Origin of the sequence: Methanococcoides methylutens (assembly GCF_000765475.1) — an archaeon.
Lineage (GTDB): Archaea > Halobacteriota > Methanosarcinia > Methanosarcinales > Methanosarcinaceae > Methanococcoides > Methanococcoides methylutens.
This window is the reverse complement of the sequence record NZ_JRHO01000002.1, coordinates 114,398-172,068: the sequence shown is the minus strand read 5'-3', so window position 1 is coordinate 172,068 and position 57,671 is coordinate 114,398. Positions and strand designations below refer to the sequence as shown.

The 57,671-nt window shown below is 41.4% G+C and carries 54 protein-coding genes, 1 tRNA gene and 1 pseudogene (1 of these 56 cut by a window edge); 21 read left to right on the top strand and 35 right to left on the bottom strand.

The window, feature by feature from the left end:
- Positions 1-14 precede the first annotated feature (14 nt).
- The 3 genes from LI82_RS00895 to LI82_RS00885 all read left to right on the top strand — a co-directional run bounded on the left by LI82_RS00895 (position 15) and on the right by LI82_RS00885 (position 3,064).
- Positions 15-386: a VOC family protein gene (locus tag LI82_RS00895; protein WP_048193076.1), complete on the top strand. Its 372-nt coding sequence runs from the start codon at positions 15-17 to the stop codon at positions 384-386.
- A gap of 97 nt (positions 387-483) precedes the next feature.
- Complete coding sequence (locus tag LI82_RS00890) at positions 484-2,208, top strand: 2-oxoacid:acceptor oxidoreductase subunit alpha (RefSeq protein ID WP_048193075.1); 1,725 nt, start codon at positions 484-486, stop codon at positions 2,206-2,208.
- A gap of 1 nt (position 2,209) precedes the next feature.
- Complete coding sequence (locus tag LI82_RS00885; protein WP_048193074.1) at positions 2,210-3,064, top strand: 2-oxoacid:ferredoxin oxidoreductase subunit beta; 855 nt, start codon at positions 2,210-2,212, stop codon at positions 3,062-3,064.
- A 105-nt stretch (positions 3,065-3,169) separates the two neighbouring features.
- Here the strand turns inward: LI82_RS00885 and LI82_RS00880 are convergent, their stop codons facing one another.
- Together LI82_RS00880 and LI82_RS00875 are read right to left on the bottom strand one after the other, a co-directional pair.
- Positions 3,170-3,817, bottom strand: a complete 648-nt coding sequence (locus tag LI82_RS00880; RefSeq protein WP_048193073.1) for a LysE family transporter — start codon at positions 3,815-3,817, stop codon at positions 3,170-3,172.
- Positions 3,818-3,919: 102 nt separating this feature from the next.
- Positions 3,920-4,753 (bottom strand): hypothetical protein, encoded by an 834-nt coding sequence (locus LI82_RS00875; RefSeq protein ID WP_048193072.1) that lies wholly within the window; start codon positions 4,751-4,753, stop codon positions 3,920-3,922.
- Positions 4,754-4,865: 112 nt separating this feature from the next.
- Between LI82_RS00875 and LI82_RS13525 the strand changes: the two genes are divergently transcribed.
- The gene (locus LI82_RS13525; RefSeq protein ID WP_256360048.1) at positions 4,866-4,997 is read left to right on the top strand and encodes a hypothetical protein; all 132 of its coding nucleotides are present in this window, start codon (positions 4,866-4,868) and stop codon (positions 4,995-4,997) included.
- Positions 4,998-5,148: 151 nt separating this feature from the next.
- Complete coding sequence (locus LI82_RS00870; RefSeq protein ID WP_048193071.1) at positions 5,149-5,481, top strand: carboxymuconolactone decarboxylase family protein; 333 nt, start codon at positions 5,149-5,151, stop codon at positions 5,479-5,481.
- Positions 5,482-5,531: 50 nt separating this feature from the next.
- Here the strand turns inward: LI82_RS00870 and LI82_RS00865 are convergent, their stop codons facing one another.
- Complete coding sequence (locus LI82_RS00865; protein WP_048193070.1) at positions 5,532-8,186, bottom strand: cation-translocating P-type ATPase; 2,655 nt, start codon at positions 8,184-8,186, stop codon at positions 5,532-5,534.
- A 333-nt stretch (positions 8,187-8,519) separates the two neighbouring features.
- On the opposite strand from LI82_RS00865, the gene LI82_RS12305 reads away from it, so the two are divergent.
- From LI82_RS12305 to LI82_RS12300, 3 genes are all read left to right on the top strand, one after another.
- On the top strand, positions 8,520-9,503 hold the full coding sequence (locus tag LI82_RS12305; RefSeq protein ID WP_081955696.1) for a PGF-pre-PGF domain-containing protein: 984 nt from the start codon (positions 8,520-8,522) through the stop codon (positions 9,501-9,503).
- A 255-nt stretch (positions 9,504-9,758) separates the two neighbouring features.
- Complete coding sequence (locus LI82_RS00855; RefSeq protein ID WP_135607303.1) at positions 9,759-10,250, top strand: hypothetical protein; 492 nt, start codon at positions 9,759-9,761, stop codon at positions 10,248-10,250.
- A gap of 192 nt (positions 10,251-10,442) precedes the next feature.
- Positions 10,443-14,243 (top strand): S8 family serine peptidase, encoded by a 3,801-nt coding sequence (locus tag LI82_RS12300; protein WP_052402640.1) that lies wholly within the window; start codon positions 10,443-10,445, stop codon positions 14,241-14,243.
- A 228-nt stretch (positions 14,244-14,471) separates the two neighbouring features.
- Here the strand turns inward: LI82_RS12300 and LI82_RS00845 are convergent, their stop codons facing one another.
- The 20 genes from LI82_RS00845 to LI82_RS00750 form a co-directional block, all read right to left on the bottom strand.
- Positions 14,472-15,293 carry an ATP-binding response regulator gene (locus tag LI82_RS00845; protein ID WP_048193068.1) on the bottom strand — a complete coding sequence of 274 codons (822 nt, stop codon included), beginning with the start codon at positions 15,291-15,293 and terminating at the stop codon, positions 14,472-14,474.
- A gap of 184 nt (positions 15,294-15,477) precedes the next feature.
- Positions 15,478-16,788: a TldD/PmbA family protein gene (locus tag LI82_RS00840; RefSeq protein WP_048193067.1), complete on the bottom strand. Its 1,311-nt coding sequence runs from the start codon at positions 16,786-16,788 to the stop codon at positions 15,478-15,480.
- Position 16,789: 1 nt separating this feature from the next.
- Positions 16,790-18,121 carry a TldD/PmbA family protein gene (locus LI82_RS00835; protein WP_048193066.1) on the bottom strand — a complete coding sequence of 444 codons (1,332 nt, stop codon included), beginning with the start codon at positions 18,119-18,121 and terminating at the stop codon, positions 16,790-16,792.
- Positions 18,114-20,027 carry an ATP-dependent protease LonB gene (gene lonB, locus LI82_RS00830; protein ID WP_048193065.1) on the bottom strand — a complete coding sequence of 638 codons (1,914 nt, stop codon included), beginning with the start codon at positions 20,025-20,027 and terminating at the stop codon, positions 18,114-18,116. The genes LI82_RS00835 and lonB overlap by 8 nt, the downstream gene beginning before the upstream one ends.
- Before the next feature lie 483 nt (positions 20,028-20,510).
- Positions 20,511-20,900, bottom strand: coding sequence for a 5-(carboxyamino)imidazole ribonucleotide mutase (locus tag LI82_RS00825; protein ID WP_048193116.1), 390 nt, complete (start codon positions 20,898-20,900; stop codon positions 20,511-20,513).
- A gap of 11 nt (positions 20,901-20,911) precedes the next feature.
- Positions 20,912-21,199, bottom strand: a complete 288-nt coding sequence (locus tag LI82_RS00820; protein WP_048193064.1) for a chorismate mutase — start codon at positions 21,197-21,199, stop codon at positions 20,912-20,914.
- A 14-nt stretch (positions 21,200-21,213) separates the two neighbouring features.
- Positions 21,214-22,077: a shikimate kinase gene (locus tag LI82_RS00815; protein ID WP_048193063.1), complete on the bottom strand. Its 864-nt coding sequence runs from the start codon at positions 22,075-22,077 to the stop codon at positions 21,214-21,216.
- A gap of 50 nt (positions 22,078-22,127) precedes the next feature.
- Positions 22,128-24,059 (bottom strand): hydantoinase/oxoprolinase N-terminal domain-containing protein, encoded by a 1,932-nt coding sequence (locus LI82_RS00810; protein WP_048193062.1) that lies wholly within the window; start codon positions 24,057-24,059, stop codon positions 22,128-22,130.
- Positions 24,060-24,325: 266 nt separating this feature from the next.
- Positions 24,326-26,245: a hydantoinase/oxoprolinase N-terminal domain-containing protein gene (locus tag LI82_RS00805; RefSeq protein WP_048193061.1), complete on the bottom strand. Its 1,920-nt coding sequence runs from the start codon at positions 26,243-26,245 to the stop codon at positions 24,326-24,328.
- A 144-nt stretch (positions 26,246-26,389) separates the two neighbouring features.
- A complete protein-coding gene (locus tag LI82_RS00800) occupies positions 26,390-27,013 on the bottom strand; it encodes a HemK2/MTQ2 family protein methyltransferase (RefSeq protein WP_048193060.1) in 624 nt (207 codons plus the stop codon).
- 5 nt (positions 27,014-27,018) lie between these two features.
- Positions 27,019-27,831, bottom strand: a complete 813-nt coding sequence (rsmA, locus tag LI82_RS00795; RefSeq protein WP_048193059.1) for a 16S rRNA (adenine(1518)-N(6)/adenine(1519)-N(6))-dimethyltransferase RsmA — start codon at positions 27,829-27,831, stop codon at positions 27,019-27,021.
- A 17-nt stretch (positions 27,832-27,848) separates the two neighbouring features.
- The gene (locus tag LI82_RS00790) at positions 27,849-28,445 is read right to left on the bottom strand and encodes a DUF655 domain-containing protein (RefSeq protein WP_048193115.1); all 597 of its coding nucleotides are present in this window, start codon (positions 28,443-28,445) and stop codon (positions 27,849-27,851) included.
- A gap of 76 nt (positions 28,446-28,521) precedes the next feature.
- Complete coding sequence (locus LI82_RS00785; RefSeq protein ID WP_048193058.1) at positions 28,522-28,875, bottom strand: RNA polymerase Rpb4 family protein; 354 nt, start codon at positions 28,873-28,875, stop codon at positions 28,522-28,524.
- Between the two features lie 153 nt (positions 28,876-29,028).
- On the bottom strand, positions 29,029-29,325 hold the full coding sequence (locus tag LI82_RS00780) for a 50S ribosomal protein L21e (protein WP_048193057.1): 297 nt from the start codon (positions 29,323-29,325) through the stop codon (positions 29,029-29,031).
- A 65-nt stretch (positions 29,326-29,390) separates the two neighbouring features.
- Positions 29,391-30,683, bottom strand: coding sequence for a tRNA pseudouridine(54/55) synthase Pus10 (locus LI82_RS00775; protein WP_048193056.1), 1,293 nt, complete (start codon positions 30,681-30,683; stop codon positions 29,391-29,393).
- 30 nt (positions 30,684-30,713) lie between these two features.
- Complete coding sequence (gene trmY, locus LI82_RS00770) at positions 30,714-31,322, bottom strand: tRNA (pseudouridine(54)-N(1))-methyltransferase TrmY (RefSeq protein ID WP_048193055.1); 609 nt, start codon at positions 31,320-31,322, stop codon at positions 30,714-30,716.
- Positions 31,323-31,614: 292 nt separating this feature from the next.
- Complete coding sequence (locus LI82_RS00765; RefSeq protein ID WP_048193054.1) at positions 31,615-32,637, bottom strand: DUF21 domain-containing protein; 1,023 nt, start codon at positions 32,635-32,637, stop codon at positions 31,615-31,617.
- Between the two features lie 229 nt (positions 32,638-32,866).
- On the bottom strand, positions 32,867-33,772 hold the full coding sequence (rimK, locus tag LI82_RS00760; RefSeq protein ID WP_048193053.1) for a 30S ribosomal protein S6--L-glutamate ligase: 906 nt from the start codon (positions 33,770-33,772) through the stop codon (positions 32,867-32,869).
- A complete protein-coding gene (locus tag LI82_RS00755; RefSeq protein WP_048193052.1) occupies positions 33,769-34,251 on the bottom strand; it encodes an ATP-dependent zinc protease family protein in 483 nt (160 codons plus the stop codon). Before LI82_RS00755 ends, rimK begins: the two co-directional genes overlap by 4 nt.
- A gap of 110 nt (positions 34,252-34,361) precedes the next feature.
- Positions 34,362-34,862 carry an META domain-containing protein gene (locus tag LI82_RS00750; RefSeq protein ID WP_052402639.1) on the bottom strand — a complete coding sequence of 167 codons (501 nt, stop codon included), beginning with the start codon at positions 34,860-34,862 and terminating at the stop codon, positions 34,362-34,364.
- Positions 34,863-35,129: 267 nt separating this feature from the next.
- Between LI82_RS00750 and LI82_RS00745 the strand changes: the two genes are divergently transcribed.
- Positions 35,130-35,909, top strand: coding sequence for a TIGR00266 family protein (locus tag LI82_RS00745; RefSeq protein WP_048193051.1), 780 nt, complete (start codon positions 35,130-35,132; stop codon positions 35,907-35,909).
- Between the two features lie 23 nt (positions 35,910-35,932).
- The gene (locus tag LI82_RS00740) at positions 35,933-36,565 is read left to right on the top strand and encodes a metallophosphoesterase family protein (RefSeq protein ID WP_048193050.1); all 633 of its coding nucleotides are present in this window, start codon (positions 35,933-35,935) and stop codon (positions 36,563-36,565) included.
- Positions 36,566-36,620: 55 nt separating this feature from the next.
- On the opposite strand, the gene LI82_RS00735 is transcribed toward LI82_RS00740, so the two are convergent.
- Positions 36,621-37,367, bottom strand: a complete 747-nt coding sequence (locus tag LI82_RS00735) for an MBL fold metallo-hydrolase (protein WP_048193049.1) — start codon at positions 37,365-37,367, stop codon at positions 36,621-36,623.
- Between the two features lie 81 nt (positions 37,368-37,448).
- Here LI82_RS00735 and LI82_RS00730 point away from each other — a divergent pair.
- Positions 37,449-37,533, top strand: a tRNA-Leu gene (locus LI82_RS00730).
- A gap of 875 nt (positions 37,534-38,408) precedes the next feature.
- On the opposite strand, the pseudogene LI82_RS00720 reads toward LI82_RS00730, so the two are convergent.
- Both LI82_RS00720 and LI82_RS00715 read right to left on the bottom strand, forming a co-directional pair.
- Positions 38,409-38,927, bottom strand: a pseudogene (locus LI82_RS00720) (CRISPR-associated endonuclease Cas1); the annotation flags it as partial.
- Positions 38,928-38,969: 42 nt separating this feature from the next.
- Entirely contained in the window at positions 38,970-40,265 is a 1,296-nt protein-coding gene (locus LI82_RS00715; RefSeq protein ID WP_048193047.1) for an APC family permease, read from the bottom strand.
- 40 nt (positions 40,266-40,305) lie between these two features.
- Here LI82_RS00715 and LI82_RS12975 point away from each other — a divergent pair, with 40 nt between their 5' ends.
- Entirely contained in the window at positions 40,306-40,443 is a 138-nt protein-coding gene (locus LI82_RS12975; RefSeq protein ID WP_160174924.1) for a hypothetical protein, read from the top strand.
- Between the two features lie 17 nt (positions 40,444-40,460).
- Here the strand turns inward: LI82_RS12975 and LI82_RS00710 are convergent, their stop codons facing one another.
- Positions 40,461-40,643, bottom strand: coding sequence for a hypothetical protein (locus LI82_RS00710; protein ID WP_048193046.1), 183 nt, complete (start codon positions 40,641-40,643; stop codon positions 40,461-40,463).
- A 182-nt stretch (positions 40,644-40,825) separates the two neighbouring features.
- Between LI82_RS00710 and LI82_RS00705 the strand changes: the two genes are divergently transcribed.
- Positions 40,826-41,578 carry a class I SAM-dependent methyltransferase gene (locus tag LI82_RS00705; RefSeq protein ID WP_048193045.1) on the top strand — a complete coding sequence of 251 codons (753 nt, stop codon included), beginning with the start codon at positions 40,826-40,828 and terminating at the stop codon, positions 41,576-41,578.
- Positions 41,579-41,646: 68 nt separating this feature from the next.
- Positions 41,647-42,351, top strand: coding sequence for a class I SAM-dependent methyltransferase (locus LI82_RS00700; RefSeq protein ID WP_048193112.1), 705 nt, complete (start codon positions 41,647-41,649; stop codon positions 42,349-42,351).
- A 94-nt stretch (positions 42,352-42,445) separates the two neighbouring features.
- On the opposite strand, the gene LI82_RS13280 is transcribed toward LI82_RS00700, so the two are convergent.
- The 7 genes from LI82_RS13280 to LI82_RS00675 form a co-directional block, all read right to left on the bottom strand.
- Positions 42,446-43,153, bottom strand: a complete 708-nt coding sequence (locus tag LI82_RS13280) for a universal stress protein (protein ID WP_201770284.1) — start codon at positions 43,151-43,153, stop codon at positions 42,446-42,448.
- A 5-nt stretch (positions 43,154-43,158) separates the two neighbouring features.
- Positions 43,159-44,175: an APC family permease gene (locus LI82_RS13275; RefSeq protein WP_236622634.1), complete on the bottom strand. Its 1,017-nt coding sequence runs from the start codon at positions 44,173-44,175 to the stop codon at positions 43,159-43,161.
- Between the two features lie 260 nt (positions 44,176-44,435).
- Positions 44,436-44,690 (bottom strand): amino acid permease, encoded by a 255-nt coding sequence (locus LI82_RS13270; RefSeq protein WP_201770283.1) that lies wholly within the window; start codon positions 44,688-44,690, stop codon positions 44,436-44,438.
- 243 nt (positions 44,691-44,933) lie between these two features.
- A complete protein-coding gene (locus tag LI82_RS00690) occupies positions 44,934-45,869 on the bottom strand; it encodes a right-handed parallel beta-helix repeat-containing protein (RefSeq protein WP_052402637.1) in 936 nt (311 codons plus the stop codon).
- A 121-nt stretch (positions 45,870-45,990) separates the two neighbouring features.
- On the bottom strand, positions 45,991-48,417 hold the full coding sequence (locus tag LI82_RS00685; RefSeq protein WP_236622630.1) for a plasma-membrane proton-efflux P-type ATPase: 2,427 nt from the start codon (positions 48,415-48,417) through the stop codon (positions 45,991-45,993).
- Positions 48,418-48,889: 472 nt separating this feature from the next.
- A complete protein-coding gene (locus LI82_RS00680; RefSeq protein WP_048193044.1) occupies positions 48,890-49,096 on the bottom strand; it encodes a helix-turn-helix transcriptional regulator in 207 nt (68 codons plus the stop codon).
- Positions 49,093-49,491, bottom strand: a complete 399-nt coding sequence (locus LI82_RS00675) for a hypothetical protein (protein ID WP_052402635.1) — start codon at positions 49,489-49,491, stop codon at positions 49,093-49,095. The genes LI82_RS00680 and LI82_RS00675 overlap by 4 nt, the downstream gene beginning before the upstream one ends.
- A 250-nt stretch (positions 49,492-49,741) precedes the next feature.
- Between LI82_RS00675 and LI82_RS13520 the strand changes: the two genes are divergently transcribed.
- The 6 genes from LI82_RS13520 (at position 49,742) to LI82_RS00650 (ending at position 56,667) form a co-directional block, all read left to right on the top strand.
- On the top strand, positions 49,742-50,431 hold the full coding sequence (locus tag LI82_RS13520) for an APC family permease (protein ID WP_210409204.1): 690 nt from the start codon (positions 49,742-49,744) through the stop codon (positions 50,429-50,431).
- Complete coding sequence (locus tag LI82_RS13515; RefSeq protein ID WP_201770286.1) at positions 50,331-51,107, top strand: APC family permease; 777 nt, start codon at positions 50,331-50,333, stop codon at positions 51,105-51,107. Before LI82_RS13520 ends, LI82_RS13515 begins: the two co-directional genes overlap by 101 nt.
- Positions 51,108-51,119: 12 nt before the next feature.
- Positions 51,120-52,421 (top strand): APC family permease, encoded by a 1,302-nt coding sequence (locus tag LI82_RS00665; protein WP_048193043.1) that lies wholly within the window; start codon positions 51,120-51,122, stop codon positions 52,419-52,421.
- A 467-nt stretch (positions 52,422-52,888) separates the two neighbouring features.
- Positions 52,889-53,539: a corrinoid protein-associated methyltransferase CpaM gene (gene cpaM / locus LI82_RS00660; RefSeq protein WP_048193042.1), complete on the top strand. Its 651-nt coding sequence runs from the start codon at positions 52,889-52,891 to the stop codon at positions 53,537-53,539.
- Entirely contained in the window at positions 53,536-54,687 is a 1,152-nt protein-coding gene (locus tag LI82_RS00655) for an HgcAB-like fusion protein (RefSeq protein WP_048193041.1), read from the top strand. Before cpaM ends, LI82_RS00655 begins: the two co-directional genes overlap by 4 nt.
- A 177-nt stretch (positions 54,688-54,864) precedes the next feature.
- On the top strand, positions 54,865-56,667 hold the full coding sequence (locus LI82_RS00650; RefSeq protein WP_048193040.1) for a glycogen synthase: 1,803 nt from the start codon (positions 54,865-54,867) through the stop codon (positions 56,665-56,667).
- Between the two features lie 17 nt (positions 56,668-56,684).
- Here the strand turns inward: LI82_RS00650 and LI82_RS00645 are convergent, their stop codons facing one another.
- On the bottom strand, positions 56,685-56,915 hold the full coding sequence (locus LI82_RS00645; RefSeq protein ID WP_048193039.1) for a hypothetical protein: 231 nt from the start codon (positions 56,913-56,915) through the stop codon (positions 56,685-56,687).
- Between the two features lie 176 nt (positions 56,916-57,091).
- Between LI82_RS00645 and LI82_RS00640 the strand changes: the two genes are divergently transcribed.
- Positions 57,092-57,671, top strand: the 5' portion of a protein-coding gene (locus tag LI82_RS00640) for a type 1 glutamine amidotransferase family protein (RefSeq protein WP_048193038.1). It continues 50 nt past the right edge of the window; 580 of the gene's 630 nt are visible here — the first part of the coding sequence; the start codon lies at positions 57,092-57,094; its stop codon lies beyond the right edge, outside the window.

The window sequence follows — 57,671 nt, the reverse complement described above, 5'->3', positions numbered from 1 at the left end:
GGGAGTGATAATGTATGCCAACAATTGCACATTTTGACCTGCCAGTTGATGATCCTGAGCGGGCAAAGAAGTTCTACAGTGAGCTTTTTGGCTGGAATATAGAGAAAGTGGATGGGGCTTTTGATTATTATTTCATCGAGACCACAGACCTTGAAGGTCAACCAGGTCTTGGTGGGGGTATGGGGCCTCGTGGCAGTCCTGATCAGAGGATAACCAATTTCGTTGAAGTAACTTCGGTGGATGAGTACTGCGATCATGTGAAGGAACTCGGGGGTATGGTGCTACAACCAAAGATGCCCGTGCCAGGTTGGGGCTATCTTGCAGTTTGTATGGATACCGAGGCGAACACCTTCGGTTTATGGGAAGTAAATGAGAACGCAAAGTAAGGTCATATTTGATCCGGATCAGGGCTGTTGGTCAGCCTTCTAAGTTTTATCGAACCTGATCCTATCTGATCTACAATTGCACTAAAGGGGAAACAAAATGAGTACAGATCTTGTAATAAAAGTAGGCGGAGCCGCAGGTCAGGGTTTACAGACCATAGGTGTTGCACTGGCAAAGACCTTCAAGAAAAGCGGTTTCAATGTTTTTGCCACCCAGTTCTATCTTTCAAGAGTGAGAGGCGGACATAATACGTTCCAGGTACGTGTGAGCGATGAGCCTATCAGGGCAATGCCCGAGAAAGTGGATATCCTGATAGCTCTTGATGAAGAGTCCATTGAAGAGCAAATAGAAGAGATGACCGATGGTGTGATCATATTTGATAATGAAGTCATCAAGGTCAATGATGTCAAAGAGCCTTTTTTTCATGTCCCGATGCTGAAGATCGCAAAAGATGTCTGCGGGAACAAGATCTATTCCAATTCTGTCGCAAGTGGTGCTGCCCTTGGTCTGATGTGCTTTGAATTTGATTATCTTGCAAAGGTCCTAACTGAAGCTTTCAAGAAAAAAGGTGATGAGATCGTTGATAACAATATCAAGGCAGCACGTGCAGGTTATGATTATGCAAAGAAGAATTTTCCTTCAGACTGCAAGTTCTCTGTAAGTGAACCTTCGGACAAGGATGGAAGGATGCTTATCGCAGGAAACGATGCTGTGGGACTTGGAGCACTGGCTGCAGGAGTACAGTTCCTTGCAGCATATCCGATGACACCTTCTACAGGTGTCATGACCTATGTGGCTGCAAATGCTGATGATTTCAATGTCGTGGTCGAGCAGGCAGAAGACGAGATCGCTGCCCTGAACATGGTACTTGGTGCTTCCTTTGCCGGTGCAAGGGCAATGACAACAACCTCAGGCGGTGGATTTTGCCTGATGTCAGAAGCCTTAGGCCTTTCCGGTATCACAGAGACGCCTGCTGTTATATTCCTGTCCCAGCGTCCGGGGCCTGCTACCGGTCTTCCTACCATGACCGAGCAGGGTGATCTTCAGTTCGTGCTGACCGCAGCACAGGGGGAGTTCCCTCGCTGTGTATTGGCACCCGGGACACCTGATGATTGTTTCTACATGACAGCTGAAGCTTTCAACATTGCTGACAAGTACCAGATACCGGTCTTTATCATGAGCGACCAGTATCTTGCAGATTCACTTTTCACATGCCAGAGGTTTGATCCCTCGAAGGTGAAGGTGGAAAGGTATCTTATGTCTGATGAAGAACTGGCTGACACAGATGAATATAAGCGCTATGAAATAACACCAACAGGAGTCTCACCACGTGCGATACCAGGACAGGCAGGAAAAGTGGTCGTAGCTGATAGTGATGAACACAATGAATATGGTCATATTGACCAGACCATCGAGAACCGGATTCTTATGAATGAAAAGAGGATGAAAAAGCTCGATCTTTTGAGAGAGGATATGGAACCGCCACATCAGTATGGCCCTAAAGATGCCAGGATCACACTTGTTGGATGGGGTTCTACATACGGTCCTCTTATGGAAGTGGTCAATATTCTCATAAGCGAAGGTCATTCGGTGAACCATTTGCACTTCACTCATGTTTTCCCTCTGCCTTTAGAGGCTACCAAAAATATTCTTGGTAATTCAGAAACCATTGTCTGCGTGGAGAACAATGCAACGGGACAGTTTGCGAAGTTACTTGAATATGAAACTGACCTGCATGTTTCTGAAAATGTCCTTAGGTCTGATGGGAAACCATACAGTCCTGAATCTATAATACGTTCCATGAGGGAAAAGGGGTTGATCTGATATGGTCAGTGTGGAAGATTATGGTGAATTTGAAACGGAATGGTGTCCCGGTTGCGGGAACTTTATGATACTCAAGGCAGTCAAGCGTGCTCTTGCAGAGCTTGGCAAGTCGCCGGATGAAGTGTTGCTCACATCAGGTATTGGCCAGTCAAGCAAATTGCCACATTACCTGAAATGCAATGTCTTCAACGGACTTCATGGCAGGTCCCTGCCTCCTGCAATAGGAGCGAAGGTAGCTAACCATGAATTAACCGTACTTGCAGTTACAGGAGATGGTGATTGCTATGGGGAAGGTGGTAATCATTTCCTGCATAATGTAAGGAGAAACCCTAACATCACTCTGATTGTTCACGACAACCAGATATATGGTCTTACCAAAGGACAGGCTTCACCTACAAGTGAGCTCGGGATGAAGACAAAGGTACAGACGCATGGCGTGTTCAATACTCCGCTAAACCCATTGTCGCTTGCAATTTCCCTTGATTGTTCATTTGTAAGCAGGGGCTTTGCAGGTGATGTTGCTCATCTTACTGAGCTTATCAAAAAGGCTATCCAGCACAAGGGATTCTCCCTGGTGGATGTACTTCAGCCATGTATTTCCTTTAATAAGCTCAACACTTTCAGCTGGTATTCAGAAAGAGTATATAAGATGGAAGAAGGAGACCACAGTCCTGATGACAGGATAAAGGCTTTTGAAAGATCCATGGAATGGGGAGAAAGGATTCCTCTTGGTGTCTTTTATGTTAACGAAAAACCAACTTTCGAGGACCACCTTGATGTTCTTAAGTCCGGGACATTAGTAGGAAATAAAAGTGATCCTCAAAAAGTAGATGAACTGCTTGACAGGTTCATCTGACCTTTCTTTTTTATATATTTTTATTTCCTGTTCGGTAATTCTTGAATATTTAAATCTGTTATTCTTTTCAAACTCGATTTCCACATAATAGTAGTAATACCAATATCATAGCATTGCAGAGAGTTTGTTGTAGTTAAAGATGAACCAGATGCCGAAGATCATCATGAAACTTCCACAGAAGTAGAGCACTTTTGTGTGACTTCTTCTGGAGATGAAATCCTTTCCTCTTGATATGGATGATGATACTACAACAAGGTAACCAAGGTCTGCCAGCCAGTGACCGGCGACAAATGCAATTATAGCAATCGTTCCTATGAGGTATTCCTGAAGTATTATTGCACTGCCTGCTGTAAGCCACCAGAGCACATAAGTTGGATTAAGTGCGGAGGTAAGGATGCCCGCAAGGATCGGACTCTTCGATATCCTGACCTTACTGGCCGTTCCGGTGATGTCCATCGTTGAAACACTTTTTGCGGTTTTAAATATTATCAGTCCAAATAATATCATTATAATACCACCAACAATGGACATGTATGCAATGGTACTTCTTCCGATAAAGGATGAAATACCGCCAATTATCAGGAGTATTATGGATATCTCTACCAGTGAGTGTCCAAGGAAAATAAATGGTCCTGTGCGCCAGCCCTTTTCAAGTGATATTCCTATCGTGGCGAACATCATAGGTCCTGGAATAAGTGCAGCGGAAATGCCAATTGTAAATCCCAGGGCAAGTGCTTTGATAAGTTCTATCATAATATCGGGTACCTGATTATATGGTTCATTTATAAAAATGAACCTATATATAGACCTATGCCGCAGCACCCTTATATTTTTACTTCATGCCATAATATGTATTCAAAGTTTAACAGTCTTATCTCCTATAAGAATACGATATAAGCCAATTCCTGTTGCAACACACCATAGAAGAGGCCAGAGATGAGCAGATTCGACATTTGTTAAAACGAAAAGTATTGCAGTTATTATTAACAGTATTTTTCCCATTTTCACTCTTAATGTATCAAGAGATTTGCCAGTCATGTCGCCTTTGCTCTTCAGTTTCCGGGAATCAAGGATAGATGGAATGAATAATATTATCATGGAAAGTAAAGCAGTGATCTCTATCAATGTTATATCTTCAATTGCAGTAATGTTTCCCTTGAAGATGCTGAATACAGATATAAATAGCATAATAATTGATGCAACCAAATGCATCTTGTTTGGTGAAGATGCTTTGCTATCAATAAAAAATGCAGTAGCTGTTATTATTCCAAATATCCATGTCAGTTGATAGGTGAGAAATGCACTGAGTAGAAGCACAGATATTGTATCGAAGGGTCCTGCTTTTAAGCCGGTCGAACGATCTACTATGCGTAGTGTAAGCAGGAGCCACAATAAGGGTAATACTGGATGTATCCCAAAGACTACAACAGGAATAAATGAAAGGATAACAGGAACAAAGGCGGATATGTCGTGGTCAGGGTCAACTTCTCTTGAGATCGCCCAGACCAGAAATACGGATGTTCCTCCTGTTATGCCATACATTATTGAAATGATGGTGGTATTGCTTAGGCTTAAATGGAACAGTGAAGCAACTACCAGTACAATTACAATGATCCCTATTATCAGACGGTTGGTAGGATAGGTTGGATCAAGTGGACGATTGATGGATGTTATCCTGTTAATGTCCATACATAAGATGGTACGTTCTTAAATTTTAAAGTTTCTAAGGAGATGAAAATATATCAATATAAAAGACGAATGCCATCATTTTAAATAGTTTGGACTTCAAGAGATAAACCCTATGGCAATGTCTAAGAAGGATCTGGCAAGGAAGAGCGGAAAGAAGAAAGAAAAACTCGCTGAGCTTGAAAAGAAAGCAGCTGCTGGTGATGCATCTGCTAAGAAGAAGCTCGCAAAAGAGAAAAAGAAGTAAGTATTCTTATTTCTTTTTTCACTCTTTTTCACTACGATATTTCAAGAACATTTGAAGCGTTGCTTTTAAGTTTCTATAATTTTCATTCTTATTTTGTATATTGGCACAATACCAGTATGCTATTACAACTAAAACTAAGGTTTGGATCAAAATGAGAATGTTAGAAGAATTCTTCCCGGAATTTACGGAAAAGCTTGATGAGATCGACAAGTTGTATGCCGATAATAGAACCATTGATGAAAAGACATATCAGTTCATCTGTTTTGCTCTTTCCATCAAGGCAAGATCAAAACCCTGTGTGCTCAAACATTTCAAAGGTGCTCTTGAGGCCGGGGCTACTGTCAAGGAGCTATCGTACATATTTGCCCTTACAATGAGAGAGGCTGCAGGTGCTGATGATTGCTGGACACATGATGTCATTGGGGATTGGAAGGAGATCCTCAAAGGTAATGTTTCCTGTAGTTGCTGTGGCGATGAAGAATAACAAATTAGTTACTTTTGATTGATCAGTAAATCAATCAATCAATCAATCAATCAATTCATTTTTCTTTTCTTTTTCACATACTTCTCCAGTTCTATCAGGAAGAAGACCGAGCTTGCGGTAATTACTATTATCAGCCAGTCCATAGGGTCAATGGGGCTTGTTTTAAGGATCGTGTTCATTGTAGGGTTGTATGTAATGAAAACCTGAAGAGATACCACCAGTGCGATCCCCATCAGCATGAATTTATTAGAGAAAAGTTCTCTGAATACATTCTCATAGATGGACTTACAGTTGAAAAGATAGAATATCTCGAAGAAGACTATTGTGTTGAGTGCTATTGTCTGAGCAGTGTTGCTATCCCTGCCGTTCTTCATCATTTCAAAGAAGTATAGCAAAAATGTAGCAGTTACCATTAACAATGCTACGGTGACAATCCTTTGTTTTATAACTGGCAGAAGAAGTGGTTCATTTGGTTGCCTTGGGGGTCTGTTCAGGAGTTTCTTTTCCATCGGTTCCAGTGTGATAGGTACTCCCAGTCCCAATGCAGTGACCGTATTGATCCAGAGAATGTGTAGTGGTAGCAATGGTGGATTCTTTAGTCCAAGAATAACAGCTGCCAGCACTGCTAATCCTTCTGCTGCATTTGTGGGTAGTGTCCAGAGTATGACCTTCTGTATCTTGCTGTAGACATTCCTTCCTTCTTCTACTGCATTTACAATGGATGCAAAATTATCATCTGCAAGTACCATATCGGATGCATCCTTTGCCACTTCTGTACCTGACTTGCCCATGGCAACACCAATATCAGCATTCTCAAGTGCCGGAGCGTCGTTGATACCATCGCCTGTTACTGCTACGACCTCGCCCTCTTGTTTAAGCAGGCCAACAATTCTTGATTTATCCTCAGGAGATGTTCTTGCAAAGACAGATACAGTTTTTAGTGCTTCAGTAAGCTCTTCATCCGACATCCCCTGGATATCGCTTCCTGATAAAGCACCATCAGTTCGTATGCCGAGTTGCCTGGCAATTGTGTGACCGGTCAGTATATGGTCACCTGTTATCATTATCACCCGGATGCCGGCATTATTGCACTTGAAGATGGATCTTTTTACTTCTTCCCTTGGGGGATCAATCATTCCCTGGAGGCCAAGGAATATGAGGTCCTTTGTATCCTTCTCTTCGATCTCATCCTTTCCAGATTCTAATTTCCGGTATGCTGTTGCAATGACCCTGAGACCTTCAGATGCCATGTCCTCTGCAGCTGTAAGGAACTTTTCCGGGTCGATGGGTGACAGTTCTTTTCCACTGAACTGATGGCTGCAAAGTTCGATAAGTTTTTCAGGAGATCCCTTGACATATATCCAGCTATTTTTTTCTTCATCCTGATGCAATGTTGCCATAAACCTTTCTTCAGATTCGAAGGGGATGGTGTCAACTCTTTGCATGTAGAATTTTCCGGCTTTAGATGCAGATACAAGAAGTGCTCCTTCAGTGGGATCGCCATCTATCCCACCTTCTTCTCTCAGGTAAGCGTCATTACACAGTGCTCCGGCTTTGAGCGTTTCCATTAATGCGGGATGCTCAAGCGGATCGATTTTCTTCCCCTGAAGTTCGAAATCTCCTTCTGTTTTATATCCCACACCGGTCACATCGAACTTCCCTTCTAAAGTGTGGATATTCCTTACCGTCATTTCGTTCTTGGTAAGCGTACCGGTCTTGTCAGAACAGATTACTGTGGCCGAACCAAGGCTTTCAACAGCGGGCATTGTCCGGATTATTGCATTTTGGGATGCCATTCGCTTTATTCCGAATGCCAGGGAGATGGTAATGAGTGCAGGCAGTCCTTCAGGAATGGCTGCAACCGCCAGGCTCACAGAGGCGAAGAATATGTCCAGATTATCGAATCCCCTGAGCCTTCCGATAATAAATGTCAGTATTGCCAGTCCCAGGATCACAACAGCAAGTGTTTTTCCCATCTGGTCGATAGTCCTGACAAGAGGTGTTGAGATCTTCTTTGTTTTACTGATGAGTTCTGATATTTTTCCGATCTCACTTTCAGAACCCGTAGCAACCACAATTCCAAGACCGCTTCCCTGAGTTACCAGTGTGCCTCCAAATGCAATGTTCTTCTGCTCTGCAAGTGGAAGGCCTTTGGTCTCTATGGGATCGATGTTCTTCTCCACAGCTGTGGATTCACCGGTAAGCATGGATTCGTCTATACGAAGGTTCTTTGCGTACATCAGTCGCAGGTCTGCAGGGATCCTATCTCCTGCTTCCATTATTGCGATATCGCCTGCAACAAGTTCCCGGCTATGTATTATCATCCTTTGCCCGTCCCTTAGGATGCTTGTTTCGGGGACAAGCATCTTTGCAAGGGACTCAAGTGCATTTTCAGCTTTCCTTTCCTGAATGAAACCAATTACAGCATTGGCAAGGATAACACCGAGGATCACTGCCATATCTGCATATTCCTTGAGAATGAATGTGACAAGTGAGGCTGCAAGAAGTACATATATAAGTGGGCTTGCGAACTGTCTTGCAAATCGATGAAGAGAACTCTCTTTTTCTTTTACCTCAACTTCATTGAACCCATACTTTGAAAGTCGAATTTGTGCCTCTTCAGCAGTAATACCATCTTCATCGGTGTCCAGTAAGGTAAGAACCTCATCGACAGGAACACGATACCATTTGATCTCCCCACTCATAGGTAATCATGTGTAATTGTAGGATGATATTCTTTTTGGTTTTTTGATGGAAAGGATTTACTTTTTTGGAAGTGATTTTCTTTATTTAATTATTTTGAAGACTTTGAATTCATATTAATTTGAATTTATATCTTTTGAGAAATGGTGCTGTGCATATTGATATTGTTTCAAAATTATTTTTTATGAAAGGATATATATGGTTTTAATAACATAGATTTAATTGGCAAGACTACATCTATCCAAAGTTGCAAGAATGTAGGGTGGGAACTTCTTTATTAATATGGGGGGAGTGTTGAGTTGCATTATAAAGCCATTTGGTTTTACTTTGTCTTAATGATCGCAACATTTTTTTTGTCTTTGTCAGTAGGTATTGCTACGGCTGAAGCCTTTGAGAACATAGATGAAAAAGATGCCAGAGCAATATATGTGCTGAGGGACCTTGAAAGATCATTTACGTTCAGGAATGAAGCCCTTGACATCACTTATATAAATATAACAACAGATTTGAATGTGGGTAATGTAGAGGCAATAGTGGAATCTCTGAAATCGACCTCTTCAATGGTATCAACTCCTCCGGAAGGAAATGTTTATAAGAACATCAATATCTGGGTTGGTGATAGTAAGCTTAAGTACAGGCTGATAACTTCGGAGGTAGGATTCAGGGTGAATCGTACCTGGCTGGAAGATAACAATGTTTCTGATCAGTCTGTAAAACTAACTATTTATCGCAGTGGTAACTGGAATACTCTACCCACAGAAAAGATAGATGAGGATGGTGAGTACGTCTACTATGAGGCGAATACCTCAGGTGATCTGCGTACACACTTTGCAATAGTTGAATATTTGGGAAATGAACAAGTTTCATTGGATGCCGGCGAAGGATCTGTTGCTGAGGAAAATCTGGATCTCTATTCTGTAAATAGGGAATCTGAATTAGATTTGGAAGGTAATGGAGACATTGGTGAAAGTGGATCAGGAGAAGCAACTCTCTCGGATGTAAATATGTTGTTGTTTGCAATACCTATACTTATGGTGCTTGTAGTGTTATCTACTTCATATGTTGGAATGACAAAAGGGGATCATATCAAAGTGAGGGATGGGTCTGCTAACTTTTTTGATGAGATAAAAGTTACAGAAGAATCTGATTCGGAAACTGCTTCAGATAGTACAAATGTGCAGGAAAGATCTGATAAGTCTGCCGAAAGAATACCTCATGTTCAGGTAAATGAAGTACAGCCAGTTGATATTAAACAAAAGCTCAAAAAGATGGAAGAATCGGGAATTCTCTCGGATGTACTTCATAAGGGCAAAAAATAAATCAGAGCTATATGCTCCAATTTTCTACCAAAGATCAGTGTATTTATCAATCAAAATTAGTATGTCTCTTTTGATGAATCTTGGTAATTTTAAAAACAACTAAAAAACGTCTGCTTATTTTCACTGGTAAAGGTGAAGTTCATTAAATATTATATATGACTTTGTCATTATAGAAATAAATTAACTAAAATTATAGCTTTATAATATTGCAAGACTGTATGGTAGGTACGTCTTTGTTAATATAAGAGGGTTAAATTGCAAAGAAAAACGATTTGTTTCTTGATTATTTTTTTAGTGGTGGCAATGTTATTCCCGATCTTAGCATCTGCTTCAGGATCATCACTGCCAAAAAATACTACTGGAAATAGTTTTGATCATAGCAGCAGTTACAGTTCTGCTACTTCTAATGATGGAAGATATATTTTGCTTAAAGCTGCACAATTCAATACGGAAGAGGATGTTTTTGTTTCCAGTCTGACATCTACAGAAAGCATTTCTTTATCAGGGTCCGGTGAATATTATATCGTTCAGTTCAGTGGATCTATACTTGAGGAGTGGAAACAGGATTTAAGGGATACTGGTGCAACTATTTTTGATTATGTTCCAAACAATGCCTTTATTGTAAGCATGAACTCCTCAGTGAAAGCAGAGGTTGAGAGTCTGGATTCTGTACAATGGATTGGTCTTTATTACCCATCATACAGAATAAGCCCTTCCTTATCCTCGATTTCAAGTGAGTTCGATTAGATAGAGATACTTGTTATTCTCTTCCATGCAGAGGATAATGGGCGTATTTTAAATGAGATCATCGGACTGGGTGGTGAAATTGTTGATAATTCAGGGGATATAATAAGGGTCAGGATCGACGTTACAAAAATATCAGATATTGCAGCTATCAAAGGAGTTAGCTGGATAGAAGAATACCACCACCCTGTTTTATTGAACGATATTGCAGCTGGTATAATCAACGTTCCTTATGTTCAGGATACACATGGATTGAATGGAAGCGGTCAGGTCATAGCAGTGGCAGACACTGGCTTGGATACAGGTTTTAATGATGGCGCAATGCATGATGATCTTGAAGGACGGATCGATGCATTGATAGATCTCTCTGGTAATGGTGCAGCAGACATTTTCAGTGGACACGGAACTCATGTTGCAGGATCTGTCCTTGGAAATGGTTCAAACTCTAATGGCCAATTCAAGGGGATGGCACCAGAAGCACATCTTGTTTTTCAGGCGGTTGAAGACCAATATGAACGTCTTAGTGGAATTCCTACACATCTTTCAAGCCTTTTTCAGCAAGCATATGATCGAAATGCAAGAATTCATACAAATAGTTGGGGATCTTCGGACCATGGTCAATATACCTCTTATTCACAGGATGTTGATCTTTTCACATGGGAGCATCCGGATATGTTGATCTTGTTTTCTGCTGGTAATGATGGTGTTGATTCAAACTCTGATGGAGTAATAGACCTTGATTCTATAGGATCCCCTGCAACAGCAAAAAATTGTCTTGCAATAGGTGCATCCGAGAACTACAGGCCGGATATGTCTGATACATATGGTGACAGAAAGTCATTTCTTTGGGCTACTGAACCAATATACAGTGACAAAATGGCAGATCATAGCGAAGGAATTGCAGCATTCAGCAGTAGGGGTCCTACTGATGATGGGCGTATCAAACCTGATGTAGTAGCACCTGGAACATATATCATATCGACTAGGTCAAGCGTGGCAACTGGACAATTGTGGGGGGATTATGATCCTTATTACCGTTATAGTGGTGGCACAAGTATGTCTACCCCGATAGTTGCGGGTTCTGCTGCACTTGTAAGGCAATATTATGTAGAATATGAAAACATAGCACCCTCTGCAGCCTTACTTAAAGCTACAATAATAAACGGTGCTTATGATATGGCTCCCGGCCAATATGATGGTGTACAGGAGATACAAGTGCATCCTGATGCAGCGCAAGGATGGGGCCGTGTGGATATCGTGGAATCACTTTTTCCAACGTTTCCTCGCAAAATATATTTCAATGATACTTCCAGTACAGTCAGCTTAAATACATCTGAATCCTGGGATATTAATTATTACGTTGGTAGCAGCTCTGTCCCCCTCAAAATAACGCTCGTTTGGACTGATTATCCTGGATCTATAAATGCTGCAGTTGAGTTAACCAATAATTTAGATCTAGTGGTAAGAAGTCCTTATGATACCTATTTAGGAAATGGGGGGAGCCAGCCCGATGCTATAAACAATGTAGAACAGGTTGAATTGTTATCTCCAGATACTGGCTGGTATACGATAACAGTGAATGGAACAAACGTCCCACAAGGACCACAGCCATTTGCAATTGTTATGTCCGGAGTATTTGGTAATGATTCTATTGCTCCTTCCAGCATAAGCGATCTTAATGCTCTACCCAGTGAAACCTGGATCAACTGGAGCTGGACAAATCCTTCTGATACTGATTTTGATCATGTAGAACTTTATTTTGATGGAGTTTTAAAGTTGAACAGCAGTTCAACTTATTATAATGCTACACACCTCACTGCAAACACAAGTTATGAATTAAGCACAAGGAGTGTCGATTATTTTGGTAATATCAATTCCAGTTGGATCAATTCCAGTGTGAACACCACTGCCGATATCACTGCTCCTTCCAGTATAACAGGTCTTTTTGGCACTCCTGGGGAAACCTGGATCAACTGGAGCTGGACCAATCCTTCTGATCCGGACTTTTCTCATGTAGAACTTTATCTTAATGGAGTTTTAAAGTTGAACAGCAGTTCAACTTATTATAATGCTACATATCTCACTGCAAACACAAGTTATGAATTAAGCATCAGGACCGTTGATAATGTCGGTAACATCAATGGCAATTGGATAAACTCTACTGTAAGCAACGACATCACTGCTCCTTCCAGTATAACAGGTCTTGGTTTCACTTCCGGAGAATCGTGGATCAACTGGAGCTGGTCCAATCCTTCTGATCCGGATTTTTCTCATGTTGAGGTCTACCTTGATGATATTTTCAAATTGAACACTAGTTCAACTTATTATAATGCTACACATCTTGCTGCAATTACCAGTTATGAATTGAGCACCAGGACCGTTGATAACGTCGGTAACATCAATGGCAATTGGATAAATTCCAGTACAAGTACCACTGCTGATACCACTGCTCCGTCCAGTATAACAGGTCTTGTTGACACTTCTGGAGAATCGTGGATCAACTGGAGCTGGACTAATCCTTCTGATTCAGATTTTGATCATGTAGAACTTTATTTTGATGGAGTTTTAAAGTTGAACAGCAGTTCAACTTATTATAATGCTACATATCTCACTGCAAACACAAGTTATGAATTAAGCACCAGGACCGTTGATAGTGTCGGTAACATCAATGGCAATTGGATAAATTCCAGTACAAGTACCACTGCCGATACCACTGCTCCTTCCAGTATAACAGATCTTGGTTTTACTTCTGGAGAATCGTGGATCAACTGGAGCTGGACCAATCCTTCTGATCCGGACTTTTCTCATGTTGAGATCTACCTTAATGATATTTTCAAATTGAACACTAGTTCAACCTTCTATAATGCTACTGGTCTTAATTCTGGTACCATTTACAAGTTTAGTACAAGGACTGTTGATAGCGTCGGTAACATCAATGGCAATTGGATAAATTCCAGTACAAGTACCACTGCCGATACCACTGCTCCGTCCAGTATAACAGATCTTGGTTTTACTTCTGGAAAATCGTGGATCAACTGGAGCTGGACCAATCCTTCTGATCCGGACTTTTCTCATGTTGAGATCTACCTTAATGATATTTTCAAATTGAACACTAGTTCAACCTTCTATAATGCTACTGGTCTTAATTCTGGTACTAGCTATAAGTTTAGTTCAAGGACTGTTGATAACGTCGGTAACATCAATGGCAATTGGATAAATTCAACGAGTACAACCTCCTCGCAAAGTTCTGTTGTTTCAACATCCCGCAGTAGCTCTTCTGGGGGTGGAAGCACTGCCACAAGCGAAGATTTCGAGAACATAGCTGTGAAAGAAGTTTCCTCTAAATTTGTTGTTATTAATCAGGAGGTGCCTTTTACATTTACAAATGATGAAATCGACATAACTTACATTAATATATCAACAAGTGTAACCGTAGGTGAAGTAAAGGCAATTGTAGAATCTCTTAAATCATTTTCATCTTTAGTATCAAAACCAGCAGAAGGAATGATATATCAGAATATTAATATCTGGGTGGGCAATGCTGGTTTGAAGTCTCATCTCATAATCTCAAATGTGGGTTTTAGGGTTGACAAGTCATGGCTTATTGGGAGTGGTGTTTCAGAACACTCTATGAAATTGACTATTTATCAAAACGGTAACTGGTATATTTTGCCAACGGAAAAGGTTGCTGAGGATCAAATATACGTTTATTATGAGGCATCTACTTCAGGTGATTTACTCTCACCTTTTGCAATAGTAGGGTATATGGGGAGTGAATCCATTTCAGCAAATGCCGGGAAAACTGTTGTTGAAGGGGATAAAAATCCTGATTCTGTGGGGAGCAATCAAACATTAGACTCTTCAGAAAATGGTAGTAGTGGTGCAATATATGAACCTAATGAAAAAAACATTGCAGTTCCGAGCATGAGCTTTTTACTCTGTGGATTATTTATATTTGTGTTAATATCCTTCTTCTACATTTTTTCCAGACGATGAAGATGATCAGAATAATTTGTATTACATTTTACGATTCTACATTTTTTCTGGAAAATTAAGCTCACCTAGCTGATATTGAACAAAAGATCAAAAAATAAAAAATCAGAAAACTTTTTAATACTTTAATAAAAACCATAACTGGCTATAAATTATATTTTACAAAAAAGGTAATTTTATATGCCTATAATCTATTAAAATATAAGCGGCAAAAAAGTCCTTGATCCAGACTTAATTTTCCGAATCCATACCTTTTTTGTAGATAAGATTCTCGATCCTTTTCCGATCTGAAATATCGCAGAAACTTATCAGAACACCTATCAATTTGTCGTTCTCGCCTTTAATGGGTGATCCGATGATATCGACAGGGATTCTTGTGTTGTTCTTTGTAACCAGAAGTGTCTGGCTTGCAAGCCCATAGAACATGCCTTCGCGAATAACTTTCTCAACGGGATCCTCAGCGGCTTTACCGGTTTCTTCACTTTCGACATAGAATATGTCCTTTAATGGCTTTCCAAGTACATCATCTTGCTTCCAGCCGGTAAGTGCTTCTGAAAAAGGGTTCATGAACTTAATGTAACCATCCTGGTCAGTAGCGATCATTGCATCGCCGGTGTTGTTTAGTATTGCAGTAAGCCATTTCTGACTTTCCTTTAATTTACTTTCCATCTCATGCTTGTAAAGAGCGATCTCGATGTTGGTGCGAAGTTCACTTTCCTCGAAGGGTTTGAGTATATAACCAAAAGGTTCTGTCAACTTTGCTCTTTGCATAATGGTTTCATCGGCATAAGCAGTGATGTAGACAAGAGGTATTTCGTAGTCGATATGGATATGGTTTGCAGCTTCCACACCGTCCATTCCATCCTTTAACATAATGTCCATCAGAACAAGGTCCGGTAAATTCTGTTGTGAATTTTCCAGGATCTTAAGGGCTTCCCTGCCACTGTATGCTGGAACTATATCATAATCGTATGATAGGTATGCAGTAAGCAATTCGACATTATCAGGTTCATCGTCGACTACAAGTATTTTGGTTCTACCATTCTCAGCCATATTAACACCTAATGGACAGGGTTTCGGATTCAAAATCATTAATGTTCATACGATCACTGTTATAATACATCGGTTTTCAGTAAGCGATTTATATTTGAACCTTTCAATCATTATTGTAATGAACAATATATAATCATTACTATTTTATGATTTAGTTATGATGAATATCGCTATTCTTGCTTTTTTATCCTACAATGCTCATATTTGATATTCTCAGTGATGGTGCAATTGTTCCACCAACTTTGCGAACATCGGCTCCAGCACCGGTTATATTATTGAGCATTTCAAAGATATTGCCTGAAAGCATAAGGGACTTGATAGGTTTGCCTATTTGTCCATCCTTTATTGTGAAGGCGTTCCTGGCTTCTACTGAGAAGTCTCCTGAAATAGCATTTGCAGTATGGGCACCTATAACCGTGTTGATAAAGACACCTTCTTCAGTTTCAGCTATTACGTCACTTTGAGGGTAATCTATGATCAGATTACGTGAACCTACTGAAGGCGTAGAAGCATAGGAGTGGCGTGTACCATTTCCTGTACTGCTGGTATCATCCTTTCCTGCAGTATAGTTATCATAGAGGTAGGACCTGAAAATACCTTTATCGATGATCTCTGTGCGCTGGGATGGGGTTCCTTCTTCATCGGAGATGGATGTTTCAATACCAGCATGAAGGGTACCATCGTCTACTATTGTGAGCTCTGATGTGGCAATTTCTTCATCGATCTTGCCTATCAGTGATGACCTTCCCTTTTGTACATTATCGGCATCAAGGGATGGTTCAAACGTATTTCCAAGGATGTCGGAAAATGCGAATGGATGAAGTATAACATTCGTTTTCTGAGGCTCAATGGATATGCCGTTCTGTGATCTGATGGCAAGATCTGAAGCATTTTTACCTATGTTGAACGTATCAATGTCAAGGAAACGTGATACCTCAAAATCATAGGCTGTGGAGATGTCTCCTTCTGTTGTGATTACATCTACGAAACCGGAGACTCCGGTACCTTCATCAATTACCTCAACACCGTTGGTGTTCATTATCATTTGTTTGCTGATAGTTGTGGAGAAACTCCCTGAGGTCGTGTTAATGTTTGGTATTGACAACGCACCATTGATCATTTCACCTGTCAGTGAAATACACTCGTCCAGCCCAAGCTCCTCTATCTTTTTGTCAAAGGTTCCTGAAACTTTCGGATATTTTGAATTTGAAGGCAGTGATCTCCAGTCCGGATCGCTTTCTCTTATTTTTGCAGAAGCTACAGCTACTTTTACAGTTTCATCAATACTTTCCACGATATTTGTGCTTGCAAAACCTACTGCACCGTTGACAATAGTTCGAATTCCAATACCCTGACTGCTTCTGTCTTTTGCGGATTCGATCGTGTTCTTCTTTATATCTGCAGTTATGGACCGGCTGTGTATGATAAAAACTTCAGCTTCATCGGCACCCAGTTGTTCAGCTATTTTCAGTGTTTTTTCAGCAAGGTCGAACATTTCAGGCACCTCCTACAAGTGCTTTTGAAATTGATATGTGTGGTGAACCATCCGAGACCGGTGCAAGCTGACCGCCTTTACCACATCTTCCCGAATGCATCTTAAGGTCGTTTCCGACAAGTGTGACATTATTAAGGATCTCAAGTGTTTTGCCGGAAAGGGATACATCGCGAAGCAATGTGGTCACTTCCCCATTCTCTATAAGATAACCTTTTTCGGCATTGAACTGGAATATCCCTTCACCTGTATTGACCTGACCGCCACGTGAGCCGGTAAGGTACATGCCGTCTCTGACATCTTCCAGCATCTCGTCAAAATTGGAATCGCCATTGTCAATGTAAGTATTGCTCATCCTTACGATAGGTTCAGAATATCCCTGTGCACGACAGTTCCCGGGTTCTCCACCAAGGGCTGCTGCAGTTTCCCTTGAGTGTATGTATGAGTTTAAGATACCATCTTTTATGATGGTGGTCTTTGAGGACGTGACCCCTTCAGAATCAAAGGGGTAGTACCCGTATTCATGAATGGTAGGGTCATCGATTATGTTAATAAGTGGTGAAGCGATCTGTTCTCCGATGCGTCCTTCAAGTATGGAGCTTCCTTCAAGTACGAGGTCTGCTTCAGATGCATGCCCGACGGCTTCATGGGCAAACACGCCTGCAAGTTCCGGGTCGAGTATAACGGGAAGTGTTCCGCCTTTTGCCTGTTTTGCACCAAGTAGCTCCACAGCAGTTCTTCCTGCGGATTCGGCGAGAGCAAAGACATCGTTCTTCTCAAAAAGTTCATAGCCGGAAACTCCGAAACGGCTTTCCCTGCCTACCTGGTAGGCTCCGCCTTCGCTGGCAACTGCACTGATAGCGAATCCGGTCCTTATAAGATCGTATTCACAATCAATACCTTCGGAATTGATGTATTGCACTTTGACAGAAGCTTCAGAATAAACTGCAGAGGTGCTGCTAATTCCATCTATCCTTGCATGACTGTCTATGTCTTTTAACAACTGGACCTTATCTTCGATTGGAATATCCTTTGGATCAATAGTTGCAACCGGGAGGTCTTTAACTAAAGGTTCTTCCGTGGATTTGAGCTCAACCTTGTCTTTTGGGGAGATGTTGTTCATCTGCTGTGCAAGCTCTGAAGCCGAACTGATGGCATCTTTAATATCAAAGTTCCCCTCAGCTGTAGTAAATCCCCAGGATCCTCCGCATAATGCGCGAACTCCACATCCCCTGCTGTAATTTACCGAGATCTCTTCTATATTGCCATTATCAAGGACGATCGAGGTAGATGTACCATCGATCACCCTGGCGTCGTAAAAACAAACTTCAGACATTGTCGCTACCTGTGGTCTGTTCACTTTCAGTCATCTTAATAGCATTCATTTCTGTCAGCTTCCTGAGTTTCTTAATAATGCCTGCTTTGTCTTCACCTACAAGACTATGTTCGATGACCTCTGCAATTGTTGTTACAGGTATGATCTCAACCATATCTCTATAGTTCTCCTCGATAAGGACATCGGCTTCGTTGGATTTTGGAATAATTACCTTCTTGATGCCTGCCTGTGCTGCAGCTTCTATCTTGTAGGTAGCACCGCCTATTGGCAGTACGTCTCCTCTGACAGAAAGAGAGCCTGTCATTGCAACGGTCTGGTCGATAGGGATGTTTTCCATTGCAGATATAACAGCAGTTGCAATTGATATTGATGCACTGTCTCCTTCAACACCTTCATAGGTTCCAATGAACTGGATATGAATGTCGTTATTGATCACGTTCTCTCCGGTTACGTTCTTGATGACCGCTGAAACGTTCTGCACAGCTTCCTTTGCTATATCTTTCAGCATACCAGTGGCAATAACGTGTCCTTGGCCAGTAGATTGTGTCGGTGTTACTTCTGCCATGATCGGAAGCACAATGCCGGAATCTCCGCCCATTACCGCAAGTCCGTTGACCCTGCCGACAGCTGCTCCGACCTTGGTAAAGAGCTGGTAGTCCTTACGCCTTTCAAGATAGCTGTCTGCGAGTTGTTGCTCAATTGAACGTGCGATTTTCTTAGCTGCAAGAACATGCTTTGCAGTTGTGATCTCTGCGTTCTCGGAGTGAGCAATGTCACCGGCAACCCTGATAAGTCCTCCAAGGTCACGGAACTTAAGGGTAAGATGGCCTTTTCTTCCTGCTCTTCTTCTTGCTTCCCTGATCACTTCATTTACCGCATCTTTATCAAATGAAGGGATGTGTCCATCTCGTGCAACTTCCTGTGCTACAAAGCGGACAAGTGTCTTCCTGTTCTCAAGAGTATCTTCCATTGAATCTCTCATGAAGACCTCGTATCCATATCCCTTGATACGTGAGCGCAGTGCAGGATGCATCTTTTCCATGGCATCGAGGTTACCTGCTGCTACCATGATGAAGTCACATGGGACTGGTTCTGTCTTTACAAGTGCACCGGAACTGCGTTCGGACTGACCTGTAATAGCATATTCCTTCTCCTGTAATGCTGTGAGGAGGCTTTGCTGTGATTCAAGTTTTAATGTGTTGATCTCGTCAATGAAAAGCACACCTTTGTGTGACTTGTGGATGTCTCCGCTCTCAACCCTGTCGTGGGATGGTGTTTCAAGTCCGCCTGACTGGAACGGGTCGTGTCTGACATCTCCAAGGAGTGCACCAGCGTGTGTTCCTGTTGCATCGATGTATGGTGCGTGGTCTTTCTGGTAATTTGAAACGATGAGCTTTGGTATCATCATTTCTTCTTTTGGCATGAACTGTCTTGTCAACATAAGTATCATGATAGCTGCAATGATACCCCAGAGCAACTGACCAACATAGAATGAATACATCACAATACCAAATACAAGGAACATCATCAGCATATTGCGTGACTGTGCTTTCTTGCGTGATTCCATCTTATGGGCTAACACGATCTCCCTGCCTTTACCGGCAGGCACTTCCCTGATCTTTGGATTGTTATTGTCCTCAAGATTAGGATATGTCATTATATCTTCAAGTTCTTCCTTTGGCAAAAGTTCAGCCATTGCCTTTGCGAGCATTGATTTTCCGGTACCAGGTGTACCTATCATCATTACATGACGCCTTTGGCTAGCTGCTTTCTTTACAACTTCAACGGCGTGGTCCTGCCCGATGACCTGATCGATCAGTAATTCAGGTACATCTATTGAATTTGTAGTGTTAAAATCTTCACCGAATAGTTCGGCTTCTTCATTAGGAGTCATTTCGTTGTCCATGGTTAACTCACATTTTAACAGTATGATATGCAGATTAACAGTATGATATGCAGATTAACAGTATGATATGTAGATATTCACAGCAAATATGCACTAATGTAATTGTTTCGAGAATTTTTCTATATTATAGTAGAGGCATTCAACTAAATATATTTAACTATTTCAGTCCGGTCTGAAAGCTATGGCTCGATATGTTTTTAGTTGGTTTTGTATGCTCGATAAAAGTAATTTGTTTGCCTAAAATTATGCTGGATCTTTTGGGAATCATGTACCTCAATGAAATATCGTTTCGTGACAAAAATAAAATAAAATATATGCAAAAATAATATGAAATATATGCAAAATAATAGAATCCATTAAAGAATATTTAGGGACAAATGATTGCTTTTCTAATCTATTTCTTTTCCCTTTAATTCCTTTTAAAATAGAGTTTCATTATATTTCATTAATTTTTGTTGTAGTTATTAACTTTGATTGAATTGATCATTCAATAAGATCGAGGATCCTTATTGCAAGTTTTGCAGCATTTGCACCGTTATCGATACCAACGCTGGCAACAGGTACTCCTGGTGGCATCTGTACAACTGAGAGCAATGCATCAAGTCCGCCAAGCTTTGCACTGACAGGTACGCCGATAACAGGTTTCATTGTCTTGGAAGCAATGACTCCCGGAAGTGCAGCGGATAGTCCTGCAATAGCAATGTAGACCTTTGCATCACTGCCGGCGATGTGATCTTCAAGTTTATCAGGGTCTCTGTGTGCGGAAATAACATTTACTTCAAAGGAGTATTTTGTTTCTTCCAATACTTTTGTAACACGGTTTGCAATTGCGTGATCTGATTCAGAGCCCATTAATACTGAAATATCTACCATTTTTATCTCCATTAGGGGAGGTTCCCTTCCCCACTAAGTTCATGTTGGCGCTCAATGCTCATCCTGATAAGGATCTCAAAGATCTCTTTGACAGCGCCGGAATCAAGGTTTTTTTCGGTTGCAATGTTAGCAGCTCTGTCAAGAACAACATGGTTTTGCGTATCATCATTGATAGCTCTGTGTTCTTGCCTTTTGCTTTCCAACACATCATTTGCAAGATCGGTGCGTTCCGCGATCAGTTTTATGATCTCGTTATCGATCCTCTCGATCTTGCTGCGAACTTCATCTATTGCGGTCATGTTTACCCACGAAATTAAAGTTTTATTAAACCTTCATTATTAATCTTGGTATTTATCACTTTTCCGGTAGTGCCACACTCTTCCCATATCTTTATAAGTTCGTTTGCCATATTTTTATCAACAAGTGCAGAATATGCGGGACCTGTGCCCGATAAACTAACTCCTTTTACGCCGATCTTCAGGGCTTCCATCATTATATCAGTACTGAACCCAAGTGCTCCGCAATAGAGGAATCCGTTAAGCGTCATGGCTTTTTCATATTCCTCTTCAAGTGCAAGCTCATAAGCCATATCGACCCAGGGTGCGATAAGCTCAGAGTTATGAACATTGGTCTGTGAACTGAAAGATTGCCTGTCGGGTGCAAAGATAATTACATCCATCTCTTTCTCGGTGCGTTTGATAAGTTCGTTCTTCCTGTTGTCCGTAACAACGATCCCGCCAAAAAAAGAGGCACAAGCATCATCAAGAGCACCTGTGATAGTAACGCCTGCATCCTTTGCTGCCCTTACTCCAAGATGTACTGCATCCATGGGTTCCATTGTCTCGCCAATGGCATCAAGGGTTGCAAGAATGGTTGCATTTGCAGCCGCACTGCTGCTTTTCAGTCCGCTTGCCAGCGGCACTTCACTGCTTGTGTGGACAGTGCCTCCCATCTCAATATCAAAATGCTCAAGGACAAGTTCCACTGACCTTTCGATCAGTGTAGTGTCACCCTGCGGCACATTTTCAATAGTGCCGCTTATTTTTGAGCTGTTGTTTGTAAGTTCAACATCTGCAAAGGTCTTCAGGTCAACTCCGAAAGCTGCTCCTTTCCATGTTGCAATTGCATTAATGATGGTTCCTGCACCGAGTGCATAGGCATGTCCTGTTAGTGTCATATCAAATTCCCGAGACTAGAATACGGGATGTTGATATTTAAGGGTATGACTTACTTCTTCAATTCAGCAATACCCAGGAAAGCATACTTCGTCTCCAGTGGAATTCCTGTATTTAACGGATTGATCACCTTTTTGGTAACTTCGATGTTGATATTACCATCTTCAAGTTCTGCATCTCGCATGTAATCCATTACCAGCTTGTTGCCAAGTTCTTCTGCATAGACCACTGCTTCATCGTAGTTGCTCATCTCATCCTTTCCAAGAGGGGAGAAAACAGATATAGAGGTTGGCTTGAGGTTGTATTTGGATTCACCGAAGGTGACCCTGATAAGGATCTCTATTCTTTTCACACCTTTTCCTGCAAGAGCCCCAACTGCATTTCCTACTTCCGCATGTTCAGGTAGCAGTATCTTTGCATCCACGAACTTCTTGATTTCTTCGGTATATGCACGGACAGGTCCACCGAGGAGTACTACCGGGACATCGGCTTTGAATCCGGCGAAGAAGTCCCCGTCAAGACCTTTCTCTATCTCTTTTGCATCCACGGTTTCCATCAGGTAGGAAAGGAGATTTAATGCCATGTTCTTTGCTACTTTCTTTTTGATCTCAAGGCAGAGATCCTTTACTTCCATATCTGCAAAGATGCACATTTGTTCTGCACCGAGGATCGATGCTTCGGTATTCCATTCGTTGTAATCTCCAAGCACATGCAATGCATCGGTAGGTGTGAATCCGATGGTCTGTATAAGTCTTTTCTGTATCAGGCTGTCAAGAAGCATTGGGGAAGGCAGTATTCTTCTTTCCAGGTATATTTCACTGACAGCAAGTGGTTCGTCCCCGATCCTGTTTAGAAGTTCCTCTTCCCTTTGGGTCAGTTCTATAGGTTTTTGTTCTGTCCTGATAAAGAACTTCGTTGGCTGGACGTTCTCACTAAGCTTTAGTCTTGAAATTGATTGTCCCTGTTTCAGCTTCTTGATGATCCTTGGATATTTTGTAGCTGCAACACACAGTGGAACCACCCTTCTTGGCCCGATACTGAGCACATGGTTCATGACCCATACATGACTGTCTCCGCCCATTGCAGAGGTTTCCATCTTAATGGCTTCTACTTTGGTCTGCCACCCTCCTACAATGGCACCAGTATCAGATATCTGTGGTAATCCGTTGACCGTCAGGGAAACATCGGTGCTTGTGCCGCCTACATCGATCACCACGCAGCTTGGTTCCTTTGACAGGTAAGCTGCACCCACAAGGCTGGCGGCAGGTCCTGTAAATATTGATTCTATAGGATGTTTGAGGGCTTCATTCATTCCTACGATGGAGCCATCACATTTCAACATCATGAGTTTTGCATTTATTCCACGGCGCTCAACCTCAGAAGCGACTGTTTTCATGAACTGGTTGGCAATTGGAAGCAACTGGGCGTTCAGGAATGCTGTTATCCCTCTGTCATATGCACCCAGTGACTGGGATAGCTCGTGTCCGCAGATCACAGGCATTCCGGTAATCTCTGTGATGACTTCTTTTACCTTAAGTTCATGTTCGGGATTTCTCACACTGAAATAAGATGAAACGGCAAATGCTGATACTTTGTTCTTTACAGCCTCGACGAACTCTTCGACCGAATCAAGGTCTAACGGTTCGACCTCATTGCCGCCGGAGCTGTGTCCTCCATTCACAGAGATGTAGTACTTAATTGCCGAATTCTTTGGGGTGTCTGTTTTTCCTACAAGAATAAGTCCCACGGGATAGCCGGTCTTTTCCAGAATTGTGTTGGTTGCCAGGGTGGTGGATACTGATACAAGTTTGACCTGTTTTAGAATGGATTGGTCAAGTCCGTCAAAAGCGTTCTGTATGCCTGGCAAAAGGTCAGGATAGGTAGTCCTTGCTTTTGTAGAATCAATGATCTTTCCGTCCGCGTCGCTGATGAGAACGGCGTCGGTGTAAGTTCCTCCTGCATCAATACCAAGACTATATTTCATGATCTTATTCCTTTATTGTGAATTTATTTTTTGTTTTTTAATGTGGTCTGCTTGCCAGTACCACATAAAGCTTAGCTTCCACGTGTTAATCAATATTAGAATCGTTAGTCAGCTAAGTAGCTGATAATTACTACTATATGAACATTCGGATTTTGTTATGGACTTTAAGAAGTTCGATGTTACTCGAACTTGCTTAATGTCCTTTCTTTCAGCTTGTCGCAGGATCTCCGGGAAATCGGTGGATATTTTTCCATTCCTGTTGATTTTCAGATCTCTCGTTTCGGTGTGCCGATACCTACGAAAACAAGTTTTGTTTCCAGTGGCAGGCTGTCACCGTGCATTGTGATATCGTTCCTTGTTACTTCTATACGTACATCCTCTGCATCCAGTCCGGCTTCCTTCATGTATCCCAGAACAAGTTCTCTTCCAATCTTATCTGCATATTTGAGAGCTTCCGGGTGTGTCTGAAAGATCTCACGCTGGCCTTGCACGAACACGATATTACTTATCTTCGATTTCTTTCTTACATTCTTGATAAGTATCTCGATCCTTTTGATACCCTTTCCTACAAGTGCTCCTGCTGCATTTCCAACTTCGGAATGCTCAGGAAGTATAACATCTGCGTCTATCAGCTTTCTGACATCTTCCACATAAGCCCTTACAGGTCCGCCCAGGAGTACTACGGGGATGTCAAGTTTGAACTTGGTGTGATGATCACCTTCAATGACCTTTCTGATCTCCTCGGGATGTACATCTTTCAAAAGATAGGACATAAGGTAAATGGCCATATTCTTGGCTACTTCATTTTTGACCTGCTGGCAGAATTCACCCTTGTTCTGGTGCGTCATGCGTCCGAGTATTGTGGCGGCAATGTTAGAGGCTTCAGCATTCCATTCATTGTAGTCCCCGAGCACATGTAGTGCATCGGTTGGAGTGAATCCGATAGCTTGTATAAGCCTTTTCTGAATGAGCAGGTCAAGAAAGACCGGTGAAGGAAGTTTATCCAGGAAAATACCACTTATGGAAACCGGCTCATCTCCAATCCTGTCATAGATCTCCTTTTCAGATGGGGAAAATTCCGATGTAGGTTCCTTTCCTGATCGAATAAAGAATTTAGTGGGCTGTATATTATCGCTCAGCAGCATTCTTGAGGGCACTCTTGCCGTTTTAAGCCTTTCTATCAGCGATGGATACTTTGTTGCAGCAACACATAGTGGTATTACCCTTCGTGGGCCAATGTTAGGTTTCTGGTTCTTGATCCAGATGTGGCTATCTCCACCCATTGCAGAGGTTTCCATGCGAATGGCCTTGACCTTTGTCTGCCAGCCACCGACCACTGCTCCCTCATCACAGAGTTCCGGCAGTTCATTTTCTATCATAGATACATCTGTACTTGTACCTCCGACATCAATGACTGTACATGTCTTCGCTTTGCTAAGGTATGCTGCACCGACAAGACTTGCTGCGGGACCTGAGAAGATCGATTCAATAGGTTTTTCTTTTGCTTCATCGATACCGACCACGGAACCGTCACATTTGAGCATAAGAAGCCTTGCGTTTATGTTTCTTCTGTCCATCTCACCAATGATCGTCTCTATGAAATGATCTGTTATTGGGATCAGTTGTGCGTTAAGGTATGCTGTGATGCCACGATTGTATGCACCAAGATCCTGGGAGAGCTCATGTCCGCAAACGCTTGGCAGCCCTGTCAATTCTTTGATCAGTTCTTTGATCTGAAGTTCATGTTCAGTATTACGTATGCTGAAGTAAGATGAAATTGCAAAGGCTGAAACTATGTCTTTGTTCTGGAGGATAAATTTCCTGACAGTTTCCATGTCTAGTTTTCTTATTTCTTCTCCGCTGGGACCATGGCCACCATCAACAACAATATAGTTATTTATGGAATGAGTTTCCGGTATTACATAATCCCCTGCCATGATAAGTGCAACAGGATATCCGGTACCTTCAAGGATTGTATTAGTGGACAGTGTTGTAGATACGGAAACCAGCTTTATGTCTTTGAGGTAACTCTGATCTAATCCGTCAAGAGCGTTCTGAATGCCTATCAACAGGTCTGGATAAGTTGTTCTTGCTTTTGTAGAATCAACGATCTCGCCATCCGAATCCCTTATTATTACCGCATCGGTGTAAGTACCGCCTGCGTCAATACCCATGCTGTATTGCATCTTTTATCACTCCTTTAACTCCAAATCTCAGACTCTTCTTTGCATGAAGGCTATAGCATAAAATGAATCAGGGATCTTGTCCCTAATAGAAATGGTTTGGAATCGTATATAAGAGTTGTGTGCAATATGTGCAAAACCTATTGTTTAACTTCTAGTTTTGGCAGGATCCAATTTCTGAGCCAGGAAAGTGCCTTTAACCACTATCAGTTCCTCAAAGAAACAGTTATCGCTGCCACAGGTGTCGACTTCAAATCCGCATGCTTCCATGCGTTCTTTTACCTGCTCTATGCCTGTAAGTGATGATATGAGGATAAGTACAATTCCGTTCCGGGTGAGATGTCCCGGAACTTCATCAATGAAACGATTTACTGAATCCCTGCCATCAGCCCCGCCATCGAAAGCATAATTAAGCCATCCTGGAACTTTCTCATCTTCTGATGTGGGAAGGTAGGGTGGATTAAAAAGGATGAGGTCGAACATAGGTCCGGGCTTAAAACAATTGAACATATCTGCCCTGATCACCTCTACACCACTTGACCTTGCACAGGTGGCAGCAATCGGGCTGATCTCGGTAGCAATGAGGTCAACATCGACGTTCTCCTGAAGGACTGCCGAAACAAAGCCTGTACCTGCACCGACCTCCAGTACTTTCATGCCTTTCTTTGCATTATCAATGGCAACGTCAGCAAGCAAATAGGAATCTTCAGCGGGGTCGTAGACCTGCTCATCAAGATTTATGTTTGCATTCCTGTAGGTTATCGTTACCATGGTCTTTACATCGCATTCTTCATTTTGCAGATGTGATTGGCAATGTCTGCAAGTTCATGGGGCTCAAGGTTCTCAGCACGCTTGTTCATCTGCTCTTCTGGCAGTCCATCAACTATTTCCTTGATGTTTGGGACCTTTAACAAATGATTACCTTTGATAATTGCGTTCCGGAGCTTTTTACGCCTTTGAAGGAACCCGGCGGTAACAAGGTTCAGGAAAAATTCGGGTTCATCAACCTGGAATGGTGATGGGCGAGGAACAACTTTCACAACGGCAGACCACACTTCCGGAGGTGGTGAGAATGCTGAAGGGGGGATCTTCATGATAATGGAGGTATCAGCAAAATAGTGTGTGTTAACTGAGAGCCTGCTGTAGTCATCGGTATTGGCTTTCGCAACCATACGCTGTGCGAACTCATACTGGTACATCAGTACGCCCAGTTCAAAGTCATGCTCAAAGAGCTTAAATGTGATTGGCGAGGATATCGAATATGGGAGGTTTGCAACAACTTTGTTGAACTCTGGTATGTCGACCTTTAGAACATCGCCATGGATGATCTCTATTTTCTCGTTGTCGGAAAAACGGTCATGAAGAACATCAACAAGCCGGGGGTCAAGTTCTATGACTATGACCTTTCCTGCTTTTTCCAAAAGCCTTTCTGTAAGATTGCCGATGCCGCCTCCGATCTCAAGCACAACGTCATCTTCGCAGAGGTTTGCCTCTTCGGCAATAGAATCAAGAATTCGTTCGTCGATCAAAAAATGTTGGTCATGGCATCCGCCCTGGATGCCATATTTCTGTAGAATTTTTCTTACCAAGGCAATGACACCTGTCTTCAATCGTTTTTTGGACGATGCATTGGTACTGTAAAGAGCCTGTATTTGATATTATCATCTTTGAGCTCTTCAAGAATACGGTTTACAATGACCTTCTCAGGGGTATGTACTCCGCCAACACGGTCATGCAGGTCCTTCAGGCTCTTGAACTCGCCCTTCTTGCGCTCATCAATGATAGCCCACATGAGCTTCTTGCCGATACCAGGCAGGAGTTCCAGCATATGCAGTCTTGTTGTTATAGGATGCGCCTCGTTGAAGAACTTGACGAACTTCTCTTCCTGGTGCCTGACGCATTCCTCAAGTACATGAGGGACCTCAAGCTGTGCACCATGGCTAAGTTCCTGATAGTGGATCCTGTGCTTTACATGATCGATCTCATCTCTGTCCCCGTCACCAATGTAGACGCGGGACTGTATCTGCGGATTTGCTCCTTCTTTTGGAACAAGCTCCATAAGTACAAAGTGTTTATCACCAACTGCCTGGACCAGAGGCTTCTTCTGGTATGCCGGACGTTTGTCTGTTGTACTGCCATAAGGCAGGTAATCAAGGACCCATGCGTAATCCTCTTTCTCAGGTGGTGTTCCCCTCTTTCTCATAGTATCCTCCAGTATGTTGTGCATCGGTGATGAAACTTACTGTCTCCATCAAAAAAAGTAAAGTATGAGATATAAATTATTCCATTGACTCGATTACCAGATTCAGTATCGTATCCAGTTCTTCTTCGGTCAAAGTGAATCTCTCTTTTGCGTAAAGTGCCCTGAGCTCATCCCTGCTCTGAGGCATGATGTCAGCAATATGTACTGCGATCTCAGGTTTCATCTTCTCCAGTTCAAGAAGTTTGCTTACAAGTTCTCTGGACTTTTCGGCACTGATCTTTGCGAACATGTCTGCATGGTTGATAGCTTTGCGCAGCTCATATCCCAGTTCTTCGCCGCGTTCTGTGCGTTCTTCCATTATCTCGCTAAGTATTTCCTTGACTTCAGGAACAGTCAATAACTCTTCACTCTGAACTTGTTTGACGATCATTAAAATACACTCTTTGAAATTAAGTATAGTTTACCGTTTTGAGAGCCACACAGTTGTAGCGGACGTAATCTTTCAGATAGGTGTTTTTATAGATATATCTATCGACACCTGAATATGTCAATGTCCAGACTATTGCTAGTCTGGAACATGAACTTAGTTGTATTTCTGTGGTTTCAGGTGCTGTGGAAGGGAAATAACCTCTTTCATAGAGTTTCCGTCCCTGACCTGTAAAAGGTAAGCTCTTCCGCGCTGTCCAAGTACCTTACCGGTCTTTCCCTGGAACTTTGCGTTTGGCATTCCCTTCTGTATGCTTGGATCGATATCGATGTGGACCATCTGTCCGTCTTCGAATTCCTGGATAGCCTTGCTTACAGGAGAGAGTCCCCTTTCTCTAACAGTCTTCTTCAATTTGTACCTAGTACAGCTTCTTTCACCGTGTGATGTTGGCATTATTTTCCTCCGTTGTTCAGGTCGTGGATAAGACCTATGTTTGATAAATTTGATGGTTAGCCGACTTAAATGTCGACTCCGATGACGTCCAGCTCGGCAACGGTAGCCTGTGTGCCGATGAGCCCTGTAAGGCTTGGCACGGTTCTTCCTTCGTCGCTGGATATCAGTTCCTTGACATAGAGGCCGCCCTCGCAATGAACTTCGATCATTGCATAGTCCTCGGTCAGTTCGTTAAGCTTAATGTCATGGACGGTTCGCTTACGTACCAGATCTGCCCTTCTGTGAGATACACGCTGTGGTGTTCTCTGGCCGATCTGTGCACCAATGAGTTCATTGATGGCCGATCTGAGTTTCTCCTCTGGAATTTGCTCTTTGAATGTAACTTTAAGGTTATAAACTTTATCCGCCTTTGAGCTCTTGAGAGCCTCGACAGTGGCCTTTGGTGTAAAAGTAAGGCCAATTACTTCTATCTTGCCGGCAGCACGATCATTGATCTCTTTCTCAACTTTCTTAAGATCGCATGCACGAAGCAGTGGTTCAACAGCCTCTACCACGAAAGGTCTTCCGGTACCGAGCATCAGGGCATCGATGTCCTCACGGCCTGCACCATGGAACTTTGTGTCAGTGCAGCGCAGTGCTTCGATAACAGGGTCCTTGGTAAGCTCATCAACTGATTCTGGATATTGCTTTCCGGTGAAGTTGCATGCCTCGCATCCCCTGCCCTTGCATGACCTGCATGGCCAGCGTGTCTGCGGTATGGTTCGCACAAGTTTCCTGTACCTTCCAAGGATATAGACCGAACGCACCTGTAGAATGACCTCTTCGTTAGCAAGGTCAAGTGTCACGAGTATATCCGGGGTGTCAAGCTCAACTTCTTTATTTGTCCTTTTTGCAATGAGCTTTCCTACCTCGCGATTAAGCTCGGACTTGAACTGCTCCGCATGGGTGGCTTCGGATTCTGTCCAGAGTATCTCCTCGTTCTCGCTCAGGAGTCCGCTCATCTTTGTTCCGACAAGGAACGTAGAATATTCATAATCCTTGAGTGCGATCTCAGCCCTCTCGGCCCAATCATCAAGTTTCTCGAAAAGTCCCAGACATACCCAGCATTTTTCATCTTCGCCTTCCTTCCTCAATGATTTACGGGCGTTGATACTTGAGCTGCTTAACTCTTCCAGTATCTCTTTGTCACCCTCATCCTTGCTAATGCGGTCGCCTTCCATAGCGAGTGCGAGCTTAACGGCACGTCCTCTTTGATCATTGGTCAATCCGGTAGAGAGCTTTGCGAACTGTCTTCCCATACAGTGGTCACAAATGGGTCCTTCCTGGATGATCTTCTTTGCAGTATCGAGTATGTTCACCTGGTCACTTCCTTCTTCCTGTTCCTTAAATTACTGGACCTTCTCTGCCATTGTCCTGTCGATCTCATTGTTGATCAGTATTATGCAATGGTCTGCATGTAGTGGTATTGGGCCAAGGGAGATGGTCTGTGCTCCCTGCTCATTTATCATTTGTTCTTCCTCTTCAGTGACACCAACATGGTCACCAAGAATGAACACAGCATCATCTGTAAGGTCGGAAACTTCGCGTATATCTTCGCCATCTTCATGCAGGTAGATAAACTTTCTTCCTTCTTCCCTGAACTCGGTCAGGAGGGTGTCAAGACCACCCTTTTTAATGAACACTCCGGGTGTGGAGCGTGTTTCCCATTCGCCTGCTGTTTTCTGGAGTGCTTTCTTGATAAGTGAACCTGCACTTCTCTCATCAGGGTTCAGGTACCTTATGTGCTCTCCGTCAAAACGGACTATCTTTCCGGGCTCCGGTTCTCCAAGTAATACCAGATGAACCTGAACATCCCTTCTCAGATCGTGGGATAAGAACAATGATGAGTTTATACATCTGCAAAGGATATCCATGCGGCCGGCTGCTCCGGGCATGTCATTGAGGGAAAAGTCGCCTGTTGTCAAGGCTTTATGGGCAATTATCACAAAATCTCGCATATTTTAGTATCCTGTCTTGTTTTTTGGTGATAACCATGTTTTATTAGATTAAATGCACCCTTAGATAACACAATACTTTCTTTATTTAGTTAATGTGTAATCCGGGATGATTCTTAATAAAGAATATAGGATAAAAACATATCCACTCATGTGAACATCTTCGGTTGGCATAATATCAATTCAAAAGTTTATTTTGTTGGGTCTTCATGATGATGAACAATACTAACTATGGCATAAATAATAAAAATAGAACTAAAGGTACTAATAAAAAACCAAAAAGAAAAAAGCGAGGTCATCTGACTCTATTGACGATACCCCTGAAAAGCCGACCAAGGATATCAGAACCTGTTATGACTATCTTTTCAGGGTCGTCATCATTCCAGTAAAGTATGAGATCATTATCTATGACATCATCTTCAGAGTCCACAGGATATACCTTCAGCTTGTGGAGCACATCTCCTATCTTTTCCTTAGGGCTTTTTACGATTATAGGGGCATGGCAGTATCGTAATGGATAGAATGGTTTTCTGTAGATGGCATCCCTTATGAACGATGTGGAATCGATTGCCACTATAGGATGGTCGTTCTCATCGACAGCGATGATCCATTTCTTGGCAGGCCGTGCTATCTTCTGAAGCAGCTCTTCAAACTCTGGTGTTCCGATCTCCGGAAAGATCGGTCGGCCGTTATAAGTATCAATTTCTATTATGGAATTCTGGTCTATGAGGGAACCTTCCTGCTTTATGCTAAGGTCGTCAAGTGACAGGAAATTCAGAGCACCAAGTCCTTCCATCCTGTCGATATCGCTGGTATCCTCCCTGATATGTTTTTGAAGCATTATCCTTATGGATGTCTCCTTGAAGAACTCAAGCTTCTCCGTGCCGAGCCATCTATCAAGTACCATTGCAGAAGGCTTTGTAACAGGATATAATAGCATTATGTACATTTTCACAAGAGGCGTTAATGAAGCACCCATCTTTAAGGCATTCCTTGTAAAATATGCCTGTGGCATTATCTCTCCAAAACATGTAATGAACACTGTAGAGAATATGAATGCAGAGCTGCCTATCATTACTGAATCCGTTAAAAGGGTAAGCAGTACATTGACACCCACATTACCCCACAAAAGGGTGGAAAGCAGTAAGTGCGGGTCCTTCCTCAGCTTGAGGACCTTAATTGCGTGTATATTGTGAGCTTCGGCTTCTATTTCAAGTCTGAGACGGCTTAACCCAAAAAGACCAATGGTCAACCCCGAAAACAGTGCAGATTGGCTCAGGCAAAGAAGAATAAGTAACCAGATGATGATATCATTCATAATTTATTGTTTCACTCCAGGTAGGAAAAATTGCTAAACAATATTACGGGGGCACAAAATAAAAGAATTTCTGTATAATTGGAATTTGGATCATCTTCTAAATGATCATTTTTGAGATTATATTTTTCAAAAGCCGTAAAGATAGCATTAAGGTCATGCCTGTTTGTCTTCAATTTAAAAAAATCAGGAATTAGTAACTGCAATAGGCCGTGGTGGCCATCAATATGGATCAGCCTTTCCCACGGGTCCTTGTTTTACCGGTTTTACTGTTCTTCTCGGTATAATCAATGATCATGCCTGCAATATCCTTACCTGTTGCAGTTTCTATTCCTTCCAGACCGGGGCTGGAATTTACTTCCATTACCAGAGGGCCGTGATTGGATCGCAAAAGGTCAACGCCGGCAACATTGAGTCCCATGATCTTTGCAGCACGGACGGCAGTTGAGCGTTCTTCCGGTGTGATCCTGATGATCTCGGCCGTACCTCCTCTGTGTATGTTCGATCTGAATTCTCCTGCAAGTGCCTGCCTTTTTATGGCTGCAACTACCTTTCCGCCTATGACGAAACAACGAATATCAGCTCCGCTTGCTTCTTTGATATATTCCTGGACCAGAATATTGGCTTTTACGCCCATGAAGCCTTCTATCACACTTTCTGCAGCCTTTTGTGTTTCTGCCAGTACTACACCAATGCCCTGAGTTCCTTCGAGCAGCTTAACAACAAGGGGTGCACCGCCGACCATTTTTATCATGTCTTTGATGTCATCAGGCTTGCTTGCATATCCCGTCACAGGCAGTCCTATCCCTTTACGGGAAAGCAGTTGCAAAGACCGAAGCTTGTCCCTGGAGCGGGTGATTGCGACCGATTCGTTCAACGGGTAAACTCCCATCATTTCGAATTGTCGGAGAACTGCAGTACCATAGAATGTCACAGATGCACCTATACGAGGGATAACTGCATCAAAGCCATCAAGCTCCTCACCCTTGTAGTGAATGGTTGGCCTGTGGGATGTGATGTTCATATAGGCTCTTAGTACATCTATTACCTGAACTTCGTGCCCTCTTTCTTCGGCTGCTTCGATCAGGCGGCGGGATGAGTAAAGCTTACGATTTCTTGATAATAAGGCGATCTTCATTTGTCAACCTCGGTCTTTAGTTTGTATATCTTGTATGCGTCAAGTTTCCCGTTCATATAGGATTCAGCGGGGTCAACAAATGCCCGGTTCTCTATTGCACTGCGTCCCAGAAGCATCCTGAAGCGCATGGTATCACGGTCAGTAAGTGTAATTTCAATTGGATAACGAAGGGAAGCAACAACTACGTCTGTTTCGATGACATATCGCATCTCTTTGTGGCCGCCGGAATCTGTCACCTGACGTTTGTCCTTTAAAGGTGCTGTGCACTCGATCTGTAGTTCCTGGTCATTCTGTATGGGGTGAACCATGAAACGGACCATTTCAACATCATTGTCTCTGTAATGCTCCACATTGAAAGCATGCAGTGCTGATGTCTTTGCACCGGTATCCACTTTAGCCTTTATAGCAGGTAGTCCCAGTTCCGGTAGTGCGACCCACTCTCTCCAGCCAAGTATTAATTTGCGTTCTTCCTTATCCATGAGATATCTTAAATCGAGAAAGAGCAATTAAGTATAAATTAAATTTGGTGGGATGAAGAGTGCATAAGCCTTTTCTTCCCCTGATCCAAAAAAAGAGTTAAAAAAGTGGTTTAGTCCTCAGCTACTTCTCCTTTAACGAAGAGCATTCTGTCACCATTCTCTCCGATACCCAGAACAAGCTGATCGTCATCCATTGAGACGTTTGTAACATTGCTCAATAAAGAAAGGTACTGGCTGTCCAGTGAGTCCGGTCCACAGTATGCAAGTGTTATTGGTCCTGGTGCTAATGTAAGGTTATTTCCTTCCAGTTTATAACTGCCACTTCCAATGTTGCAGTCCGCTTTAATGGAGTATGTTCCATCTGATCTCAACGTAAGTGTGTAGTTTTCCGGATCAGGAACCACTGACTGGCTGGCTGGTTCTGTTTCTATCAGGCCTGACCATTGCCATTCTATGTCAATGATCTCATCAGGGGATACGATATTCTCTTCTTCCTTTTCTGTGTCAACAATGTCGTTCCCATTATCAGCTTCTGTGCAACCTACTGCTATCAGGGTGCAGGTAAGTACTGCAAAGATTATGAAAATTGATAATAATTTTTTTGTGTTCATAATTTGATTATCTCCTGGTTCTCTAAATCTAAATACGCCGAGTTCCTATTTATTGGTTGCTTAAGCTACAGTTCAATTTAAAGTCTTCAGGTACTGATTTTAGTGTGATGTTGTTTGTCATTGGGTGGGCAAAGACGTTAAGAAGGCGTCTCCATACAAAAAAGCCTTTACGTCTGCCTGCAATATGTTTATGTGCTTTTAAGCGCAATATTTCCGCAGAGGGAACTTTTCAAAGTGAAAATGCTGTCCCGTAGAGGAGTACTAATAATGGCAGATGAGATCGATTATAAGATTCATGGAAATGAGATGCAGCTGGTAGAGATCGGGCTTGATAAAGGGGAAACGGTAAAGGCAGAGGCCGGAGCCATGATGTTCATGGGCGATGGTATCAAGATGGAGACCTCTACAGGCGGAGGTATTCTGAAAGGTCTCAAAAGAGCATTCTCAGGTGAGGGCTTCTTTATAACATCCTTCACCCAGACCGGTAAAGGTAAGGGGAGTGTTGCTTTCGGTGCCCCTTATCCGGGTAAGATCGTGCCGATCGATCTCTCTGAAGAGGGTGGAAGCTTCCTCTGCCAGAAAGATTCTTTCCTTTGTGCTGCTGATGGTACCGATGTTACTATCGCATTCTCCAAAAGGATCGGAGCAGGTCTTTTCGGTGGTGAGGGGTTCATTCTCCAGAGACTTCACGGTGATGGTCTTGCATTCGTCCATGCAGGTGGCACTGTTTTGAAAAAGGAGCTTGCACAGGGAGAGACCCTGAGAGTGGATACTGGATGCTTGGTAGCATTCTCTGAAAGCATTGACTATGACATCCAGTTAGTGGGCGGTTTCAAGAACGCGCTCTTTGGTGGTGAGGGTATGATACTGGCAACGGTCAAGGGACCGGGTAAGGTATACCTCCAGAGCCTCCCGTTCTCCCGTCTTGCTGACAGGATCGCTGCAGCCATCGGTTCCGGTGAATCCAACAGGGGAGAAAGCGGTGGTATCTCAGGTATCGGTGAGGCTGCACTCGGTGGCATCCTCGGTGGCGACAGGAAATTTTAATGTTATTTCTTGAGGTATGAAAAATGAGAATACTTGCCCTTGCGGATGTACATGGTGATCCTTCCCATATCGATGGCCTGCTGGAGAAAGCAGGTGATGTCGATCTTGCGGTGATCAGTGGTGATCTGACCCAGTTCGGTCCTGGCAGTGGAGCTGAGAAATTGCTTTCAATGTTCGATGTACCAGTCCTTGCAGTTCCCGGAAACTGTGACCCGAAGGATGTCATGGAAGCGATCGATTCATCGGATGCGGTAAACCTGCATAATTCTATGAAGAAGATAGATGGTTTTACGTTCATAGGAATGGGCGGTTCCTGCCCAACCCCATTCAATACACCCTTCGAGCTTGAAGAGGATGAGATCGAAAAGACCCTTGAGCCACTTTTCGAAGCTGCTGAAGGCACTATAGTGCTCCTCTCCCACACTCCTCCTAGGGGGTTGCTGGATGACGTCGGAGGCCAGAATGTGGGAAGCACAGCCGTGGCTAAGTTCTTTAACCGTGCAAAGCTCGTGATCTGTGCGCATATCCATGAGGCAAGGGGATTCGCCAGATCCGGCGATACTTTCCTTGTAAATCCTGGCATGGCAGCACAGGGATATGCTGCTTTGATCGAGCTGGATGAAGATAATGTAAGCGTGGTCTTCCTTGAGGACTGAGCTCAACAGGTTAGACCAGCTTTAATAGGTCGATCGCCTCTCCCATCGGAGTCGATCAGATCTCAACAACCATGAGGTCGGAGGGTATGTGAACCTCCCCCTCGAACTCTTCTTTCAGATATTCAAGAGCTTCTTCTTCATACCCCTGCATGTGAGGATAAAGGTGGGTAAGATACACTGCCCTGATGCCGGAATTCCTGATGTAAGGTCTCAGCATGTCAGGCGTGGTGTGATTCGTCATCTCAAATTCCAGCGGGAAAGAGCACTCGTGGATAAGCATGTCACAACCCTGAGCCAGTGCCATGATGTCGTCACACGGCTCGGTATCCCCTGAGTAGACTACTGTCTTATCTTCAGACCGTACCTGATAAGCCAATGAGGGCACGCTGTGTATTCCGGCGGCACATTTCACATCACACACATCGATGAGCCTGAACTCTTCCTCCGGCGCGACCTCAACGACATCGACGCTGACCTTTTCCTTCATGTAAGGATAGATGTCCATGAGCCTGTCAAGCCACTCCCGCGTGCCTGAGGGACCATAAATGGTGGAATCGAACTTATCACACAGCCAGTTCGCCTTGAGAAGGCACATAACATCAGCCACATGGTCCAGGTGCAGATGCGAAAGCACAATTGTATTGATGTCCGTATGCGAGTTCCCGCTCTCGAATATCCGGTTCAGGACACCTCCTCCGCAGTCGAAAAGGACCTTCTTCTCATCGATCTCCATAAGGAGTCCTGATTGCACCCTGCCCTTTTGTGGTATTGCCACACCTGTTCCAAGAAATGTTATCTTCATGTTTCATAAGAATAAGGCTTAAGTAACTTAACTTTAATTATGGGGTGACCAAAAGCATAAGGCAGCCGTTCTAATTCTCATGCGGGGGTCGCCCAGCTAGGTCAAAGGCGCCAGACTTAAGATCTGGTATCGAAGGATTTCGAGGGTTCGAATCCCTCCCCCCGCACTTTTTTGAAGGGATATAGGTAACTGTAAAAAACGGAACTCTTATTTTTAATTTATACTGTATTGAAAAAAAACTGAACATACATATTTATTATGTAAAAGAACTATTCCAAATTATGAGAATATCCAATAAAATTATCTTTTGGATATATTATATTTTCTAAATTTAAGTAGGTGCATCCATGATTAGTAATGTTATGTTTAGATACTGGTATTTAGCTCTGATCACTATAATCCCTTTTTTAGTTATTCTTGGACTACCATTCATTGAAAATGTTTTTGCATCTAAGAATAAAAAGCAATCATTAATTGAAATTCTCAGCTACTTTTCCTTGAAATCAGACATATTACCGTCTTTAAAAGGTGTTATTTTAGGATGGCTGGTGTCATTCATTGCAGTAGTTATAGGTTTAGTAGCCGCGTTCGCATTAGATTATATGAATCGCCAAATTGATTTTTTTTGGAACCTAAAATATTACATACTTGATAATTTTCGAATAGAATATGAGGCGGTAATTCTTTTTTTGGTAATTATTGGAGTCACAAACCTACTTCCTAGATTGTTTGTAGGGAAAAAGAATTGGGACTGTAAAAGTGTCAGAGGCGTTACAACTGACCATACTAGCCAATTATACAAAGAGTCAAATAGAATATTTAAATTCTTACTTTCTTACATTACACTTGTTAATTCAGTAATAGTTTATTTATTAATTGCATTAAAACTTATGTATATCAATCCAACTCCCGAGAATGATTTCATGGGTGGGGATATCGAAAATCTGATATTTGTGAGTGCTTTGTGGTTGATATTTTTCTTTTCATCATTGAACTTATTGATCAAAGTGCGAAAAAGGAAGGAACTATTACTAAAAAAGATTAATGAGCTTGAAATTTCCCCAACATCTCCAGCCTTTCCCTCATATGAGCATTAAGAGTAAATGGTTTATCAGCTTCAGCATTTTTCTTCATGTAATGCAATGTTCCCTTAGAAAATCCCATCTTCTTCCACTCAGAATAAGATATACTCAGTATCTTCTGCCTGATTTCGTCAGAATCATCCCTCTCAGCCATATAAACAGGTTTGCTGAACTCAACAGTTTTCCTTTTCCCGACAAGATGATGACTTAACCCCCTTGCCTTGAGCAACAGTACAGATCCCCATGAACTATTCTTTTTCCTGTACTCAACCTTCTCATTCATTACTGAATTGAACTCTTCAGTAACCTTCCTTGCTCCAGTAGGTCTAAGCCTTAGCGAAAAGCTTTCAGTCCTCACAAAGTATTTGTTATCCATAGCCCCTTTTTCAATAAGGTTCATAACAGTAAGATCAACAATAAATCTGAAAGGTTCTTGGAGATCATAAGCAAGACTATTCTTACTTGGATTCATCTCATGAAGGAAACCTTTCTGGGTTAATTATCAGAATACACATTTTATTTATTTGACCTGTCTTAAATTACTTTGGCTCTTTAACCCGATAAATACTATCAAGACACCTACAAGCAATAAAATAAAACCATAGACAATGACCTCAAGACTCAGGTGTGCAAAGAGCAAAAGGGCACATAATATACCAAAAATTGGTGAAAGGGGAAAACGGCCTATGTTAAAGGGAATCCTGAATGGTCTTTCGATATCAGGCCTTGAGTACCTCAACCATATCAGTGAAAGATTGATCGTTATAAAGATGATAAAGACCATGAAATTGGTCATATTCGCCACGAGCGCGATATCGCCTATGAAAACAAACATTATTGAGAGTAATGTGAACACCAATATAGAGACCCATGGAGTCCTTGTCCCCGGATGAACCCAGGAGATCAATGAGGGAAGTGAACCGGATTCAGCCATACCATAGAGTATCCTCGAGCCCCCGATCTGCATAAGCAGAACGGTATTGGCAGTCGAGAAAAGAGCTATCAACGAAAGGATGACAAATGCATTGCTGCCCAACGCCACGGATGCAACCTCTGCCAGGGGAGCCGAAGACGTTGACAATATCCTCCAGTCAAGGACACTCACAGCAGCCAATGCAACAAGCATGTAAAGCAATATAGTGGTTGCAATGGCAATTATAAGGGCTCTGGGTGTCGTCCTATGGGGGTCCTTTGTCTCCTGTGATAGCTTTACTATCTCCTCAAAGCCGAGGAATGCAAAGAAAACAAGCGTTGATGCCTCAAATATGCCTGACAGGCTCTGTATCTCCAGATAGTCCACAGAACCCATATAGGGAAGTCCTATGGAGATTATCACAAGCAAGCCTATGATCTCGATGACGGTCATAAGAATAGCAGCCCTTGCAGATTGCTTAATACCCACGAAAAGGATCAATGTGAACAGCAGTATAAGAGCGATAGCTGAGGGAATAACAGGTGTGTGAAACAGAACCTCGAAATATCCCGCAAAGCCCAGGGCAACGGTAGAGCCTGAAATGATCTCCACGAAAACGACCAGCAGGCCTATAAGAAGACCCGGGAACTCACCGAAGGCATTCCTGACATACTCATATTCGGCCCCTGCCTTGGGGAACATGGATGAAAGCTCCATGTAACTTATAGCGGTAAGCCCGGCAGCAATGGCAGCAAACAAAAAGGACAACCAAAGGGCATTGCCCGAAAGACCTGCTGCCTTTCCAATAAGAACATATATACCGGCTCCCAGTATGCTTCCCACACCACTGAGTGTGATCTCCAAAAGCCCAAGCTCTCTTTTAAGAGTAACCTCTTCTCCCATTAAATCCCAAATAAAGTTAATCCCTGAAAATACAAATAGTTTGGCAGTAGTTGAAGATGTCGATGGAGAAGGAGATTTGGTGGTTCACTTTAGAGTCCATGAAACTGGAATAAATTCAATGGTTATGGAAAAAGGGATGATTATCAATTTAGAAAAATTAATGCTGCAATACTTTTAATTGCTACATGTTTATTTTTACCCTGTTTTTTCCACAATTAATAGAAAGTCTACTTTAGCTGTTGCTCCCATGAGTTGGAAAGTAGGTTTAACATTTGGAATTACTGCAATTACTTCTCCATTAAGGTTATTTAAAAACTGTTCCAAATAATCCTGCATATTATCGCTTTTGACATCTATGCGATGGACTTTATATTTCATAATATTGAATATATCATAGGGATTATATGAACTGTTCGTAGAAAAGTTGGGTGTTGAGCGCAACTTGAGATCATATAATCTTTGTTATAAAGCTTGAATAATCTTAAGAAACACATTGATGAAAACGCAATCATTATCAGGAGACCACAACAGATTTATGCAATTATCTGTTCGATATATTTGTGACAGAATCACCGATTTTTGAGATATTTGATGGATTGCCCAGACAGAGTCCGGGTAATAACAAGTGTACTGAAAAAGCTTTTAATTTGCTTTCTTCCCTTCCTGCAGGCAGTAAGATCCTTGACATTGGTTGCGGTGTGGGTATGCAGACAATTCATCTTGCGAAGATCTGCAACGACTGCCACATCACTGCAACTGACATTTACCAGCCTTTTCTGGATAAGCTGATGGAAAATGCAGTTGAAGATGGAGTCAATGACAGGATCACCACGGTTCGTGCTTCCATGGATGACCTGCCTTTTGAAGCAGGAGAATTCGATCTCATCTGGGCAGAAGGCTCTATCTTTGTCATTGGTTTTGAAAAAGGGCTTAGCTACTGGAAACAGTTTCTGAAAGAAGGAGGTTATATGGCACTGACAGAAAGCACATGGTTCACAGATGAACCTTCTTCGGAAGTTATTCAATTCTGGCAGGACTGTTATCCTGATATCAAGAACATACCTGATACTGAAAAAGTTATCCTGTCAGTAGGATATGATCTCATTGACTGCTTTAAATTACCAGCTTCTGCCTGGTGGGATTTTTATGCCTATCTGGAAAAAAGAGTCGATGACATCAGTGATAGCTATAAAGGAAACACCGAGGCAGAAGAGATACTTAGTTTTAACAGAAGAGAGATAAAGATCTTCAGAGAACACCCGGATGAATATGGTTATACGTTCTTCATTTTACAGAAGAACGCAGATAAATGACTCTGAAACTCAAACAGCAATCAAAGAAGAAATACCTAACATTGGAATTGAGAAAAGGAGAATTATGCATGAAGAATACTCCAGTTTGGTTATTTGATGAGATGAAACATGTCGGAGTTGACTATTCAGCCCAAAACGTTGTTGAAGATTATGACAATCGCCATCAGGGATTCAGAAACTTCAAGCAGGAAGCGACCCAAATCTATAATGATCTTAACCTATCTGCCGAGTCAATTATTGTAGACCTTGGATGTGGCACAGGTGGGCTGAGTATCCACCTTGCCCGGATGTGTAAACATGTTTACGCCGTTGACATTTCAAAAGAGATGCTTGCTGTTCTTGAAAAGAAAGCAACACAAAAAAGTATAAAAAATATTACAACAACTCATGCCGGTTTCCTGACATATGATCACAAGGGAGAACAAGCGGATGCAATTATATCAAATGTCGCTTTACACCATCTTCCCGATTTCTGGAAACAGCTAGCTCTTTGTAATTTCTATGAGATCCTTAAACCCGGAGGGAAATTATTCCTTGGGGATGTAGTGTTTGGATTTCAACCAAAAGAATATGAGAATGAAATAAACGACTGGCTTAATAATATGAGAAACCTTGCAGGAGATGCGATGGCTGATGAGGCTATCACTCATGTTCGCGATGAGTACAGCACCTGGGATTGGATAATGTGGGGAATGCTTGAGAGAGCAGGATTTACTGTAAATAAAAAGCTAGAAGTGATGAAAAATACATGTGCTTATATCTGCACAAAATAATATTACTCCTAACCTGGAGTTAAGATAATTTATTGAGTATTCTAAATTCCCAAAAATATATCGTGTTTAAAACCAGTTTAATACGGAATTACCTTCACTTCTTAATGACATCAATGAGCTTTACCCATTTCCTTGTCATTATGACAGTAGTATCACTGTTGCTGATGATCTTTTCAGGGAAAACACCCATCAGGAAATTTTTAAGGAATGGTCTGGTAGTGGCACCAATAAACACCACATCCTGCTTCTTTGCCTCATTGGACAGACCTTTTTCTATGTTGTCTGATACGGTAAACTTCTGCGTGTAATCCACACCTTCAAAGAAGCCCTCAAGGTTCCTGAAACCTTCCATAGCCCTGTTTTCATCATCAGCAGACCTGCCCACATTGAACATGGTCACATTTGCGTTTTCCGCAACAGCCAGGTCCCTGGCAAGTTCGGCTGCAAGAGAGGCATGTGGCCCTCCTGCAGTGGGCAACAATATATTCCTGACCTTCCTGAGAGACTTACCCGGACCAAACCTGGCAATAACAACGTCACATGAAGCCTTGAGTAAAATAGGATCCAGGGTACTTCCAAGTACAAAGTCACGGCGGAAAGTCCTTCCCCTCCAGCCCATTATAAGCATATCAGGTTTTTCTTCCTCGATGGTATCAAGAATTGAATCAGAAGCATTCCTTCCAACTTTAATGACGCCTCCTGCAGGGACATCAACAGAATTTATAAGTTCTCTCATCAGGGAGCGCTTCTCATCCACATATGCATCAGAGGCCGAAAGAGGGGTCTGTTCAGGGAAGGTCAAAACCTTCAGGAAGACAATGTGAGCTTTTTTTCCTTTGCAATCATATTGGCAAGATCTGCGAGGTTTCCTGCATTAGCGATATTCTTTATTGGAACCAGTATCTTGTATTCTTCCTCAGCAAATGGTTTTTCCTCATAGAGCTTTTTTATGAGATACTTCGAGCGTCTCTTGATTTCTTTCTCAGAATAAGAGAAGTAGAAGAATGAACCGGCAAGTACCCAGAATATTGTTATTCCTGCAACAAATGTTGTGTGTTCGATCTCTGTAACAAGATAATAACCAATGACAAGCTGGACTATTATTGCAAATATTGGAAGATAAGGAGCAAAGGGCATCTTAAAGGCCCTTTTTAGATCAGGTCGTCTGAACCTCAGTATAATAAGTACGGAATTAACCAGAATGAAGAGGATAAGGAACATTATGTCAGCTGCTGATGCGACGGTTTCAATGGGTGCGAGGGTCATGGATACAATGATGAAATAACTGAAAAGAATAGCATAATGAGGTGTTCTTCTCTTTTCATTTATTCTGGAAAGAGCTTCCGGCAGATAACCCATCCTGCCAAGGGCAAACGCAACCCTGGAAGAAGAATAAACAGTAGCATTCATAGCGCTTATCGTAGAAACAAGACCGCCCGCAATTATAAGGACAGAACCGAATGCCATTATCTGATCTGCAACCCGTATCATACTGAACTCAGCAAGTTCTCCAAGATACATCCAGCTGGGTACACCTACCTGAATAGCACCTATCAGAGCAAAGGCCACCATTATATAGATGATAACAGCAACCCAAAGAGATACCAGTACTGCCCTGGGTATGTTCTTCTCCGGATTTTTAACCTCTTCACCGCTCTGAACAATTATCTCATATCCTTCGAATGCTATGAATGTAAGTCCCATTGCAACGAGAATGCCACCAAAACCATTAGGAAGAAACGATGGGTCATTAAGGAAAGCAGCAGACCAGTCAGGTTTGAGGAACGTTTTGTAAATTCCAAAAGCCGCGAAAACTACAAGAATAGCAACTTTGAAAAGAGTTACTATACCTCCAATTTTCCGCTTTCTTTTGCACCAAGATAATTAAGGTAGGCCATGAGAGTGACAATACCAAATGCAGAGATGCTCAGCAAAGTGCCCTGTGGGATTCCTTCATATCCGAGAAAATGAACTACAAGTTCGGAAAAGAATGCACCGAATGTTACCGCATACAGGGAACATGCTATAGTATGGGCTGCCCAGTCGATCCAGCCGGCAAGGAATCCAAAATGGTTTCCAATACCTTACTTTATCCAGAGATAGCTTCCACCTGCTTCCGGAATGGCAGAACCAAGCTCTGCATATGCCAGCCCGGTAAAAGTTGCAACTATACCATTCAGGAGAAATGCAAGAATGACTGCAGGGCCTGCAATTCCTGTGGCAATACCGGTGAGAGCAAAAATACCTGCACCGATCATGCCGGCAATGCCTATCATTGTTATATCAAAAAGCGTTAAGTCCCTGCTCAGGCTTACCCGAATATCATTATCTCCTGACACATTAATTTAGAGAAACGACTTAATTAATAATATTTTCCATATATTACTCACTATTCTGTGTAACAATGCACCAATTTATTGAAATATAGATAAACGGGAAAGAGAAATCACAAAATTTTCAAATATCCCTTATCCTATTATGATGGCATCCACTCTCAAAATCTCTTAAATAGCTCTATGTGAGAAAACTTCCGGTTACTCAAGGTAGAATATATTGAAGAGACGGGTAAAAAAAATTAATCGTTATTTTTTTTCTTTCCTCATGAATAAGCAACAGATTCCAACCATGATCAAGGTAATTAAATTATTAACGAATGGTATCCTGGAGACTTCTCTATTACTGATGTGATTATTGTAAATATGATTTTCAGAATAATCTGCTTCGATCCCTTCACTATTATTTATCAGAAAATTATCGTTCAGTGTATTGTTATTGGATATATCTAGAGAGATTCCATTCTTGCCGTTTGAGCCTATACTGTTATTGTTGATCAGATTATTGTTGGAATTAATAAAGGAAATTCCATCCAGACGGTTTGAATTAATTGTATTGTTGCTGAATCTGTTGTTGTTGGATGCCTCCAGAACGATTCCATTCCATATGTTAAAGTATATACTGTTATTTCTTAGCTCATTATTATTTGATCGCTCAAGAAAGATGCCATCGAAAGTGTTTGATTTTATAGTGTTATTGATAAGAATGTTATTACTTGAAGAAACAAGTTCAATACCATTCTCATTGTTTGACAGGATGTTGTTGGTAATTATACATTCTTCAACTTCGTCGAGATAAATCCCGGCTTTTGAAGGTCCATGGGTACCTGTTATGCTAAACCCCCTGATGATCACATTATTTGAGGTTATATAGAAAACATTATCATTTTCACTAGCTTGAACAGTAGTTTTATCAGGAATTTCGGAATTGGATACTATTGTTAATGGCTTGTTTATGTTCAAATTTTCATTATAAGTGCCAGGGTTAACAAGAATAGTATCTCCGGAATTTGAATTGTCTATAGCATCCTGTATGCTGGTATAATTTGCTTCCGGATCGTCGTTAACAGTGATAGTGGCAGCTGAAGAAGCACCTGTAATAATTATCAGGAAAAATAATGTTATCAACAATTGAATCATTTTATATCTGCTTAACATCCCCATCATCCTTTTACGAAGCATCATCGATCCCCACATGTTATCACTATTAATTCCTATGTTGCGAAGCAGGTAAAAACCACACGGTTATCTTATTCGCAAAATAATTTAACTGGTTATTGTAATTAATGAATTTGTCATGATCATTTTACCTGTGAAATCTTATACCTGTGTGGTTAAGCAATTCGTAAGCGCGAACTTTTATGAGATCAGTTATAATAAAAGCCGCCAATGCATACCCCCAAACAAACAGTGCCAGATTCCATCCCATTGCAGGGAGTAAAATCCCGTAAACAGTGATTATGGTGGCAATTAGTTGTGTAGCTATAACTGCTATAAATAAGGGTGCTGCTGGTTTTACTGACCAGAAGGGACCTTTTGTTCTTGCTACAAACATTGTTAAGTGGCCAGCTACAGAGAGCTTTAGATAGATAAAAGACTGGAGAACTTCATGGTTTAAGTGAAAAACATGTAAGCCTATATAAAGGATTCCAAATGATGTAGTAACTCCAATGATTCCAAGTATCGTAGCCATACTTAATAAAGTTCGCATATCCCATTTTTCCGGTGTATCAGAATATATGACATTATCGTAAGCAATGGTCATGATCGGTGCGTCATTTAGAAGTGCTAACAAAACTATCATTAAAGCAGTAACAGGATAGAACTGAAATACGATGATGGAAAGAGTTATGAAAAGCAGTATTCGAATTGTTTCAGCAATACGATAGATGGAATAATTGTTCATCCGCTGGAATATTTTACGACTCTCCTTGATCGCATCGATAATGACGGAAAGTCCGGGCTTTGTTAGCACGATGTCAGCAGCGGATTTGGCTGCATCCGTAGCACCGGCAATAGCAATACCGGCATCGGCCTTTTTTAGGGCTGGTGCATCATTGACCCCGTCGCCTGTCATACCTACAATATGATCCTTACGCTGTAGTAGTTCAACAATATGGTACTTATGTTCCGGGAATACCTGGGCAAAACCATTTGCAGTTTCAACAACATCCTGTGCTTTCCTGTCGGGCATATCCAGAAAGGAGGTAGCAAGCGCGATTTCTGGGTTTAGATTTACTTGTTTGGAAATCTCCTTAGCAATAGCTAGGTGATCACCGGTAACCATTTTGACATTCACGCCCATGGATTGTGCTTTTTTGATAGTTTCTTTGGAATCTTCGCGTGGTGGGTCGTAAAGAGCAATAAGACCGGCAAAATGCCAACTTCCTTTGTCATCGGTTCTGGCAACACCTAATGCCCGATATCCTTTGGAAGCAAAATTGTTAACATCTTCATCAACCTGTGCACTGGATGTATCTTTCCTGTTTATAAGAGACAGAATTACCTGGGGTGCCCCCTTAGTTACCTTGAACCGATTTCCATTGGTATGTTCTATTGTAGCTTCTGTCATTTTTGAAACGGGGTCAAAAGGTTTGAACGCAATTACCTTGTAGCTACCAGTTATCCCGTCAAAATCCTGTATAGTTTTGGTTTTCGTAACAATTGCATTATCAATAGGATCCTGATTCTCTTCTCTAGATGCCAAGGTGGCAAACAGAAGCACATCTTTTTCTGAAAAATCCTGGAAGGGCTTTATTTCGGAAAGGACCAGCTCATTTTTAGTAATGGTGCCCGTCTTATCTGAACACAAAATATCCATTCCAGCCATTTCCTCGATAGCAGCAAGTTTAGTAACGATAGCTCCCTCTTTAGCCAGAGATATCGCACCTACCGCCATAGTCACCGAAAGAACTGCCGGTAAGGCTGCCGGTATAGCTGCTACAATTAGTACCAGCGCAAATTGGGAAAAATCCAACAGACTTTCATGACGATAAAGCACCACAAAAAATATCAGGACTACAAGTACAAGAGCAAAAGCAATCAGATAGTCACCTATCTTGATGACAGCCTTCTGGAAGTGGCTTTGGGTTTTGGCTTCTTCCACCAGCTTAGCGGTCTTGCCGAAATATGTTCCCATCCCGGTGGCAACTACCAATGCATCCATTTCACCCTGACGGATAACGGAACCGGAGTATGCAATATCAAGAACATGCTTTTCCACAGGGAGGGATTCGCCGGTTAATGCAGATTCATCTACCAGCAGATAATCTCCACTTATGAGTTTAACATCCGCGGGTAAAATATCACCTAGACGGAGACGTATCACATCTCCAGGCACTATTTCGCGAGCAGTGACTTCAAGCCATTTGTTATCGCGAAGCACCCTTGCTTTCACGGCCAATTTCTGTTTTAACAATTCAATAGCATTGTCTGCTTTGTGTTCCTGCCAGAATCCTACCATGGCATTTAACATCAGCAGCGAAAAGATAATCGAAAAGTCCTCCCACCGATGGAGGATTGCAGATAGGATTGCTGCGATTTCGATCATCCATGGAATGGGTCCCCAAAAATAGCTTAAGAATTTGACAATTGAGCTGGTTTTCTTTTCAGTAATCTCATTAGGCCCATATTGCTGAAGTCGCTCTTCTGCTTCTGAAGCAGAAAGACCCTTTTCACCCGATGAAAGCTTTTCCAGTATTTCACTTATGGTTGCGTTCTTTGCCTCTTCCATGCTTATGAAAGTTTGAACCATGGTCATTCTGCCTCGTTACATTTCCTTTCATCAAAGAGCATTGCAGTAGCTACTCCGATCTGAATTAAAGCAAGCATTGTATCAAATTCCAATGATTTTGAATAACTGGCCACCTGTACCCCCAAGGCACGTGTTAATTTAATTTAGTCTTTTATTGGTATATATGATTGATGGATACTGGTTATTTTAAAGGCTAAATATTTATACTGCTTCTTTGTTACAATATCGAGTGAATAATATGAATAACCTGGCAAAAATTCTAGTTTTAGTAATGTTTGTTCTTTATGTAGTTGGACACTTCGTTGCTTGATTAATTCGGGTTTCTATAGAAATGTGGTTCTTTAGAAACTACATAATTTAACGATAAAATGCAATTTTAACCACAAATTCAAGGGGATTTTGTGGTCAATTTTTGGTAAAAAGAGATGTAATGTTCTGAATATAAATGATCTTATTCCAAATCCTCATCTTCAAAGATAAACAGCTCATCGATGGTTGTTTCTAATTCTCTTGAAACTTTATAAGCAAGCTTGAGTGAAGGGTTGTATTTCCCCTTCTCCAGAAAACTGATTGTTTCCCTGCGCACCCCTACAATATCAGCAAGCTCTTGCTGGGTGAGGTCATACCGTGCTCTTAGTTCCTTGATTCGTGTTTTCATTCAACATCTCCTTTTCTCCTGAAGTAGAGCTGGAACAGGTTGGCCGTGATTATCATTACAAAAAATACAACTCCTATCACACTGTTTACATCAAGGGAAATTATTTCAAAATAATTCATCCAGAACATACCAGTAAGAACAAAGAAAGTTGTAATCCATGAATAAGACAGGCTAATTGAACCAATTTTTCTGCTCCATTCGTCTTGTATTGGACCTTCCCCGTATTTAAGGGCATAGAGAATTCCATACAGAATAATAACAGAACCCATTGTAACAAGAGTTATAGTTATAATCTGATCAAGTTCCATAAATATTTCCACAAATATTCCTACGAGTAGAATCAATGTACCTGCAAGAATTCGATTCCTGTATTTTTTTGGCATGTTTGCTGACATACTAACACCTTGTGATTTTCAAAGAAATGTTTTTTATTTCTAATATTAAGTTATATATTTTTAATATAAATAGTTAGCTATATCTAACATAATATTAGATATATATAATGTCTGGTAATGAATTTAACTTAAATTCAGAAATAATATTCAAAATCCATCGACACTTCTTTCGGATATATACTAAGGCTTGAAGGCAGAGTTATTTCGACTACAAAGTCACTCTTTTGACTTTAAATAAGGGACTTTATGATTGAGCCCAAGATTTGGAATTACTTTTTATAGCAAACCGTACAAAAGTTCTTTTGGGTTTTTAATGGTTGGAAACAAATCAATGGGCTTATGGTCAGCTACTTCGATTGGTGTTGGCGCAATGGTTGGTGCAGGGATCTTCTCGATATTTGGAACTGCAACTCAGATATCTGGCAATGCAGTTTATATATCGTTCATCATCGCTGGATTGATCGCTCTATTGAGTACATATTCCTATGCAAAAATGGGTGTCAGGTATCCTTCTGCGGGTGGTCCTGTTGAGTTCCTTGTAAGGGGTTTCGGAGATGGTGTATTGAGTGGGGGGTTGAACATTCTTCTCTGGACCGGTTATATATTTGGACTTGCTCTTTATGCAAAGGGTTTTTCCCTTTATGCAATGACATTCATGCCAGCCGGATCGTCGGCAATCTGGTCAAATATCTTTGCTACTGCAATTATTGTCATCTTTACAGCCATTAATTTTATAGGTGCAAAAGCTGTGGGCAGATCGGAAATCTTTATTGTTTCAATAAAAGTAGGCATCCTAATGCTTTTTGCTCTTGCCGGATTGTTTTTTATAAAACCAGACAATATCTCAATTTCACATTTCACATTTTCCAAACACTCCAAATATACTCTTTGGAGCAGGGATTGTATTTCTTGCCTATCAGGGATTTGGATTGATAACTAATGCTGCAGAAGATATGGAAGATCCCCGGAAAACTCTCCCTAAAGCTCTATATCTGAGCGTACTAATTGTCATCTGCATTTATGTTCTTGTAAGTCTCGCAGTAATTGGAAATCTGTCCATGTCCGAAATCATAAATTCCAGGGACTATGCTTTAGCAGCATCTGCAGAACCGTTCCTGGGAATTGTTGGATTCAAGATAATGGCAATAGCTGCGCTTTTCTCAACATCTTCAGCTATCAATGCATCTCTTTATGGTGGTGCAAATGTCAGTTATCTTATCGCCAAGGAGGGGGAGTTGCCCGAATTTTTTGAGAGGAAAGTCTGGAAAAGAAGTACTGAAGGCTTATTTATTACATCAGGCCTGGTCATTCTGTGTACAAATCTGCTGAATTTAGAAGGGATCGGTATGCTGGCGAGTGCTTCTTTGTTGGTGATATATGTGGCCGTTAATGCGGCCCACTTACGTTTGTTCGGGGAAACAGGTGCAAAGCCATATCTGATATGGTCATCCCTTGTAAGCAGCCTTGTATTCTTCGGAATCCTTGTATATTACGAACTACTAAACTCAATAAAAACCTTATTTGCATTTGCATTTGTCCTCACGTTCTGTTTCATTGTAGAGTGGATCTATAGGAAATACTCCAGAAGAGAAATAAAGACCAGAGAGCTGATTTGATGAGGCAATCCTATGAATGACACGGTTTCAGAAAAATCCATTGGATATCTGTCTGCGGTTTCTATTGGCATTGGGGGGATGGTAGGCGGAGGTATCTTTGCAGTCCTTGGTCTTGCTGTTGAACTTGGGCAGGGGAAAACACCTATCGCATTTGGACTTGCCGGTATCGTTGCATTGATCACATCGTATTCCTATGCAAAGCTATCTGTCAAATATCCTTCCGAAGGAGGGACTGTCGAGTTTTTGAATCAGGCATTTGGTTCAGGGCTTATCACAGGTGGACTAAATATTCTTCTATGGTTAAGTTATGTTATTATGCTTTCACTTTATGCCTATGCTTTTGGAAGCTATGGTTCCACGTTTTTTCCCGATTCGATGCAATCGGTCTTAAAACATGTACTCACCAGTGTCATTATTGTGTCGTTAACTGTAGTGAACATTGCTGGTGCAAAAGTAGTTGGAAAATGGGAAGAGTGGATTGTTGCCTTTAAGGTTGCTATTTTACTGATATTTATCAGTGTAGGTATATGGAGTACTAAATCCCACCAGCTTCAGCCAACAATTGGTGCAAATCCGCTTCAGCTTGTGGCTGGAGGGATGATCATTTTTTTGGCTTATGAAGGATTTGAATTGATCGCAAATACTGCAAAAGATATCAAAGATCCTGAAAAAACACTTCCTCGTGCCTATTATTCAGCTGTTGTATTTGTTATTTTACTTTATGTGTTAATTGCTTTTGTTACCGTTGGAAATGTATCAGTTGATAACATTATACAGGCCAAAGATTATGCTCTTGCTGTAGCTGCAGAGCCTTTCCTGGGAAATTTCGGTTTTAACCTTATTGCAGTCGCGGCTCTCTTGTCTACAGCTTCAGCTATTAACGCAACATTATATGGTGCTTCACGTGTGAGCTTTATTATTGCCAAAGATGGGGAATTGCCTGAAATACTGGAAGAAAAAATATGGAATCGGCCGATTGAAGGTCTTTTGATCACCTCAGCTCTCACATTGATCGTAGCAAATACTTTTAATTTAAACAGTATCTCAATAATGGGGAGTGCTGGATTTTTATTGATCTTTGGAGCTGTCAACGCTTCCAATGTTTACCTTTCTCAGAAGACATCAAGTTATAGATGGATCTCAATAACAGGGGTTGTTGCCTGTTTTGTTGCACTGCTTACATTGATCTGGTACACTTTGAATAACTCCCCAAAAGATATTTTCATACTGGCCTTTATGATTTGCTCAGCATTTGCCATCGAAGTAATTTATAGGAGATGTACAGGCAGATGCATAAAGAAAATCCATGAATGACATAATTTATTTTTAAACCTAATTATATTAATTTTGTCACAAGCTATAAATGGAATATGTCCCATTAGATATATGGGGTAATTAGAAATTTGTCCATAATTTGTGGGTAATGGGCAAAACGAGGCACTGAAATACTTGATTTGATAAAGGTTTTCTTATGAGGTGAAACTATAGGAAATACTAATCCGCATCTGTGTAAAAAGTGTAGGACACATCTTAAAAAGCTGATAATGGGGTCGAACATCATCTACTATTGTCCAAACTGTGGGTGCAAAACGTCTTCGCAGTATGTGATCTAAAAGAAGTTGCTATCAAGACGATAACAGAATATCTGACAGACCAAATCCAAAACCTACATATCAAGAGAGTTTCGATTAAACACCATTTGATCTGGTTGGGTATATATTTACAATCCACTTAAATAAATCACTTGAAATTGAAGTATCCAAATGAGTACATATATATTAATGAAGATACTTGAATCAGCTCCTGATAGGTATGACTGGTGCATTCGTATTCTCACTGTTGGAAGATTAGATAAGGCTTATGATAATTTAACAGCCTATATACAAAAAGGGCAGATTGTGCTTGATATTGGTTGTGGGAGCGGAGCACTGACACTAAAAGCTGCTGAAAAAGGTGCAAAAGTAAAAGGAATCGATGTCAATTCCCAAATGTTAGATATTGCACAAATGCGGGCAAGTAAAGCAAGTCTTATGCAAAACATCGAGCTGTTTGAAATGGGTGTTGCAGAGCTTGGGAGCGAAAATGCAGAAAGTTACGATGCTGTAATGAGTGGACTTTGTTTTTCTGAATTAACTGATGATGAATTATTCTATACGTTGAAAGAGGTAAAAAGGATATTGAAGGTGGGTGGTCTCTTCCTCATTGCCGATGAGGTGATCCCTAAAAATAGCTTCAAGAGGATGCTCAATTGGTTCATAAGATTTCCTTTTGTAATAATTACTTACCTTATTGCACAAACCAGTACAAATGCCATCAAAAACCTGCCGGAAAAAGTGAAAGAAGCAGGATTGCAAGTAGAATCGATCAGATATAATAAAACAGGGAATTTTATTGAATTGGTGGCAAAGAAACCTGAAGAGATAATGAAATGAATCTACATTACCTCATTATATACATTATTGAAACTCTATTGAGAGTTTTCCCTTTCCCCTGTCAAACAGGTTTGATTAAGATAGGGGATCCTGATATCAATTCACCTGTTATTCTGACCTGCAATTATCATCTAACTGTAGAAGGAGTAAAAAGGGCGATAAAAGGAATCGATGTTTATCTTCTTGTTGCTAATAGCAAAGGAATAAATGTCTGGTGTTCAGCTACAGGTGGCCGTTTCACAAATCATGACGTAATTTCAGTTCTGAAAACCAGCGGAATTGAAGAAGTAGTAGGTCACAGAAATGTAATATTGCCCCAACTTGCGGCCACAGGTGTCGAAGCTAAGATCATAAAGGAAAAAACAGGATGGGAAGTGATATGGGGGCCAGTATATGCAAAAGATCTCCCTCTTTTTCTAAAAGACCATTTCATCAAAACACCGAAAATGAGGGAAGTCGAGTTTCCCTGGAAACAACGTATTGAGATGGCTGTTGCCTGGGCATTTCCAATCTCTGCTGTCTTGGCTATCATCATGATTATTTTCCGGAGTGAGGCTATTCTTCCTGTTGTTTTCCTGGTTTGGATCATATCATTCTTAATTTTTATATCATTTCCGGTTTATAGCCGTTTTTTAAAAACTGAGGGGAAAAAAATTGGATTTATTTTCTTTGATTTTGGGCGTGGAAGCCTTCAACTGATTATATGGACCATTCTAATGGTTGCTCTTGCTATTTATGTAGTGTTATCTGGAAATTTCTCGTGGAGATTTATTTTATTCTGGGGTTTTATTTCATTCATTGTTGTTCTCATCCTAAGCATTGATCTAATGGGTAGCACACCAGTCTACAAAGGTGGGTTTCAGGATGATAGATTGCTAAAAGTTATCCTTGATAAGGATAAGTGTAAAGGTGTTGGTTTTTGTGAGGAGATCTGTCCGAGGAATTGCTTTGAGGTAGACAGAAAGCGACATATTGCAACAATGCCTAGGGCAGATCAATGTGTTCAATGCGGTGCTTGCATCGTCCAATGCCCTTTAAATGCTTTATATTTTAAGAGTCCAAATGGTGAAATTATACCTCCTGAAACCATCAGAAAATTTAAGTTAAACCTTATGGGGAAACGTTTTGTGAAAGTAGAGGAAAAATAAAGTGAATTATAATCAGTTCTGAATAAAAATTTTTATTAATCGGTTATGTTTCGGGTTTGGCCAGTAGTTTCAGATAATAATGGCAAATTTATACTGGATGAAATAAACACTTCATATCAAAACCATTTTTGATTTATACGAGGATAGACAAATTTCATTTGTGCGGGGAACCAAATTATGGGAAAGAAATGGTTAATTATTGCCGGAGAAGAGGCTGGACCCAGATCTAACAAGATGGGGGGAATCTGGGATGTTATCGATGCAGAAGCTACAACTCTGGCATCACTTATTGATTCCAAAGAAATTAAAGATGAATCGATGCCAAAGATAATTGTAGTTGGTCCATATTATGGTCATAGTGGAGCTGACTGGAACAAAGGTCTCAACAGGATTACTGATATAAGTGAATTAGAGGAGTTCCGCAATGATGAAGATGTATCTGCAGCCATTGAAACTCTTAGATTGTCCGGTATTGATGCCATAAGTGGAGTTAGAAAAATCAGCAATCTTGAAATAATTTACTTGCTGTTTAATACAGAAACTTTTAGCAGAGTGCCTGCAGAATATAAAGGGGTTGACATGTCCCTTGAAAACAAAGTAAAAAGTGAAGCATATGAATTACTGGGACTTGATTCATTAACCTATGAGAATATGGATAATGGAACTGAATATTGCCATTATCTTAATTTATCGTATGCCATTTCTGAATTTATATGTGAACTTTTTAAAATAAGTCAGAAAAAACTTAAAGAATATAAAAATATACATCTCTCTGAAACAAAAAGACCTGCTGATTCAAACATACAGTTATCTCTTCATTGTCACGAATTTTCAGTTTTCTATGCCATTGCAAGACTCAAGAAAATATGTTTACCATTGAAAACAGTAGCTACATACCACGCTACACTGCCTGGAAGAGTAGCTGGGCATTACGCAATACAGAAAATACGCAACAACGATAGTTCATGGTCAGAAGGTGTACCCAGGAACCTAGCTGAATTGGAATCTCTTTCAAAGTATGCTGATGTGGTAACAGCTGTGGGCGAATCTACAAGGAAAGAAGTGAAGCTTTTTTATGGGGTTTCCGGGATACTGGTTAGAAATGGAATTCTTATTGAAAACGATGGTCTTGACTGGGAAAAGAAAAAGCAGTGTCGTGAAAAGATCCAGATGTTTTTGTCCGATAATCTGTATAAATATCATGATGGTGAACAGTCATCTCCAAAAAAAGTGATCCCCATATTTTCGATTTCAAGAATAGAGATCGAAAACAAAGGATACCCCGATTTGCTTGATTCTCTGGTTTTGCTTGATCGTATGGTAAAATCCGAAATACTCATGGGTAAGCTTGATGAAGATGTACGAGTCGTATGCTTTTTGGTTACAGCCCATGGACAAAAGACGAATTTGCCTTTAGGTTTTCCAATAAATCTTCCAAAAGAAGTACTTATTGGAGAAGAGCTCAGACTCCAGAAGATGATTGAAGAGAGAGGGCTTGAATGCTCAAATCTTCCAAGTGGTAGAAGATGTGTTTCAGCTGTGTTATATCCTCAATGGTTATCAGACCACGATGAGGGTTTGAATATGAACCATGATGAGTTCATGACGGGGTGTATTGCAGGAGTATTTCCTTCGAGATATGATCCATTCCTGTTAACAGGACTTGAGGCTGGCAAGGAATACACTCCCAGTATTGTTAGCAAAGTATGTGGTTTTAGCGATGCTCTGAAAACTGTCAAAACTTTGGTTCCGGGTATGGGGGGTGTAGTTGTAGTAGATAATGTTGATGTATCATACAATGAAACCATCGTGGATTACGCTATCGCTATGGACTACTTTTTGGATAGCTATCTTCATGATAAGGTAAAATACAACCTTTTATGCGAAGAGGCATATCTTCTCGCTGGAGAGATGAACTGGGAATTACCCACTAAGCATTACTATGAACTTTTAACTGGTGTTAAGATAATAAAAATCTGATGATTATTACAGTTGTTTCAAAGCATATTATTCCAATTCTCCAATTTTTCCCTCTCATAAGCATTGAGAGTGAACGGGTTATCACTCCTGGTATTCTGCTTCATGTGGTGCAAAGTACCCTTAGAGAATCCCATTTTCTTCCATTCGGTATAAGGCATGTCAATGATCTTCTTCCTCAATAGATCAGAATCATCCCTCTTGCCCATATAAGCAGGCTTACTGAACTCAACCGTTTTTCTTCTTCCCAACAAGATGATGACTAAGCTCCCTTGCCTTGAGCAACAGTACAGAACCCCAAGAACTATTCTTCATCCTCAACTGCCTGGAATCCTGCCTAAAGTAAATTTCAAAAATAGTTTTGTACCTACAAGTCAGTTTAGTAAATGAAAATATAGAATCACATATCAAAATCAGGAGTAATATAATGACTAAAATAGCTTATCTTTACGTTCTTAACACGATGGCCGACTGGGAGCCGAGTTACCTGATCGCTGAATTGAATTCCGGCCGTTATTTCAGGAAGAATACAAGCGAATACACGGTCAGGACAGTAGGTATTACAAAAGAGCCTGTTGTTACCATGGGTGGGTTGCGCATTGAGCCAGACATTAGCCTTGATGAATTAATGACTGACGATGCCGGAGTGCTGATCCTGCCAGGTGGCGATACCTGGCTTGAAGATATTCACACGCCAATACTGGAGAAAGCAAAGGAGTTCCTGGATGCAGGTATCACTGTTGGTGCCATATGTGGTGCAACTCTGGGTTTTGCTAAAGCCGGCCTTCTGGATAACAGACTCCATACAAGTAATGATCTGGATTACCTGAAAACGGTCTGTCCCGATTACACCGGAGAATCATTTTATCGTCAGGAGCCTGCTGTGACTGATGGTAACCTTATAACTGCCTCAGGGATTGCCCCTCTTGAATTCGCAAAGGAAGTTATCAGGAACCTGGATGTATTTTCGGCTCAGACCCTTGAAGCATGGTGTCAGTTATATGTTA

What these genes read in the sequence shown, in the direction of transcription:
- LI82_RS00895 (WP_048193076.1), top strand. Translation starts at nt 15, where the DNA reads ATGCCAACAATTGCACATTTTGACCTGCCAGTTGATGATCCTGAGCGG.
- LI82_RS00890 (WP_048193075.1), top strand. Translation starts at nt 484, where the DNA reads ATGAGTACAGATCTTGTAATAAAAGTAGGCGGAGCCGCAGGTCAGGGT.
- LI82_RS00885 (WP_048193074.1), top strand. Translation starts at nt 2,210, where the DNA reads ATGGTCAGTGTGGAAGATTATGGTGAATTTGAAACGGAATGGTGTCCC.
- LI82_RS00880 (WP_048193073.1), bottom strand. Translation starts at nt 3,817, where the DNA reads ATGATAGAACTTATCAAAGCACTTGCCCTGGGATTTACAATTGGCATT.
- LI82_RS00875 (WP_048193072.1), bottom strand. Translation starts at nt 4,753, where the DNA reads ATGGACATTAACAGGATAACATCCATCAATCGTCCACTTGATCCAACC.
- LI82_RS13525 (WP_256360048.1), top strand. Translation starts at nt 4,866, where the DNA reads ATGGCAATGTCTAAGAAGGATCTGGCAAGGAAGAGCGGAAAGAAGAAA.
- LI82_RS00870 (WP_048193071.1), top strand. Translation starts at nt 5,149, where the DNA reads ATGAGAATGTTAGAAGAATTCTTCCCGGAATTTACGGAAAAGCTTGAT.
- LI82_RS00865 (WP_048193070.1), bottom strand. Translation starts at nt 8,186, where the DNA reads ATGAGTGGGGAGATCAAATGGTATCGTGTTCCTGTCGATGAGGTTCTT.
- LI82_RS12305 (WP_081955696.1), top strand. Translation starts at nt 8,520, where the DNA reads ATGATCGCAACATTTTTTTTGTCTTTGTCAGTAGGTATTGCTACGGCT.
- LI82_RS00845 (WP_048193068.1), bottom strand. Translation starts at nt 15,293, where the DNA reads ATGGCTGAGAATGGTAGAACCAAAATACTTGTAGTCGACGATGAACCT.
- LI82_RS00840 (WP_048193067.1), bottom strand. Translation starts at nt 16,788, where the DNA reads ATGTTCGACCTTGCTGAAAAAACACTGAAAATAGCTGAACAACTGGGT.
- LI82_RS00835 (WP_048193066.1), bottom strand. Translation starts at nt 18,121, where the DNA reads ATGTCTGAAGTTTGTTTTTACGACGCCAGGGTGATCGATGGTACATCT.
- lonB (WP_048193065.1), bottom strand. Translation starts at nt 20,027, where the DNA reads ATGGACAACGAAATGACTCCTAATGAAGAAGCCGAACTATTCGGTGAA.
- LI82_RS00825 (WP_048193116.1), bottom strand. Translation starts at nt 20,900, where the DNA reads ATGGTAGATATTTCAGTATTAATGGGCTCTGAATCAGATCACGCAATT.
- LI82_RS00820 (WP_048193064.1), bottom strand. Translation starts at nt 21,199, where the DNA reads ATGACCGCAATAGATGAAGTTCGCAGCAAGATCGAGAGGATCGATAAC.
- LI82_RS00815 (WP_048193063.1), bottom strand. Translation starts at nt 22,077, where the DNA reads ATGACACTAACAGGACATGCCTATGCACTCGGTGCAGGAACCATCATT.
- LI82_RS00810 (WP_048193062.1), bottom strand. Translation starts at nt 24,059, where the DNA reads ATGAAATATAGTCTTGGTATTGATGCAGGAGGAACTTACACCGACGCC.
- LI82_RS00805 (WP_048193061.1), bottom strand. Translation starts at nt 26,245, where the DNA reads ATGCAATACAGCATGGGTATTGACGCAGGCGGTACTTACACCGATGCG.
- LI82_RS00800 (WP_048193060.1), bottom strand. Translation starts at nt 27,013, where the DNA reads ATGGTAACGATAACCTACAGGAATGCAAACATAAATCTTGATGAGCAG.
- LI82_RS00790 (WP_048193115.1), bottom strand. Translation starts at nt 28,445, where the DNA reads ATGAGAAAGAGGGGAACACCACCTGAGAAAGAGGATTACGCATGGGTC.
- LI82_RS00785 (WP_048193058.1), bottom strand. Translation starts at nt 28,875, where the DNA reads ATGATCGTCAAACAAGTTCAGAGTGAAGAGTTATTGACTGTTCCTGAA.
- LI82_RS00780 (WP_048193057.1), bottom strand. Translation starts at nt 29,325, where the DNA reads ATGCCAACATCACACGGTGAAAGAAGCTGTACTAGGTACAAATTGAAG.
- trmY (WP_048193055.1), bottom strand. Translation starts at nt 31,322, where the DNA reads ATGCGAGATTTTGTGATAATTGCCCATAAAGCCTTGACAACAGGCGAC.
- LI82_RS00765 (WP_048193054.1), bottom strand. Translation starts at nt 32,637, where the DNA reads ATGAATGATATCATCATCTGGTTACTTATTCTTCTTTGCCTGAGCCAA.
- rimK (WP_048193053.1), bottom strand. Translation starts at nt 33,772, where the DNA reads ATGAAGATCGCCTTATTATCAAGAAATCGTAAGCTTTACTCATCCCGC.
- LI82_RS00755 (WP_048193052.1), bottom strand. Translation starts at nt 34,251, where the DNA reads ATGGATAAGGAAGAACGCAAATTAATACTTGGCTGGAGAGAGTGGGTC.
- LI82_RS00750 (WP_052402639.1), bottom strand. Translation starts at nt 34,862, where the DNA reads ATGAACACAAAAAAATTATTATCAATTTTCATAATCTTTGCAGTACTT.
- LI82_RS00745 (WP_048193051.1), top strand. Translation starts at nt 35,130, where the DNA reads ATGGCAGATGAGATCGATTATAAGATTCATGGAAATGAGATGCAGCTG.
- LI82_RS00740 (WP_048193050.1), top strand. Translation starts at nt 35,933, where the DNA reads ATGAGAATACTTGCCCTTGCGGATGTACATGGTGATCCTTCCCATATC.
- LI82_RS00735 (WP_048193049.1), bottom strand. Translation starts at nt 37,367, where the DNA reads ATGAAGATAACATTTCTTGGAACAGGTGTGGCAATACCACAAAAGGGC.
- LI82_RS00715 (WP_048193047.1), bottom strand. Translation starts at nt 40,265, where the DNA reads ATGGGAGAAGAGGTTACTCTTAAAAGAGAGCTTGGGCTTTTGGAGATC.
- LI82_RS00710 (WP_048193046.1), bottom strand. Translation starts at nt 40,643, where the DNA reads ATGAAATATAAAGTCCATCGCATAGATGTCAAAAGCGATAATATGCAG.
- LI82_RS00700 (WP_048193112.1), top strand. Translation starts at nt 41,647, where the DNA reads ATGAAGAATACTCCAGTTTGGTTATTTGATGAGATGAAACATGTCGGA.
- LI82_RS00690 (WP_052402637.1), bottom strand. Translation starts at nt 45,869, where the DNA reads ATGATGCTTCGTAAAAGGATGATGGGGATGTTAAGCAGATATAAAATG.
- LI82_RS00685 (WP_236622630.1), bottom strand. Translation starts at nt 48,417, where the DNA reads ATGGAAGAGGCAAAGAACGCAACCATAAGTGAAATACTGGAAAAGCTT.
- LI82_RS00680 (WP_048193044.1), bottom strand. Translation starts at nt 49,096, where the DNA reads ATGAAAACACGAATCAAGGAACTAAGAGCACGGTATGACCTCACCCAG.
- LI82_RS00675 (WP_052402635.1), bottom strand. Translation starts at nt 49,491, where the DNA reads ATGTCAGCAAACATGCCAAAAAAATACAGGAATCGAATTCTTGCAGGT.
- LI82_RS00665 (WP_048193043.1), top strand. Translation starts at nt 51,120, where the DNA reads ATGAATGACACGGTTTCAGAAAAATCCATTGGATATCTGTCTGCGGTT.
- cpaM (WP_048193042.1), top strand. Translation starts at nt 52,889, where the DNA reads ATGAAGATACTTGAATCAGCTCCTGATAGGTATGACTGGTGCATTCGT.
- LI82_RS00655 (WP_048193041.1), top strand. Translation starts at nt 53,536, where the DNA reads ATGAATCTACATTACCTCATTATATACATTATTGAAACTCTATTGAGA.
- LI82_RS00650 (WP_048193040.1), top strand. Translation starts at nt 54,865, where the DNA reads ATGGGAAAGAAATGGTTAATTATTGCCGGAGAAGAGGCTGGACCCAGA.